At 65.7% G+C, this 53,946-nt stretch carries 55 protein-coding genes and 1 pseudogene (2 of these 56 only partly in view); 24 read left to right on the forward strand and 32 right to left on the reverse strand.

The window, feature by feature from the left end; all coding sequences use genetic code 11:
* Positions 1–319, forward strand: a pseudogene (locus tag EJA05_RS12145) (MarR family winged helix-turn-helix transcriptional regulator); its annotated part reaches 41 nt to the left of the window's first position; the annotation flags it as partial.
* Positions 320–441: 122 nt separating this feature from the next.
* Here EJA05_RS12145 and EJA05_RS12150 read toward each other — a convergent pair.
* Together EJA05_RS12150 and EJA05_RS12155 are read right to left on the reverse strand one after the other, a co-directional pair.
* A complete protein-coding gene (locus tag EJA05_RS12150) occupies positions 442–2,211 on the reverse strand; it encodes an acyl-CoA dehydrogenase C-terminal domain-containing protein (protein WP_125858411.1) in 1,770 nt (589 codons plus the stop codon).
* Positions 2,212–2,359: 148 nt separating this feature from the next.
* Entirely contained in the window at positions 2,360–3,982 is a 1,623-nt protein-coding gene (locus tag EJA05_RS12155) for an acyl-CoA synthetase (RefSeq protein ID WP_125858412.1), read from the reverse strand.
* Positions 3,983–4,165: 183 nt separating this feature from the next.
* On the opposite strand from EJA05_RS12155, the gene EJA05_RS12160 reads away from it, so the two are divergent.
* The 5 genes from EJA05_RS12160 to EJA05_RS12185 all read left to right on the forward strand — a co-directional run bounded on the left by EJA05_RS12160 (position 4,166) and on the right by EJA05_RS12185 (position 10,564).
* Positions 4,166–5,572, forward strand: coding sequence for a sensor histidine kinase (locus tag EJA05_RS12160; RefSeq protein ID WP_125858413.1), 1,407 nt, complete (start codon positions 4,166–4,168; stop codon positions 5,570–5,572).
* An 11-nt stretch (positions 5,573–5,583) separates the two neighbouring features.
* Positions 5,584–6,207 carry a response regulator transcription factor gene (locus EJA05_RS12165; protein ID WP_125858414.1) on the forward strand — a complete coding sequence of 208 codons (624 nt, stop codon included), beginning with the start codon at positions 5,584–5,586 and terminating at the stop codon, positions 6,205–6,207.
* Between the two features lie 1,127 nt (positions 6,208–7,334).
* A complete protein-coding gene (locus EJA05_RS12175; RefSeq protein ID WP_125463822.1) occupies positions 7,335–7,808 on the forward strand; it encodes a MarR family winged helix-turn-helix transcriptional regulator in 474 nt (157 codons plus the stop codon).
* 30 nt (positions 7,809–7,838) lie between these two features.
* A complete protein-coding gene (locus tag EJA05_RS12180) occupies positions 7,839–9,032 on the forward strand; it encodes an HlyD family secretion protein (protein ID WP_125858415.1) in 1,194 nt (397 codons plus the stop codon).
* Positions 9,029–10,564 carry a DHA2 family efflux MFS transporter permease subunit gene (locus EJA05_RS12185; protein WP_125858416.1) on the forward strand — a complete coding sequence of 512 codons (1,536 nt, stop codon included), beginning with the start codon at positions 9,029–9,031 and terminating at the stop codon, positions 10,562–10,564. The genes EJA05_RS12180 and EJA05_RS12185 overlap by 4 nt, the downstream gene beginning before the upstream one ends.
* Positions 10,565–10,588: 24 nt before the next feature.
* Here the strand turns inward: EJA05_RS12185 and EJA05_RS12190 are convergent, their stop codons facing one another.
* From EJA05_RS12190 to glcD, 4 genes are read right to left on the reverse strand one after another with little or no spacing between them, the layout of a single operon-like run.
* Positions 10,589–10,987 (reverse strand): heme-binding protein, encoded by a 399-nt coding sequence (locus EJA05_RS12190; protein ID WP_125858417.1) that lies wholly within the window; start codon positions 10,985–10,987, stop codon positions 10,589–10,591.
* Entirely contained in the window at positions 10,980–12,209 is a 1,230-nt protein-coding gene (gene glcF, locus EJA05_RS12195) for a glycolate oxidase subunit GlcF (RefSeq protein WP_125858418.1), read from the reverse strand. The genes EJA05_RS12190 and glcF overlap by 8 nt, the downstream gene beginning before the upstream one ends.
* 9 nt (positions 12,210–12,218) lie before the next feature.
* Positions 12,219–13,265 (reverse strand): glycolate oxidase subunit GlcE, encoded by a 1,047-nt coding sequence (gene glcE / locus EJA05_RS12200; protein WP_125858419.1) that lies wholly within the window; start codon positions 13,263–13,265, stop codon positions 12,219–12,221.
* Positions 13,265–14,764 carry a glycolate oxidase subunit GlcD gene (gene glcD, locus EJA05_RS12205; RefSeq protein WP_125858420.1) on the reverse strand — a complete coding sequence of 500 codons (1,500 nt, stop codon included), beginning with the start codon at positions 14,762–14,764 and terminating at the stop codon, positions 13,265–13,267. Before glcD ends, glcE begins: the two co-directional genes overlap by 1 nt.
* A gap of 188 nt (positions 14,765–14,952) precedes the next feature.
* Here glcD and EJA05_RS12210 point away from each other — a divergent pair, with 188 nt between their 5' ends.
* Entirely contained in the window at positions 14,953–15,411 is a 459-nt protein-coding gene (locus EJA05_RS12210; protein WP_125463829.1) for a YbjN domain-containing protein, read from the forward strand.
* A 71-nt stretch (positions 15,412–15,482) separates the two neighbouring features.
* Here the strand turns inward: EJA05_RS12210 and EJA05_RS12215 are convergent, their stop codons facing one another.
* Entirely contained in the window at positions 15,483–16,094 is a 612-nt protein-coding gene (locus EJA05_RS12215; RefSeq protein WP_125858421.1) for a LysE family translocator, read from the reverse strand.
* A gap of 101 nt (positions 16,095–16,195) precedes the next feature.
* On the opposite strand from EJA05_RS12215, the gene EJA05_RS12220 reads away from it, so the two are divergent.
* Complete coding sequence (locus tag EJA05_RS12220; RefSeq protein ID WP_125858422.1) at positions 16,196–17,170, forward strand: GlxA family transcriptional regulator; 975 nt, start codon at positions 16,196–16,198, stop codon at positions 17,168–17,170.
* A 446-nt stretch (positions 17,171–17,616) separates the two neighbouring features.
* Here EJA05_RS12220 and EJA05_RS12225 read toward each other — a convergent pair whose 3' ends face one another.
* Together EJA05_RS12225 and EJA05_RS12230 are read right to left on the reverse strand one after the other, a co-directional pair.
* Positions 17,617–18,210, reverse strand: a complete 594-nt coding sequence (locus tag EJA05_RS12225) for an eCIS core domain-containing protein (RefSeq protein WP_125858423.1) — start codon at positions 18,208–18,210, stop codon at positions 17,617–17,619.
* Entirely contained in the window at positions 18,197–18,760 is a 564-nt protein-coding gene (locus tag EJA05_RS12230; protein WP_125858424.1) for a TetR/AcrR family transcriptional regulator, read from the reverse strand. The genes EJA05_RS12225 and EJA05_RS12230 overlap by 14 nt, the downstream gene beginning before the upstream one ends.
* 89 nt (positions 18,761–18,849) lie before the next feature.
* On the opposite strand from EJA05_RS12230, the gene EJA05_RS12235 reads away from it, so the two are divergent.
* Both EJA05_RS12235 and EJA05_RS12240 read left to right on the forward strand, forming a co-directional pair.
* Positions 18,850–19,581 (forward strand): SDR family oxidoreductase, encoded by a 732-nt coding sequence (locus EJA05_RS12235; protein ID WP_125463834.1) that lies wholly within the window; start codon positions 18,850–18,852, stop codon positions 19,579–19,581.
* A gap of 26 nt (positions 19,582–19,607) precedes the next feature.
* Entirely contained in the window at positions 19,608–20,201 is a 594-nt protein-coding gene (locus tag EJA05_RS12240) for a 2-hydroxychromene-2-carboxylate isomerase (protein WP_125858425.1), read from the forward strand.
* Here EJA05_RS12240 and EJA05_RS12245 read toward each other — a convergent pair.
* The 5 genes from EJA05_RS12245 to EJA05_RS12265 all read right to left on the reverse strand — a co-directional run bounded on the left by EJA05_RS12245 (position 20,198) and on the right by EJA05_RS12265 (position 23,979).
* Entirely contained in the window at positions 20,198–20,479 is a 282-nt protein-coding gene (locus EJA05_RS12245; RefSeq protein WP_125858426.1) for a DUF7693 family protein, read from the reverse strand. The two genes, EJA05_RS12240 and EJA05_RS12245, sit on opposite strands and share 4 nt — an antisense overlap.
* A gap of 7 nt (positions 20,480–20,486) precedes the next feature.
* Entirely contained in the window at positions 20,487–21,032 is a 546-nt protein-coding gene (locus EJA05_RS12250; protein ID WP_110995475.1) for a cupin domain-containing protein, read from the reverse strand.
* 79 nt (positions 21,033–21,111) lie between these two features.
* Positions 21,112–22,317, reverse strand: a complete 1,206-nt coding sequence (locus EJA05_RS12255) for an MFS transporter (protein ID WP_125858427.1) — start codon at positions 22,315–22,317, stop codon at positions 21,112–21,114.
* An 85-nt stretch (positions 22,318–22,402) separates the two neighbouring features.
* Positions 22,403–22,936 carry a cytochrome b gene (locus EJA05_RS12260; RefSeq protein ID WP_125858428.1) on the reverse strand — a complete coding sequence of 178 codons (534 nt, stop codon included), beginning with the start codon at positions 22,934–22,936 and terminating at the stop codon, positions 22,403–22,405.
* Positions 22,933–23,979, reverse strand: a complete 1,047-nt coding sequence (locus EJA05_RS12265; RefSeq protein WP_125858429.1) for a catalase family peroxidase — start codon at positions 23,977–23,979, stop codon at positions 22,933–22,935. The genes EJA05_RS12260 and EJA05_RS12265 overlap by 4 nt, the downstream gene beginning before the upstream one ends.
* A 132-nt stretch (positions 23,980–24,111) precedes the next feature.
* On the opposite strand from EJA05_RS12265, the gene EJA05_RS12270 reads away from it, so the two are divergent.
* Together EJA05_RS12270 and EJA05_RS12275 are read left to right on the forward strand one after the other, a co-directional pair.
* Positions 24,112–24,630 (forward strand): sigma-70 family RNA polymerase sigma factor, encoded by a 519-nt coding sequence (locus EJA05_RS12270; RefSeq protein WP_125858430.1) that lies wholly within the window; start codon positions 24,112–24,114, stop codon positions 24,628–24,630.
* Positions 24,627–25,379, forward strand: coding sequence for an anti-sigma factor family protein (locus EJA05_RS12275; RefSeq protein ID WP_125463841.1), 753 nt, complete (start codon positions 24,627–24,629; stop codon positions 25,377–25,379). The genes EJA05_RS12270 and EJA05_RS12275 overlap by 4 nt, the downstream gene beginning before the upstream one ends.
* A 1,082-nt stretch (positions 25,380–26,461) precedes the next feature.
* On the opposite strand, the gene EJA05_RS12280 is transcribed toward EJA05_RS12275, so the two are convergent.
* The 5 genes from EJA05_RS12280 to ribBA form a co-directional block, all read right to left on the reverse strand.
* Complete coding sequence (locus tag EJA05_RS12280; RefSeq protein ID WP_125858431.1) at positions 26,462–27,610, reverse strand: ABC transporter ATP-binding protein; 1,149 nt, start codon at positions 27,608–27,610, stop codon at positions 26,462–26,464.
* A 19-nt stretch (positions 27,611–27,629) separates the two neighbouring features.
* Positions 27,630–28,439: an ABC transporter permease gene (locus EJA05_RS12285; RefSeq protein WP_110996573.1), complete on the reverse strand. Its 810-nt coding sequence runs from the start codon at positions 28,437–28,439 to the stop codon at positions 27,630–27,632.
* A gap of 6 nt (positions 28,440–28,445) precedes the next feature.
* Complete coding sequence (locus EJA05_RS12290) at positions 28,446–29,363, reverse strand: ABC transporter permease (protein WP_125463844.1); 918 nt, start codon at positions 29,361–29,363, stop codon at positions 28,446–28,448.
* Positions 29,360–30,385 carry an ABC transporter substrate-binding protein gene (locus EJA05_RS12295; protein ID WP_125858432.1) on the reverse strand — a complete coding sequence of 342 codons (1,026 nt, stop codon included), beginning with the start codon at positions 30,383–30,385 and terminating at the stop codon, positions 29,360–29,362. Before EJA05_RS12295 ends, EJA05_RS12290 begins: the two co-directional genes overlap by 4 nt.
* Positions 30,386–30,722: 337 nt before the next feature.
* Positions 30,723–31,844 carry a bifunctional 3,4-dihydroxy-2-butanone-4-phosphate synthase/GTP cyclohydrolase II gene (gene ribBA / locus EJA05_RS12300; RefSeq protein ID WP_125463846.1) on the reverse strand — a complete coding sequence of 374 codons (1,122 nt, stop codon included), beginning with the start codon at positions 31,842–31,844 and terminating at the stop codon, positions 30,723–30,725.
* 78 nt (positions 31,845–31,922) lie between these two features.
* Here ribBA and EJA05_RS12305 point away from each other — a divergent pair, with 78 nt between their 5' ends.
* Entirely contained in the window at positions 31,923–32,216 is a 294-nt protein-coding gene (locus EJA05_RS12305) for a DUF1330 domain-containing protein (RefSeq protein WP_125858433.1), read from the forward strand.
* Between the two features lie 112 nt (positions 32,217–32,328).
* Here the strand turns inward: EJA05_RS12305 and EJA05_RS12310 are convergent, their stop codons facing one another.
* Positions 32,329–33,318 (reverse strand): TerC family protein, encoded by a 990-nt coding sequence (locus tag EJA05_RS12310; protein ID WP_125858434.1) that lies wholly within the window; start codon positions 33,316–33,318, stop codon positions 32,329–32,331.
* A 325-nt stretch (positions 33,319–33,643) separates the two neighbouring features.
* Here EJA05_RS12310 and EJA05_RS12315 point away from each other — a divergent pair, with 325 nt between their 5' ends.
* Complete coding sequence (locus EJA05_RS12315) at positions 33,644–35,878, forward strand: TonB-dependent siderophore receptor (protein WP_223811915.1); 2,235 nt, start codon at positions 33,644–33,646, stop codon at positions 35,876–35,878.
* 55 nt (positions 35,879–35,933) lie between these two features.
* Here the strand turns inward: EJA05_RS12315 and EJA05_RS12320 are convergent, their stop codons facing one another.
* Both EJA05_RS12320 and EJA05_RS12325 read right to left on the reverse strand, forming a co-directional pair.
* Positions 35,934–36,593 carry a DUF3313 domain-containing protein gene (locus tag EJA05_RS12320; protein WP_125858435.1) on the reverse strand — a complete coding sequence of 220 codons (660 nt, stop codon included), beginning with the start codon at positions 36,591–36,593 and terminating at the stop codon, positions 35,934–35,936.
* Positions 36,590–36,898: a hypothetical protein gene (locus tag EJA05_RS12325; protein ID WP_125858436.1), complete on the reverse strand. Its 309-nt coding sequence runs from the start codon at positions 36,896–36,898 to the stop codon at positions 36,590–36,592. The genes EJA05_RS12320 and EJA05_RS12325 overlap by 4 nt, the downstream gene beginning before the upstream one ends.
* A gap of 157 nt (positions 36,899–37,055) precedes the next feature.
* Between EJA05_RS12325 and EJA05_RS12330 the strand changes: the two genes are divergently transcribed.
* On the forward strand, positions 37,056–37,763 hold the full coding sequence (locus tag EJA05_RS12330) for a response regulator (protein ID WP_178125851.1): 708 nt from the start codon (positions 37,056–37,058) through the stop codon (positions 37,761–37,763).
* Positions 37,760–39,094: an ATP-binding protein gene (locus EJA05_RS12335; protein WP_125858437.1), complete on the forward strand. Its 1,335-nt coding sequence runs from the start codon at positions 37,760–37,762 to the stop codon at positions 39,092–39,094. Before EJA05_RS12330 ends, EJA05_RS12335 begins: the two co-directional genes overlap by 4 nt.
* A gap of 3 nt (positions 39,095–39,097) precedes the next feature.
* Here the strand turns inward: EJA05_RS12335 and EJA05_RS12340 are convergent, their stop codons facing one another.
* Both EJA05_RS12340 and EJA05_RS12345 read right to left on the reverse strand, forming a co-directional pair.
* Positions 39,098–40,405, reverse strand: coding sequence for a phosphate ABC transporter substrate-binding/OmpA family protein (locus EJA05_RS12340; RefSeq protein WP_125858438.1), 1,308 nt, complete (start codon positions 40,403–40,405; stop codon positions 39,098–39,100).
* A 438-nt stretch (positions 40,406–40,843) separates the two neighbouring features.
* A complete protein-coding gene (locus tag EJA05_RS12345; RefSeq protein WP_125858439.1) occupies positions 40,844–42,241 on the reverse strand; it encodes a purine-cytosine permease family protein in 1,398 nt (465 codons plus the stop codon).
* Positions 42,242–42,503: 262 nt separating this feature from the next.
* Here EJA05_RS12345 and EJA05_RS12350 point away from each other — a divergent pair, with 262 nt between their 5' ends.
* The 4 genes from EJA05_RS12350 to EJA05_RS12365 all read left to right on the forward strand — a co-directional run bounded on the left by EJA05_RS12350 (position 42,504) and on the right by EJA05_RS12365 (position 44,694).
* The gene (locus tag EJA05_RS12350) at positions 42,504–43,388 is read left to right on the forward strand and encodes an EamA family transporter (protein ID WP_110995758.1); all 885 of its coding nucleotides are present in this window, start codon (positions 42,504–42,506) and stop codon (positions 43,386–43,388) included.
* Positions 43,389–43,598: 210 nt separating this feature from the next.
* On the forward strand, positions 43,599–43,919 hold the full coding sequence (locus tag EJA05_RS12355) for a YbjQ family protein (RefSeq protein WP_110995759.1): 321 nt from the start codon (positions 43,599–43,601) through the stop codon (positions 43,917–43,919).
* A gap of 140 nt (positions 43,920–44,059) precedes the next feature.
* A complete protein-coding gene (locus EJA05_RS12360; protein ID WP_125463870.1) occupies positions 44,060–44,248 on the forward strand; it encodes a hypothetical protein in 189 nt (62 codons plus the stop codon).
* Between the two features lie 140 nt (positions 44,249–44,388).
* A complete protein-coding gene (locus EJA05_RS12365) occupies positions 44,389–44,694 on the forward strand; it encodes a hypothetical protein (protein WP_125463871.1) in 306 nt (101 codons plus the stop codon).
* On the opposite strand, the gene EJA05_RS12370 is transcribed toward EJA05_RS12365, so the two are convergent.
* The 4 genes from EJA05_RS12370 to ampC form a co-directional block, all read right to left on the reverse strand.
* Positions 44,685–45,107, reverse strand: a complete 423-nt coding sequence (locus EJA05_RS12370; RefSeq protein WP_125858440.1) for a group II truncated hemoglobin — start codon at positions 45,105–45,107, stop codon at positions 44,685–44,687. The two genes, EJA05_RS12365 and EJA05_RS12370, sit on opposite strands and share 10 nt — an antisense overlap.
* Positions 45,108–45,346: 239 nt before the next feature.
* A complete protein-coding gene (locus tag EJA05_RS12375) occupies positions 45,347–45,679 on the reverse strand; it encodes a hypothetical protein (protein ID WP_110995763.1) in 333 nt (110 codons plus the stop codon).
* Positions 45,680–45,987: 308 nt separating this feature from the next.
* Complete coding sequence (locus EJA05_RS12380) at positions 45,988–46,611, reverse strand: glutathione S-transferase family protein (RefSeq protein ID WP_125463874.1); 624 nt, start codon at positions 46,609–46,611, stop codon at positions 45,988–45,990.
* Between the two features lie 2 nt (positions 46,612–46,613).
* On the reverse strand, positions 46,614–47,753 hold the full coding sequence (gene ampC, locus EJA05_RS12385; RefSeq protein ID WP_125858441.1) for a class C beta-lactamase: 1,140 nt from the start codon (positions 47,751–47,753) through the stop codon (positions 46,614–46,616).
* Between the two features lie 133 nt (positions 47,754–47,886).
* Here ampC and EJA05_RS12390 point away from each other — a divergent pair, with 133 nt between their 5' ends.
* Positions 47,887–48,876: a bile acid:sodium symporter family protein gene (locus tag EJA05_RS12390; RefSeq protein ID WP_125858442.1), complete on the forward strand. Its 990-nt coding sequence runs from the start codon at positions 47,887–47,889 to the stop codon at positions 48,874–48,876.
* Here the strand turns inward: EJA05_RS12390 and EJA05_RS12395 are convergent.
* Genes EJA05_RS12395 through EJA05_RS12405 form a run of 3 tightly spaced genes read right to left on the reverse strand, consistent with a single transcriptional unit; the run spans position 48,873 to position 51,516 of the window.
* Positions 48,873–49,460, reverse strand: coding sequence for a TetR/AcrR family transcriptional regulator (locus tag EJA05_RS12395; protein WP_110995767.1), 588 nt, complete (start codon positions 49,458–49,460; stop codon positions 48,873–48,875). The two genes, EJA05_RS12390 and EJA05_RS12395, sit on opposite strands and share 4 nt — an antisense overlap.
* A gap of 10 nt (positions 49,461–49,470) precedes the next feature.
* Positions 49,471–50,319, reverse strand: a complete 849-nt coding sequence (locus EJA05_RS12400; protein ID WP_125858443.1) for a 3-hydroxybutyryl-CoA dehydrogenase — start codon at positions 50,317–50,319, stop codon at positions 49,471–49,473.
* Positions 50,320–50,331: 12 nt separating this feature from the next.
* The gene (locus EJA05_RS12405) at positions 50,332–51,516 is read right to left on the reverse strand and encodes an acetyl-CoA C-acyltransferase family protein (RefSeq protein ID WP_125858444.1); all 1,185 of its coding nucleotides are present in this window, start codon (positions 51,514–51,516) and stop codon (positions 50,332–50,334) included.
* Between the two features lie 166 nt (positions 51,517–51,682).
* On the opposite strand from EJA05_RS12405, the gene EJA05_RS12410 reads away from it, so the two are divergent.
* Positions 51,683–52,693 carry an AraC family transcriptional regulator gene (locus EJA05_RS12410; protein ID WP_125858445.1) on the forward strand — a complete coding sequence of 337 codons (1,011 nt, stop codon included), beginning with the start codon at positions 51,683–51,685 and terminating at the stop codon, positions 52,691–52,693.
* 82 nt (positions 52,694–52,775) lie between these two features.
* On the opposite strand, the gene EJA05_RS12415 is transcribed toward EJA05_RS12410, so the two are convergent.
* Complete coding sequence (locus EJA05_RS12415; RefSeq protein ID WP_125463880.1) at positions 52,776–53,213, reverse strand: carboxymuconolactone decarboxylase family protein; 438 nt, start codon at positions 53,211–53,213, stop codon at positions 52,776–52,778.
* A 195-nt stretch (positions 53,214–53,408) separates the two neighbouring features.
* Between EJA05_RS12415 and EJA05_RS12420 the strand changes: the two genes are divergently transcribed.
* Together EJA05_RS12420 and EJA05_RS12425 are read left to right on the forward strand one after the other, a co-directional pair.
* Positions 53,409–53,867: a nucleoside deaminase gene (locus EJA05_RS12420; RefSeq protein ID WP_125858446.1), complete on the forward strand. Its 459-nt coding sequence runs from the start codon at positions 53,409–53,411 to the stop codon at positions 53,865–53,867.
* Positions 53,864–53,946, forward strand: partial view of a cyanate transporter gene (locus EJA05_RS12425; protein WP_125858447.1) — the 5' end (the start) only. 1,111 nt of this gene lie beyond the right edge of the window; only the first 83 of its 1,194 coding nucleotides appear in the window; it begins with the start codon at positions 53,864–53,866; its stop codon lies off the right edge, out of view. The genes EJA05_RS12420 and EJA05_RS12425 overlap by 4 nt, the downstream gene beginning before the upstream one ends.

Raw genomic sequence — 53,946 nt, forward strand, 5'->3', positions numbered from 1 at the left:
TACCGGCCTGCTGCTCGGCCGCGCTGCAATCCTGAAGGACCGCATCCTCGACTGGCACCTTGAAGCCCACGGCGTCACCGCCGCACAGTTCAAGGTTCTGATCATTGTCACCCAGTACCAGGTCAACTGCCCGGCCGAGCTGTGCCGCTAGCTGGGCCTGGACAGTGGCTCGATGACCCGCATGCTCGACCGCCTCAAGCAGAAGGACCTGATCTTGTGCAATCGCTGTCCCGAAGAACGCCGCCAGGTGCGCCTGGCACTCAGTGCCTATGGCCAAAGCCTGGTCGACCGCCTGCCCCTGGTCGGCGCGGCGGCGATTAGGGCTTGCGAGACCGTATTAATGACGAATGACTATCAATTGTAGGAAATCTCCGATTAGTTGCGCATGGCTCGTATCTGCTTTCAGCCCATCGCGGGGCAGATCCGCGATGGGCCGAGGTTTCAGAACTGCTCTGCAGCCATCCCATACAGGCTGGCGCTGCCGGCTCGAATGCTGGCTTCCAGGGCCAGGCCACGTGGCAACACGCGCTGGAAGTAGAACGCCGCGCAGTCGAGCTTGGCGCCATGGAAGGCCGGGTCCTGCGCCTGCCGGGCCTGTGCCACGTTAGCCATGCGCGCCCACATATAGGCATAGGCGGTCAAACCGAACAGGTGCAGGTATTCCACCGCCGAGGCGCTGACCAGGTTGGCATCCGTGCGGGCCTGCGCCTGCAGCCACTGGCTGACGCGCTCCAGGCGCACCAGCGCCTCCAGCAGCGCCTCGCGATGCAGCGCGGCGTCCACGCAAAAGGCGCGGATCTCGGCCACCAGGCCAGCCAGAGCCTGGCCACCCTCGCCCAGTACCTTGCGCCCGAGCAGGTCGAGGGCCTGGATACCGTTGGTGCCCTCATAGATTTGTGCGATGCGCACGTCGCGCACGCGCTGCTCCTGGCCCCATTCGCGGATGTAGCCGTGGCCGCCAAACACCTGCTGGCCCAGCACACAGCTTTCCAGGCCGTTGTCGGTGAAGAATGCCTTGGCCACTGGCGTCAGCAGGGCCACCTGGCGCTGGGCACGCTCGCGCTCGCCGGCATCCTCGGCGTAACGGGCGATGTCCAGCTGTTGCCCGACGTACACGGCGAAGGCGCGGCCACCCTCGGTAAGGGTGCGCATGGTCAGCAGCATGCGCCGCACATCGCCGTGCACGATGATCGGGTCGGCGCTGCGCGCGGGGGCGTCGCTGCCTGTGGCTGCGCGGCTTTGCAGGCGCTCGTTGGCGTAACGTGCGGCAGCCTGGTACGAGGCCTCGGCGCAACCGATGCCCTGCAGGCCGATGGACAGCCGCTCGTAGTTCATCATGGTGAACATCGCCGCCAGGCCTTTGTTCGCCTCGCCAACCAGATAACCCTCGGCCTGGTCGAAGTTCATCACGCAGGTGGCCGAGGCCTTGATGCCCATCTTGTGTTCGATCGACCCGCAGTGGGCGCCGTTGCGCGCGCCCAGGCTGCCATCGGCTGCGACCCGGTATTTCGGCACCAGGAACAGCGAGATGCCCTTGGCGCCGGCCGGTGCGTCGGGCAGGCGCGCCAGCACCAGGTGGACGATGTTCTCGGTGAGGTCCTGTTCGCCACCGGTGATGAAGATCTTGCTGCCGCTCAGTTGATAGCTGCCATCGGCCTGGGGTTCGGCGCGAGTGCGGATCAGCCCCAGGTCGGTGCCGGCGTGGGGCTCGGTCAGGCACATGGTGCCGGCCCAGCGGCCTTGGTACAGCGCTGGCAGGTAAGTGGCCTTGAGCTGTTCGCTGGCGTGGGCGTCGATGGCCAGGCAACTGCCGGCGGTGAGCGCGGAATACAGGCTGAAGCTGCTGTCGGCGGCGTACAGCATCTCTTCGAACAGCACCCCGAGCATTTTCGGCATACCCATGCCGCCGTGCTCGGGGTTACCGCCCAGGCCGACCCAGCCGCCCTCGCGGTAGGTGCGCCAGGCTTCCCGGAAACCGTCCGGGGTGCGCACTTCGCCGTTGGCGAACTGCACGCCCTGTTCGTCGCCGTTACGGCTGAGCGGGGCGATCAGCTGGCTGGTGAGGCGGGCGGCTTCTTCGAGGATGGCGTCGGCGGTGTCGGCATCGAGCCGCTCGGCCAGGGCGGGAAGGCGTGTCCACAGGGCAGGGCCTTGGAACACCTCGTGGAGGACGAAGTGCATGTCGCGCAGAGGGGCGGAGTAGTCGGTCATGGCAAGGCTCATCTTAAGGTAAGGCGCATGGGGGCGCTGTGCGCCCCTTTCGCGACACAAGGCCGCTCCTACAGGCAGTGCGCGGTTTTTTGCAGGAGCGGCCTTGTGTCGCGAAAGGGCTGCGCAGCAGCCCCAGGATTCGGTGGGTTCAGAGCGCCCGGGCGCGGTCGCGCAGTACGTACTTCTGGATCTTGCCGGTGCTGGTCTTGGGTAATTCGCCGAACACCACGGTCTTCGGCACCTTGAACCCGGCCAGATGCTCGCGGCACCAGGCGACGATTTCGCTTTCGCGGGTACCGCCGTGGCCGGTCTTGAGGGTGACGAAGGCGCAAGGCGTCTCGCCCCATTTTTCGTCAGGGCGCGCCACCACGGCGGCTTCGAGCACGGCCGGGTGGCGGTACAGGGCGTCCTCGACCTCGATGGTGGAGATGTTCTCGCCGCCGGAAATGATGATGTCCTTGAGCCGGTCCTTGATCTCGACGTAGCCGTCGGCACGCCACACCGCCAGGTCGCCGGTGTGGAACCAGCCGCCGCGGAAGGCCTCGGCGGTGGCCTCAGGGTTCTTCAGGTAGCCCTTCATCACGGTGTTGCCGCGCATGAAGATCTCACCCAGGGTATTGCCGTCGCGCGGTACCGGTTCGAGGGTTTGCGGGTCGGCGACCATCAGGCCGTCCAGGGTCGGGTAGCGCACGCCCTGGCGCGACTTGATCCGCGCCCGTTCATCCAGGGTCAGCGCGTCCCACTCCTCATGCCAGGCACACACGGTCACTGGGCCGTAGACCTCGGTCAGGCCGTAGGTGTGGGTGATGTGGATGCCCATTTCTTCCACCGCACCGATCACCTTGGCCGGCGGTGCGGCGCCGGCGACCATCGCCTGCACCGGGTGTTCGATGGCGGCCTTGGCGGCGTCGGGCATGTTGACCAGGGCGTTGAGCACGATCGGCGCGCCGCACAGGTGGCTGACCCGGTGTTCGCGGATCAGCGTGAGGATCTTCTGCGGGTCGACCCGGCGCAGGAACACGTGAGTGCCGGCCAGCGCGGTGACGGTCCAGGGGTAGCACCAGCCGTTGCAGTGGAACATCGGCAGGGTCCACAGGTACACCGGGCGGTGGCCCATGGCCCAGGTCATCTGGTTGCCCAAGGCGTTGAGGTAGGCGCCGCGGTGGTGATAGACCACGCCCTTGGGGTTACCGGTGGTGCCGGAGGTGTAGTTGAGCGAGATCGCCTGCCATTCGTCCTCCGGCCACTCCCAGGCGAAGTCCGGGTCGCCCTCGGCGAGCAGGGCCTCGTAGTCCAGGTCGCTGACCGGCTGGCCCTCGCCGTATTCCGGGTCGTCCACGTCGATCACCAGCGGCGGGTGTTCGAGCAGGGCCAGGGCAACGCGGATCACGCCGTGGAACTCGCGGTCGCCGATCAGCACCTTGGCCTCGCCATGGCGCAGCATGAAGGCGATGGCCTCGGCGTCCAGGCGCACGTTGAGGGTGTTGAGCACCGCGCCGATCATCGGTACGCCGAAGTGCGCTTCGAGCATGGCCGGGATATTCGGCAGCATCACCGCCACCGTGTCGCCACGGCCGACGCCACGGCCTTGCAGGGCGCTGGCCAGGCGTCGGCAGCGGGCATAGGTTTCGCGCCAGTCACGGCGGATGGCACCATGGATCACGGCCGGGTACTGGCCATATACCGCGGCGGTGCGTTCGATGAAGCTCAGCGGGGTGAGGGCGACGTGGTTGACAGGTGCGGGCATCAGGCCCTGGGAGAAGATCGACATGCGCGGTTCCTGTAGGGGAGGCAGGCGCACTCCGTGCGCTAGACCCCCGGTGGCTGATTGTTAGCTCTGATCAGGGTGTGGGAGGGGCGTGCCTCCCTGTCGCTTTTTTACGCGAGCCGCTATGGTATCTGGAAGATCGACTATAGCAATATAGTAAAACTACTATAACAAGAGCCTTTTCCCGTGAAGCCTGACTGCTCCCCCTTGCTCGCCCTGGACCCGCAACCGAGCCTGCTGCTGGCGGCCGATGCCGGCCCCTTGCAGCTCAACGCCGCCTTGCAGGCACTGATTGCCGAAGGGCCGCCGCTGGCCAGTTGGCTACCGGGCAACCATGCCGCGCTGGTGCGCGCCTGCCTGCGCCAGGGGCGGGCAATAAGCGAGGTCGAGGCTCAGGTAGGCGAGCGCATCTTGCTGTGGACCTTCATCCCCGATCACGCAGGCCAACAGGTGCTGGCCCGCTGCCGCGATGCCAGCGGCGAGCGCCAGGGTGAGCGCGAGGCCAGCCGGGCCCGACGGCTGTACCGGCTGATCACCGAGAACACCACCGACCTGATTTCCCGGCACAGCCCGGACGGGCGCTTTCTCGATGCCACGCCTGCGGCCTTCCGCCTGCTCGGGGTATGGCCGGAGCAATTACGCGGCAACCCGGCACGCAGCCTGCTGCACCCGCGCGAGCGCCGCCAGGCGCTGTTGCAGGCCGGTGCGGCGCTGGAGGCGGACGGCTACCACACCATGACCTGCCGCGTGCGCCATGCCGATGGCCGTTACCGTTGGTTCGAGATCGCCTGCCGGGCGATCCGCGAAACCTATACCGGTGCGGTGGTAGAGATCGTCGCCGTGTCCCGCGATATCACCCTGCGCATCGAGGCTCAGGAAAACCTGGCCCATAGCGCTCGGGTCGCAACGCTGGGCGAGTTGGCTTCGGGCATCGCCCACGAGATCAACCAGCCGCTGGCCGCGGTGCTCAACTACAGCAATGCCAGCCTGCGCTACCTGAACAATCTGGAGCACGATCCGCACGCCCGCGAGCGGGTTGCCCAGGGCCTGCAACGGATCAACCAGCAGGCCACCCATGCCGCCGAGGTGATCCGCCGGCTGCGCGCCTTCCTGCGCAAGGGCCCGCGCCAGCTGCAGGCGCTGGATATCGCCCAGGTTGCCGGGGAAGTGCTCAGGCTTTGCGCCTGGGAAGCGGGTGCTGCGCAGGTTCGCATCGAACAGCGGCTGGGGCCGCAGCTGCCGACGGTGTACGCCGATCGGGTGTTGCTGGAGCAGGTGCTGCTCAACCTGCTGCGCAATGCCATCGACGCCAACCGTGAGCAACACGCAGGCCAACCGTCGCGTATCCTGCTGGGCGCCTGGCGCCAGGATGACGGGCTGCTGGTGGAGGTGGCCGACCAGGGGCCTGGCGTGGCGCCTGAGCAGTTGGAGGCGATCTTTGCGCCGTTCACCACCAGCAAGGCCGATGGCCTGGGCCTGGGGTTGAGCATGAGCCGCAGCATTGTCGAAGGCTTGGGTGGCAGTCTGTGGGCACGGCTGGGCGAGGGTGGCGGGTTGGTGTTGTGTTGTCGGCTGGCGGTGAACCGGACATGAAGGAGGGGGCGGTGGTGCAAGCGAAGGTGTATGTGGTGGACGACGACCCGGGGATGCTCGATTCGACGGTGTGGTTGCTTGAGTCGGTGGGCTTGCAGGCTTTGCCGTTTACCAGTGGCCAGGCGTTTCTGGAGGCCTGCGACGGTAGTGGCCCGGCTTGTGTGTTGCTGGATGTGCGCATGCCGGGGATGGGCGGGCTGGCGGTGCAGCAGGCGTTGCAGCAGCGGGGGGTGGACATGCCGTTGATCTTTGTCAGCGGGCATGCCGATGTGCCGATCGTGGTGCGGGCGTTCAAGGCGGGGGCCTGTGATTTCATCGAGAAGCCGTATAACGATCAGTTGCTGCTGGACAGTGTGCAGGCGGCGCTTGGGCGTGCCCAGGGGGGGAATGGGGCGGTGGAGGAGGTGCAGGGGCGGATCGACAGCCTGACGCCGCGGGAGCGGGATGTGTTCATTCCGTTGGTGCAGGGGTTGGGGAATCGGGAGATTGCCGAGCGGTTGGGGGTCAGTGTCAAGACCATTGACCTTTATCGGGGGCGGGTGATGAAGCGGATGCAGGCGGGGAGTTTGGCGGAGTTGGTGGGGATGGCGATTGCTTGTGGGGTGGTGGGGGCGTTGGGGTTACGGGAGGTTTGAACTGGGCTGTCGTTGGTTTCAAGTTTCAAGTTTCAAGTTTCAAGTTATAGCTTCGGCTATGCACTTAAAAGTCATTAATTATTGGTTGTTGGTTGTTGGTTGTTGGTTTTGGAAGTTGTATGCGCATTCATTTGCGATGTCGACGCTTAGTCACCTTTCCGCCCTTACGGCGGCCTACTTTGGTCTTGGCCAAAGTAGGCAAAGCCGCTCGCTCCCATCATACGGCCCCTACGCTGCGCTTCGGGGTCCCTTCGCTCCGGCGTCCTCCGGGCCCGCGCGGCCTCCGACTTGCTGCGCAAGTCTACATCTCGCGCCTTCGGCTAACGCCGAAGGGTGCTGCGCACCAGGGCCCTCCAGACGCCTACGCTCAGCCTCCTGAAGTCGCGAAGTTAGGGGCGGCGCCTGGGCTGGCGTTAGCTGCCGCTAGTTGGATTGGCTGGGAACTCAGGATTGCAATCGCTGGCAAGCCAGCTCCCACAAGTTAGAGCGAACTTTCAAACTTGCGCTGTACCTGTGGGAGCCGGCTTGCCGGCGATAGGGCCCGAACATACAACACATAAACAACAGCCAAGCCTAGATAGCCGTATTACTGCTCTTGATCTGCTCTTGATCTGTTTTTGCTTTTGCTTCTAAGCGCGCAATAGCCCAGGCAACACAAATTGCGACTTCAGGAGGCCGAGTGGAGGTGACTGTAGGGCCCTGGTGCGCAGCACCCTTCGGCGTAAGCCGAAGGCGCGAGATGTAGACTTGCGCAGCAAGTCGTAGGCCGCGCGGGCCCGGAAGGCACCGGAGCGAGGGGACCCCGGAGCGCAGCGCAGGGGCCGTATGATGGGAGCGGGCGGCTTTGCCTACTTTGGCCAAGACCAAAGTAGGCCGCCGTAAGGGCGGAAAGGTGACTAAAAGTCGCCATCGCCGCTGAATGCGCATACATCTATCAAAACCACCACCCTGAAATCCGACCCCGACCCCGACCCCGACCCCGACCCCGACCCCGACCCCGACCCCGACCCCGACCCCGACCCCGACCCCGACCCCCAAAATGAAATTGTACTTAGCACCCTAATCAATGCTTTGACATTCCCTGCCTAGGCAGTAATATTTACACACAATTACCCGAGCAACCCCCGATGTCCCATTTCACCCCGGAAAACTTCCAGACCTGCGCCATCGGCATGCTGCTCGGTCGCGCCGCGATCCTCAAAGACCGCATCCTCGACTGGCACCTCGAAGCCCACGGCGTCACCGCCGCACAATTCAAGGTGCTGATCATCGTCACCCAGTACCAGGTCGACACCCCGGCCGAGCTGTGCCGCTACCTGGGCCTGGACAGCGGCTCGATGACCCGCATGCTCGACCGCCTCGAGCAGAAAGGCCTGATCCTGCGCAACCGCTGCCCCGAAGACCGCCGCCAGGTGCGCCTGGCACTCAGCGCCGACGGCCAACGCCTGGCCGACCGCCTGCCCCAGGTCGGCGCGGCGGCGATGAACGAACTGGTCGGCGTGCTGCAGCCCGAGGAGCTGAAAACCCTCGAAAGCCTGCTCGCCAAAGTCCTGCTCAGCGCCGGCGACCCCCTGACGATCCGCCGCTTCGGCGATCGTTGATCCCTGTCACGCATTCTCCAAGGTATTGTCATGGCCACTCCCGCTGACACCTCCACCCCAGCTGCCGCGCCCGACAACACGCGTAAACGCAAGGCCTGGCTGCTCGGCCTGCTACTGCTTCTGATCCTCGCCGGGGCCGCCACCTGGGCCTGGTACAGCCTGGTCGGGCGCTGGCAGGAAAGCACCGACGATGCCTATGTAAGCGGCAACGTCGTTGAAATCACCCCCCTGGTTACCGGCACCGTCACCAGCATCGGCGCCGATGACGGCGACCTGGTGCAGGCAGGGCAAGTACTGCTGCAGTTCGACCCGGCCGACAGCGAAGTGGCCCTGCAGTCCGCCGAGGCCAAACTGGCGCGCAGCGTGCGCCAGGTGCGCGGCCTGTACAGCAACGTCGACGCGCTCAAGGCGCAGGTGGAAACCCGTCAGGCCGAGTTGCAGAAGGCTCAGCAAAACTACAACCGCCGCAAGGTACTGGCCGACAGCGGCGCCATCGCCCAGGAAGAGATCGCCCATGCCCGTGACGACCTGACCGTGGCCCAGGCTGCCGTCAACAGCGCGCGCCAGCAGCTCAACACCAGCACGGCGTTGGTCGACGACACCGTGGTCTCGTCGCACCCCGAAGTCATGGCCGCCGCCGCCGATCTGCGCCAGGCCTACCTCGACCACGCCCGCACCACCCTGGTGGCGCCGGTCACCGGCCATGTGGCCAAGCGCACCGTGCAACTGGGCCAGCGCCTGCAGCCGGGCACCGCGACCATGGCGGTGATCCCGCTGGACGAGGTGTGGATCGACGCCAACTTCAAGGAAACCCAACTGCGCGACATGCGCATCGGTCAGCCGGTGCAGATCACTGCCGATCTGTACGGCAGCGACGTCAAGTACAGCGGTACCGTCGACAGCCTGGGCGCCGGTACCGGCAGCGCCTTCGCCCTGCTGCCAGCGCAGAACGCCACCGGCAACTGGATCAAGATCGTCCAGCGGGTGCCGGTACGTATCCACCTGAACCCCGAGCAGTTGAAAGACCACCCGCTGCGCATCGGCTTGTCCACGGTCGTGGAAGTCGACCTGCACGACCAGAGCGGCCCGGCCCTGGCCCAGCAGCCACCGCAGCAGGCCAGCTACAGCACCCAGGTGTATGACCGCCAGTTGGCTGAGGCCGACAACCTGATCGCCCGGTTGATCCACGACAACAGCGCCAGCGGCAAGACAGCGCAGCGATGAGCCAGGCAGCCCCCGCGCAGTTCACCCCGCCGAGCCTGCTGCTGACCACCATCGGCCTGTCGCTGGCGACCTTCATGCAGGTGCTCGACACCACCATTGCCAACGTGGCGCTGCCGACCATCTCCGGCAACCTCGGCGTGAGTTACGAGCAGGGCACCTGGGTGATCACCTCGTTCGCGGTGAGCAACGCCATCGCCTTGCCGCTCACCGGCTGGCTGAGCCGGCGCTTCGGTGAGGTCAAGCTGTTCATCTGGGCCACCTTGCTGTTCGTGCTGGCATCGTTCCTCTGCGGCGTCGCCCAGTCGATGCCCGAGCTGGTCGGGTTCCGCGTGTTGCAGGGCGTGGTCGCCGGGCCCTTGTACCCGATGACCCAGACCTTGCTGATTGCCGTTTACCCGCCGGCCAAGCGCGGCATGGCCCTGGCGCTGCTGGCGATGGTCACGGTGGTGGCGCCGATAGCCGGGCCGATACTCGGCGGCTGGATCACCGACAGCTACAGCTGGCCCTGGATCTTCTTCATCAACGTCCCGATCGGCCTGTTCGCCGCCGCAGTGGTGCGCCAGCAGATGCGCGCGCGGCCGGTGGTCACCAGCCGCCAGCCGATGGACTACATCGGCCTGCTGACCCTGATCGTCGGGGTTGGCGCGTTGCAGGTGGTGCTGGACAAGGGCAATGACCTGGACTGGTTCGAGTCCTCGTTCATCGTCATCGGCACGCTGATATCGGTGGTGTTCCTGGCGATCTTCATCATCTGGGAGCTCACCGACCGTCACCCGGTGGTCAACCTGCGGCTGTTCGTGCACCGCAACTTCCGCATCGGCACCATCGTGCTGGTGGGCGGCTATTCGGCCTTTTTCGGCATCAACCTGATCCTGCCGCAGTGGCTGCAGACGCAGATGGGCTATACCGCCACCTGGGCGGGCCTGGCGGTGGCGCCGATCGGCTTGCTGCCGGTGCTCATGTCGCCCTTCGTGGGCAAGTACGCGCACCGCTTCGACCTGCGTCTGCTGGCCGGCATCGCCTTCCTGGCCATCGGCACCAGTTGCTACATGCGCGCCGGCTTTACCAACGAAGTGGATTTCACCCATATCGCCCTGGTGCAGTTGTTCATGGGCATCGGCGTGGCGCTGTTCTTCATGCCGACCTTGAGCATCCTGCTGTCGGACCTGCCGCCGCATCAGATCGCCGATGGCTCAGGCCTGGCCACGTTTCTGCGCACCCTGGGCGGCAGTTTTGCCGCGTCGCTGACGACCTGGATCTGGATCCGCCGCGCCGACCAGCACCACGCCTACCTGAGCGAACACCTCAGTACCTTCGACCCGGCCACCCGCCACACCCTCGAGCAGTTGGGCGGGGCCAGCCCGCAGAGCTATGCGCAGCTGGAGCAGATGCTCAACGGCCAGGCCTACATGATGTCGACGGTGGACTACTTCACCTTGCTGACCTGGGTGTTCGCCGGCTTGATCCTGCTGGTGTGGCTGGCCAAGCCACCCTTCACCGCCAAGGCTGGGCCGGCGTCGGCGGGGCATTGAGCCGCCAGGGCCGGGGCAAGGGCATCACAGCGCCTGTGCCCCAGCCTTGGCCACTTCGGCATCCTGCCCGGACTTGACCCCCGACACGCCGATCGCGCCGACCACCTGGCCCTCCACCCGCAGTGGCACGCCGCCTTCCAGGCTGGTCAGTAGCGGCGCGGTGACGAAGGCGGTGCGCCCGTCGTTGACCATCTGCTCGTAGTCGCGCGACTCCCGGCGGCCCAGCGCCGCGGTGCGAGCTTTCTCCATGGCGATGTAGGCGCTGACCGGGGCGCAGCCGTCCAGGCGCTCCAGGGCCAGCGGGTGGCCGCCGTCGTCGACCACGGCGATGGTCACCGGCCACTGTTGGGTCTGGGCGTGCTGGCGGGCGGCGGCGAGCAGCCGGGCGACGTCCGCCTGGTCGAGTACGGGTTTGCTATGCATGGGGTGCCTCCAGGGCGTCTTCGACAATTTCGATCCAGTGCCGTACCGGTGTGCGACCGGCGCCGTCGAGGTGGAGCTGGCAGCCGATATTGGCGGTGGCGATGATCGCAGGTTTTCCACTTTCCAGGGCCGCCAGGCGGTTGTCACGCAGCTGGCGCGACAGCGCCGGCTGGGTCAGCGAGTAGGTGCCCGCCGAGCCGCAGCACAGGTGGCCGTCGGGCACGCTGGTGAGGTGGAAACCCAGGCGGGTCAGCAGGCTTTCCACGGCACCGCCGAGTTTGAGGGCGTGCTGCAAGGTGCAGGGGCAATGGAAGGCCAGGCGCTGTTCGGTACACAGGCCCAACTGCTCCAGCGGCTCGGCCTGCAGCAGCTGCACCAGGTCGCGGGCCAGGGCGCTGACCCGGGCTGCTTTTGCGGCATAGCGCGCATCGTCCTTGAGCAGGTGGCCATAGTCGCGCACGAAGGCACCGCAGCCGCTGGCGGTTTGCACGATGGCTTCGGCGCCGGCTTCGATGGCCGGCCACCAGGCGTCGATGTTGTGCCGGGCGCGTTGCAGGCCTTGCGCCTGGGCATCCAGGTGATAGTCCACGGCGCCGCAGCAGCCAGCCTCACGGGCCGGCTCGACGCTGATGCCCAGGCGGTCCAGCAGGCGCGCGGCGGCGGCGTTGGTGTTGGGCGACAGTGCTTGCTGCACGCAGCCTTCGAGCAGCAGCACGCGGCGTGGGTGGCGGGGCGCCGGGCGCTGGCCGGCGTGGTGCACCTGGGCAGGCAACTTGGCCTTGAGGCCGTTCGGCAGCAGCGGCCTGAGGGTTTGCCCGACCTTGGCCAGGGCCTTGAACGCGGCCGGGTGCGGCACCACGGCGCGCAAACCTTCGCGCAACAGCCGCTGCCCCAGCGGGCGCGGCACCTGTTGTTCGACCACGGCGCGGCCGATATCGAGCAGGTCGTGATACTTGACCCCGGAAGGGCAGGTGCTCTCGCAATTGCGGCAGCTCAGGCAGCGGTCCAGGTGCAGTTGGGTGCTGGCGGTCACCGGCTCGCCTTCGAGCACCTGCTTGATCAGGTAGATGCGCCCGCGTGGCCCGTCCAGCTCGTCGCCGAGCAATTGATAGGTGGGGCAGGTGGCCGTGCAGAAGCCGCAGTGCACGCAGGACCGCAGGATGCTCTCGGCCTCTTCAGCGCGGGGCAACTGCTTGGCGGCATCGCTCAGGTGGGTTTGCATGGCGTGGCCTCACAGGTCCGGGTACAGGCGGCCAGGGTTGAAGATGCCCTGGGGGTCGAGTTGCCGTTTCAGTGCCTGGTGGTAGCGCATCAGCGCCGCCGGCAACGGCGCGGTGCTGTCATCGCCGGGGGCATAGGCGGTGGCATGGCCGCCGACCTTGGCCACCTGCTCACGGATCACCTGCGCCGGCGCACTGGAGGTGAGCCAGCGCTGCGCGCCGCCCCAGTCGATCAATTGCCGCCCCGGCAGGTCGAGCAGGGCGCAGGTATTGGGCACCGACAGGCGCCACAGCGGCGCCGGGTCGTCGAAAAACGGCAGGCGCTGTTCGCGCAGGTCGCTCCACAGTTGGTTGTCGACCGCGTCGCCACCCAGCCGCTCGCGGGCCGAACGCACCGAGCCTTCGCCACCCTCCAGGCGCAGGTACAGGGCTTCACCGTCATGGCAGGCAGCACTGATCGGCAGCGGCTGCTGGCCCCACTCGGCCAGTGCGGCCAAGGCCTGCCGGCTGTCCATCGGCAAACACAGGCTCAGGCATTGGCGCGGCCGGGGCAGTACCTTCAGCGACACTTCGGTGAGCAGCCCCAGGCAGCCGAAGCTGCCGGCCAGCAAGCGCGACACATCGTAGCCGGCGACGTTCTTCATCACCTCGCCGCCAAAGCGCAGCAGCTTGCCGTGGCCGGTAATCAGCCGCGTGCCAAGCACGTAATCGCGCACCGCCCCGGCCCAGGGCCGCCGTGGCCCGGACAGCCCCGCCGCGACCATGCCGCCGAGCGTGGCCTCAGGGCCCAGGTGCGGCGGCTCGCAGGGCAGCATCTGCCCGGCCTGATCCAGTGCGGCTTCGATTTCGCAGAGCGGCGTGCCGGCGCGGGCACTGAGCACCAGCTCGGTCGGGTCGTAGCTGACGATGCCGTGGTGGCCTCGGGTGTCGACGATTTCCCCGGCCACCGGGCGCCCGAGCATGGCCTTGCTGTTGCCGCCCTGGATACGCAGCGGTGTGCCCAGGCTCAGCGCCTGGTTGACCTGTTCCAGCAGGTCCTGGCTGATGTCGCGGCCCATCAGAAACGCTCCAGGTCAGGGAAGGGCAGTTGGCCGTGGTGCACGTGCAGCGCGCCGAATTCGGCGCAGCGCTGCAGGGTGGGGATGTTCTTGCCGGGGTTGAGCAGGCCTTGCGGGTCGAAGGCGGCTTTCACCCCATGGAACAAGGTGATTTCGTCGCTGTTGAACTGGGCGCACATCTGGTTGATCTTCTCGCGGCCCACCCCGTGCTCGCCGGTGATGCTGCCGCCCACCGCCACGCACAGTTCGAGGATCTTGCCGCCGATGGCCTCGGCCCGCTCCAGCTCGCCGGGCAGGTTGGCGTCGAACAGGATCAGCGGGTGCATGTTGCCGTCGCCGGCGTGGAACACGTTGGCCACCCGCAGGCCGTACTGCGCCGACAACTCGCTGATGCCCTTGAGCACCCGGGGCAGCTCGCGGCGGGGGATGGTGCCGTCCATGCAGTAGTAGTCCGGCGAAATGCGCCCCACCGCCGGGAAGGCATTCTTGCGCCCGGCCCAGAAGCGCACCCGCTCAGCTTCGTCGCAGGCCAGGCGCACTTCACGGGCGCCGGCCGTGCGCAGCAAGGCATCGACCCGCGCGCAATCGTCCTGCACGTCGGCCTCTACGCCGTCGAGTTCGCACAGCAGGATGGCTGCCGCGTCCACCGGGTAGCCGGCGTGGATGAAGTCCTCGGCGGCGCGGATTGCCAGGTTGTCCATCATCTCGAGGCCGCCGGGGATGATGCCGGCGGCGATGATGTCAGCCACCGCGCGGCCGGCGTCCTCGACCGAGTCGAAGCTGGCCAGCAGCACCCGCGCCACCTGGGGCTTGGGCAGCAGCTTGACGGTCACCTCGGTGACGATGCCGAGCATGCCCTCGGAGCCGGTGAACAGCGCCAGCAGGTCGAAACCCGGGCTGTCGAGGGCATCACTGCCCAGTACCAGGCGTTCGCCCTCGACCGTGAGAATGTCCACCTTGAGCAGGTTGTGCACGGTCAGGCCGTACTTGAGGCAGTGCACGCCACCGGCGTTTTCGGCGACGTTGCCGCCGATGGTGCAGGCAATCTGCGAGGACGGGTCGGGCGCGTAGTACAGCCCGAAGGGCGCCGCCGCCTGCGAGATCGCCAGGTTGCGCACCCCGGGCTGGACCCGGGCGAAGCGCCCTTGCGGGTTGACTTCAAGGATGCGGTTGAAACGCGCCATCACCAGCAGGATGCCCTGGCTCAACGGCAGCGCACCGCCGGACAGCCCGGTGCCGGCGCCGCGCGCCACTACCGGCACGCCACGCTGGTGGCACAGTTGCAGCAGGGCTTGCACCTGCTCCAGGCGCTCGGGCAGCACCACCAGCAGTGGCACCGTGCGGTAGGCCGACAGGCCGTCGCATTCGTAGGGCTTGAGGTCTTCGCTGCGGTGCAGGACCTCAAGGTCGGGCAGGGCGTCGCGCAGGGCTTGTAGCAGCGCGGCTTTGTCCACGGCCGGCAGCGGGCCATCGATGCGCTCGTCGTAAAGGATGTTCATGCGGCTCACTCGGCGGGTTCTTGTTGTTGTCCGGCACGTTTGGGATCAAGCAGCAAGCGTAGCGGCTGATGGGGGCGAAATTCGAAGAAATCACGCAAATCCCAGGCGTTCAGCTATACCAGACACAGTTCGATGCGGCGCAAGTACGCGCCTGGCAATGATTTATCGACACCACAAGGAGCAAGACCATGACTGAACAAGCCCTGATCGAAAGCGTGAACGTCGAAACCCTCACCAGCCTGCTGCAGGACGCCGGCCTGCGCGTAAACCGCAGCGAGCAGAACGGGCTGGTGCAACTGCTCAGTGCCAGCCAGGGGATCGGCTTTGCCGTGCGCCTGGGCAACCCAGGGGCGATCGAAGGGCAGTTCCTCGACTTCACCTTCAGCTGTGCTTTGCGCATCCAGGGTGAACTGCCCGAGGGCGTTGTGGAGCACTGGAGCACGTCACGGCGTTTCGCCCGCCTGTATCGGCAGGGCGAGTTCCTGGTGATGGAGCTTGATGTGCTGGTCAGCGACGGGGTCACTGCCAAACACTTGCTCAACCACCTGCAGTTGTGGGATCGCCTGTTGCAGGAATTCATTACTTACCTGCGCGATTTCAGCCGCCATGCCGCGCAAGCCGAGCAGGTAGAAACCCAGAGCGCCTAGTGAAACGGCGCAATCCCTGACGGGCAACTGCGCGTTGAGAGCTAGCTCTCAACGCGCAGTTGCTGCTTGCTTCAACGCCCCAACGGCAGCGCCACACCGATCAGTGCGAACAACCCGCCGCAGCACCTGTTGAAGCCCTTGCCGCCCTTGCTCAGCCACGGCCGGATGCGATAAGCCAGCCGCGCCAGCAGGTATTCGACCACAAACTCGACACTGGCGAAGGTCGCCGCCATCACCACGAACTGCAGCGCCAGGCCGCGTTGCGGGTCGATGAACTGCGGCAGGAAGGCACCATAGAACAGCAGCACCTTGGGGTTGGCCATGGCCGACAGGAAGCCCTGACGGAACAATCCGGCATTGCCCAAGCGGGCGCTGTCCGCGTTGAGTTCCAGGTGCAGCGCTGGGGTGCGCCACAGTTGGATGCCCAGCCACACCAGGTAGGCGCCGCCGACCCATTTGAGCACCGTCAGCACCTGGGCCGAGGCCTGCAGCAGGGCGCTCAGGCCGAACATGGCCAGGGCGATCAGGGCACTGAAGCCGAACACCCCGCCGACGATGGTGAACAGTGTGCGCCGCGCGCCATATAACGCGCCGTGGGTCAGCGCCAGCAGGCTGTTGGGGCCTGGGGTCAGCGACAGGCCGATGCTGGCGAGCAGGTAGATGAGCCAGGTGTCGAGTGCCATGGGGTATGCCTTGTGGGTTTGCAGGGCGCCAGTGTAGGGCTGGGCGGGTGGCGTTTAGGGGTATGATCCGGACATCTGACGGTAATATCTGGACATTCTGCATGACCCCTGACTTGCGCCTGCTGATCCTGCCTGTGCCGGAGTTCGCCTTGCTGCCGTTTGGCGCCTTTCTCGACAAGCTGCGCTTCTCCGCCGACGACGAGGACTACAGCCGCCAGCGCTATTGCAGCTGGACCGTGCTGGGGCTGGACGCGGCACCCGTGGCATCCAGCAGTGGTGCGGTGGTGCAGGTCGAAGCCAGTGCCGAACAGGTGGTTTGGCGCGATTACGACTATCTGGTGCTGTTTGGCGGGCGCAGTGCGGGGGCCACGGTTGCGCTTGCCCCGCGTTACCGGGCCCTGTTGAAACAGGCGGTGAAGGCCGGGGTGAAGCTGGTGGGCGTCGACAACGGGGTGTTTCTGCTGGCCGCCTGCGGTGTGCTGGACGGGCACAAGGTGGTGGTGCACTGGCGCCACGAGGCCGAGTTTCGTGCTGCGTTCCCCAGGGTGCAGGTACTGACCGAGCAGCTGTATTGCATGGACGGCAGCCGTATCACCTGCGCGGGAGGGACTGCAGCCATTGACCTGGCAGTGGAGCTGATCGCCCGCGCCAGTGGCCGGGCCCGGGCGCTCAAGGGCCTGGCCGACATGCTGGTGGATGAGAGTCGCGACAGCCGTCATGCCCTGCGCTCGCTGGAAGCAGGGCCGGGGCACGGTCGCCAGGTGCAGCGGGCCACTGCGTTGATGCGCCATCACCTGGCATCGGGGCTTTCGATCGAGCAACTGGCGGCGCAGTTGGGCATCAGCCGGCGCCAGCTCGACCGCCAGTTCCAGGCCAGCCACGGCATGAGTGCCAAGGCCTGGTGGCTGGAATTGCGGCTGCAGCAGGCGCGCTGGCGGTTGGTCAACGGCAGCCACAGCCTGGCGCAGATTGCCGAGGAGGTGGGTTTGGGGGATGGGAGTTACCTGGGTAAGTGGGTGAGGCGGCGCTTTGGTTGTACGGCGTCGGCATTGCGCAGCAGTCGCGCGTCGGATTAGCCACTGATTAATCAAGGCATGCACCAAGGCAGGCACCGGTACTTGCACAGGAATAATTGGCCCGAAACAAACTGTGGGAGCGGGTTTACCCGCGAAGCGCCGCGCGGGCGGCGCTCGATCTCATAGGCGCTGCAAAAACACCGGCAGGCACCTGGCGGCCTTCACTCAGTCTCCCGCCATGCACCTGGCGGCCATTACCGAATCCTGATTACTCAGGGCCACGGTGTGGTGCCCAAGGGCCTGTCTTGAAACCGCATGTGGGCCACCAGGTGTAGGGCGACAGATCTTCAGCGCTCTCAAGATCGAGCGCCGCCCGCGCGGCGCTTCGCGGGTAAACCCGCTCCCACAGTTTGTTTCGGGCCAATTATGCCTGTGAGGCCATGGTTGCCCGCCTTGGTGCATGGCGTGAGACATGTATGTGGCAGCGGTTTGACTGTACGAACAGGCTAACGCGCACCACCCGCTGCGCGCTCGCGCAATGCCTTGGCCACTTGCGCCTCGATGGCGTAGGCCGGCCCCTCCAGGTCATCGTAATTGCGGGTATAGCGCCGGGCGAATTCCTCCACCCCCAGCTCCTGGTACTGCTGCACGTGCTTGAGCTCGTGGGCCCACAGCGCCACGTTGTCCTCGGCATCGGCTGCGTTGCGGAAGATCACCGTGTCGATCAGGGTCACGGCGTTCACATCGGGGTTCTGCAGCATGGCGTTGGCGGCGCTGACCTGCTGCTCATCGCCTACCCGATAGCGCACCGTATCGAGCACGGCGAAGTCGTACCAGGTTTCGAGCTGGGCACGGATATGCAGCGGGATCGGCTGGGTGCCTTTGTTGGTGGCGTCATCGCGGGCCTGGCGCAGGGCAAACACCAGGCTGGCGGTGGCCATGCGCTCGACATCCTGCAGCACCTGCCCGCCCTGGTTGGGGTCGAGCGGGGCGCAGAAGCACACCACCAGGCACACCTGGTATTGCCCTGTGGGGCAGCTTTGCTGGGCGGCGGCGGGGAGTGCAAGCAGCAGGCCGAGCAGGGTGCTAGCAATCTTCATCGAACACCTTGCCGACCAGCGCGCGACTGGCCTCCAGCACCTGTGCCTGCACCTGTTCGCTGGCGAGCATGCGCCCGACCACCAGCGCCCCGACGCACTGGCTGAGCAGTGCCCAGGCCAGTTGCGGGTCCTTAAGGGTGTCGCTCCAGGCCTGGTGCAGTTCCACCAGCCAGTGCTCGGCCTCCTCGCGCACCGGGCGTTCGGCACGGGCGATCTCCACGCCCAGTGGCGGCAGTGGGCAGCCACCTTCGGCGTTGTGCAGGTGGGCGAGGGTCAGGTACTGCTCGAGCAGGCGCTTGAGCCGGGCGCGGTCGGGGCTGCGGTTGGCCTGGCGCGCCAGCGGGCTGTTGCACAGCTCGCGGCGGACCACCTCGGTGAACAGGTCGTCCTTGGACGGGAAATGGTTGTAGAACGCGCCGCCGGTCAGGCCGATGGCCTTCATCAACCCGGCCACGCCGGTGCTGGCGAAGCCGCCGCGCTTGGCCAGCGCGCCGCTGCTGGCCAGCAGTTTCTCGCGAGTCTGTTGCTTGTGTTCGGTGGAGTAGCGCATGCACAGGACCTCGTTGCGCTGGCTTGACGATGGCGTGATCGTAGCATAGCGTTCGTTTACTAAACGATCATTCATCAATGGAGAGGTCCATGGCAGAACAACAAAAGGTCGTGCTGGTGATCGGTGCGGGGGATGCCACCGGCGGCGAAATTGCCAAGCGCTTCGCCCGTGAGGGCTACACCGCCTGCGTGACCCGGCGCCAGGCCGAGAAGCTGCAGCCGTTGCTGGACGAGATCCGCGCCGCAGGCGGGCAGGCCCATGGCTTTGGCTCAGATGCGCGCAAGGAAGAAGAAGTGGCCGAATTGATCGAGACCATCGAGCGCGATATCGGCCCGATCGAGGCGTTTGTCTTCAATATCGGCGCCAATGTGCCTTGCAGCATCCTCGATGAGACACCGCGCAAGTACTTCAAGATCTGGGAGATGGCCTGCTTCGCCGGCTTCCTTACCGCGCAAGCGGTGGCACGGCGCATGGTCCAGCGTGAGCGGGGCACCATCCTGTTTACCGGTGCCACTGCCGGCACCCGTGGCGCCGCCGGCTTCGCGGCCTTCGCCGGGGCCAAGCATGGCCTGCGCGCCCTGGCCCAGAGCATGGCGCGGGAGCTAGGGCCACGGAACATCCATGTTGCCCATGTAGTAGTCGATGGTGCCATCGACACGGCCTTCATCCGCGACAGCTTCCCTGAACGTTATGCGCTGAAGGACCAGGACGGCATCCTCGACCCTGCGCATATCGCCGACAGCTACTGGTTCCTGCACGCCCAGCCGCGTGATGCCTGGACCTTCGAGCTGGACCTGCGGCCGTGGATCGAGCGCTGGTAACCCCTCCCTGAAGAAAGGACTGCCGTATGAGCAAGACCGTTGAGTTCTATTTCGACCTGGGCAGCCCGGCCAGTTATCTGGCCTGGACCCAGCTCCCCGCACTGTGCGCGCGTTACGATGCGCAGCTGCTGTACCGGCCAATGCTGCTGGGCGGGGTGTTCCAGGCCACCGGCAACGCTTCGCCGGCGATGGTGCCGGCCAAAGGGCGCTACATGTTCATCGACCTCAAGCGTTTTGCCGACCGCTATGGCGTGCCGTTTGGGCTGCCGCCGGGGTTTCCGGCCAACACCTTGAACCTGATGCGTGGGGTCATTGGCACGCAATTGCGGGCGCCGGAACGTTTCGAGGCGTTGTTGAAGGTGTTGTTCGAGGGAATGTGGAGGCAGCAGCGCAACCTGTCGGATGCGGCAGTGCTCGAAGCAACGCTGAAGGAAGGGGGGTTCGATCCCGAGGTGCTGTTGGGGCTGGCTGTGCAGGACGAGGTCAAGCAAGCGTTGAAAGACGCCACCGGGCAAGCCGTGGCACGCGGTGTGTTTGGCGCGCCGACCTGTTTTGTCGGGGAGCAGATGTTCTTTGGCCAGGACCGTCTGGACTTTGTCGAGGAGGCCTTGGCGCGTTAGGCCAGCAGCTGTTCGATGCGCTGGCGTTCCCATAGGCTCAGGTGGTCGACGGGGTTGGTGCCGTAACGGTGCCAATCCTCGAGCGCGCCCTGGCGCCCGTCGGGGCTTGCGCACTGGCTGCAATGGGCCAGGCCTTCGTCGTCCAGGGCCAGGCTCAAACGCCAGCCCTCGATGCACACGGCCACCTCCGCGTCGCGGGCGATGATCTCCAGCGGCGCAACGCCGAGGGCGGCGTCGCGCAGGCACTGGTAGGCTTCACGGCTGCTGACCAGGGGCATCGCGTAATCAGAAGTTCGCCGGGGTGTTGGCGCTGATGATCTCGGCCTCGTCCGGGCCGATATTCTTGAAACTGTGGGCGAGGGTGGTGGGGATGTAGTAGCCGTCGCCCGCGTTGAGGATGCTCACCTGGCCGTCGACCCACAGTTCCATGGTGCCGCGGGTGACCAGGCCGCACTCTTCGCCTTCGGCATGCACGATCGGCTCGCCGGAGTCGGCACCGGGGGCATACAGCTCGCGCAGCATGCGCATCTGCCGGCCTTCGACGCTGGCGCCGACCAGCAGCATGCGCAGGCCGTTACGGCCCAGGTCGGGCTGTTCGCCGCCGCGGAACACGAAGCGTTCTTCGCGCACCGGCTCGTCGAAACTGAAAAATTCCGCCAGGGACATCGGGATGCCTTCGAGCAGTTTTTTCAGGGAACTGACCGAGGGGCTGACGCGGTTCTGTTCGATCTGCGAGATCGTCGAGTTGGTCAGGCCGCTGCGACGGGCCAGTTCCCGTTGCGAGAGGTTGTTGCGTTCACGCACCAGTTTGAGTCGTGTCCCCGTGTCCATAGCCGCCTTGTTTGCAGAGGTGTAAAAAATAATGGGCGACGCATTAAAACACACTCTGCCTGCTTGCGCGCTGTGCGTGTCAGTGGCGATTGTCGGCTGGTGTGGGCCATAGCCCGACCAGCAACAACAAGGCGGCCACGGCCAGGAACGGCAAGCGCGGATCGACGGCATACACCAGCGTGCCGGCCAAGGGCCCGATCACCGCGCCCATGCCCTGGGCGGCGCCGACGGAGCCGGCGGTAGCACCCTGTTCCGAGGCGTGCATGGCATTGGCCGCCATGGCCGAGAAGGCCGGGAATACGAAGCCCATGCCGAATGCGGCAATGAAGAACGCTGCCCACAGCCATGGCGCACTGGCGGCAAAGGACGCGGCGGCAAAGCCCAGCCCGGAAACGCTGGCACCCACGCGGATCATCTTCAGCGGTGGCCATTCGAGCTGACGCAGCAGCACCTGCGCCAGCATCAGCGCCACGCCCACGCTGGTCAGCGCCACACCGGCCGCCTGGGCGGCCTCGCTTGCGGTCAGTTGCAGGCGGTCGAGGGCGAAGAAGCCAACGGTGATCTGCGACACGGTCACGCTGAGCATGGCGCTGAAGGCCACCAGCAGCGGCCGGCGCAGGCGTGGGTCGGACAGCCGCACCGGGCTTGGCGCATGGCGCTGGGGCAGCGGCTGTGGCTTGAGCTTGAACAGCAGCACCACGAACGCCGTGGCCGGCAGCACCGACAGCACGTAGAACGGCAAGCTCAGGCTGTAGCGCGAAAGCAGTGCCGCCAAGGCCGGGCCGAGCACCAGGCCGACGGCGTTGGCGGCACCCAGCGAGGCCATGGCCCGGGCCCTGCGCTGCGGTTCGACATGGTCGGCGATCAGGGCATTGCCGGCCACTGGCAGCGCCGCGTAGAAGGCGCCGATCAGGCCGCGGGTCAGCATCAGGCCGATGAACGCCAGGGTGGCTCCGGGCAACCAGCGCAGGGCGCCGTCGATGAACAGACACAGCAGCCAGTAGGCCAGGGTGAACCCGGCGCTGCCCAACAGCAGCACCCGGCGCCGGCCGAGGCGATCGGCGGCGCGGCCCCAGGGCCGGGCCAGCAGCACCCAGACCACGCCGGCCACGGTGACCGCCGCACCGGCCTGCCAGGTGGCCATGCCCAGCAGGCGTGCGATCGGGCCGATCAGGGCAACGAAGGCCATCATCGACAGGGTGCAGGCCATGTTGACCAGCAGCAGCGGGCGCAGGTCGAGGGTGCTGGCCGGGGTGAGGGTGGCAGGGTCCTTTGCGAGGTTCATGGGCAGTCCGTGGCAGTTCGGCAGAATAAGCACCGATGTTAGTAATAATTATTTACATCTGTCGATCCCGCGCGGCCGCCGGTGTTCATTCACCTCGGCGCAACGGGCCGGGCCACATGCTACGCAACACGCCGTCGCGGCGCACCAGGGCATGCATCAGCGCCGCGCCCAGGTGCACCAGCACGGTGACGAACAACAGGTAGCCGGCCCAACCGTGGGCCTGGCGCAGCACCGCGTACAGTTGCAGGTCGTGGGGGGCGATGGCTGGTAACTGCAGCGGGCGTGGATAGCCGCCCGCCGAAAGCATCGCCCAGCCCAGCAGCGGCATGGCCAGCATCAGGGCGTACAACAGCAGGTGCGAGGCGCCGGCGGCCAGGCGTTGAATGGCGGGCAGGTCGCGCGGCAGCGGCGGGTGCGGCAGGCTCAGGCGCAGGCAGATACGCAGTAGCACCAGCACCAGCAGGGCCAGGCCGGTGGCCTTGTGCAGTTCGACCATCACTGGATGGTGGGTGGACAGGTTGCTGACCATGCTCACGCCGATGAACAACATGGCCAGGATCAGCACCGCCATCAGCCAGTGCACCAGGCGGGCCAGGGGGTGGAAAGCGGCGGGGGTCATGGGTGGGCTCCTTCGCTCAGGGCTTCATGGCTGCGGCGGTTGAACGACACTGAGTAGGCCGCCGAGCGGGCGGCGAGGATCGGGTCGTCGGACGCTTCGATGCCGTGGGGCAGGATCAATGGGTCGAAGTTGAGGTCGCGGCAGGCACCCTGTTCGGGGCCGTCCACCCGCTCCAGCACCAGGGTGCCGGCGTCGATGCTGCTGCGCTCGCTGGGCCAGGGGCGGGCCGGGTCGTCCACCGGGTCGTCAGGCTCGGCCAGGGTCAGGCGCAGGGTCCAGCGCAACGGGCCTTGTGCCAGGCGCTGGGCGAGGTCGTGCTGGAGGAACTGCTTGTCATCGACCTGGGCGGGCAAGGCGGCGAACGGCGTCTGTGGCTCCAGCGTCCAGCGCACCGGGTGTTTGTTGCCGCGGGCGTCGATCAGGCGGAAGGCATTGATGCTGTTGTAGGCGGTACTGGCAAAGCTGTCGCTGGGTTTGTAGGCCGCCGCCCATTGGCGGAATGCTGCGCTTTCCGGGTGGGCGGCAAAGAACGCCTGGAGCCTGGCCGGGTCGGGCTTGCCGGTGGCAGGAACCGGGGTGCTGGCCAGCACCTGGTCATAGAAGGCTTCGGGCGTGCTGACTGCCAGCACCGGCGGGTTGTTCATGCCAGTACGCCAGACCTGGCCGTCATCGCTGCTGAGCTCGATGGCCAGGCTGCGCACCGGCACCGCGGTGTCCGGGGCGAACGGGTTGGCGCCGCCGATGGCGAAGCGGCCGATCACCGGCACCTTCTGCTGGCTGAACACCCGGGCCGTGGAAAACGGCGCGGCCTGGCCGCTGCTTTGGAAGTAACCGCTGACGCACAGGCCCTTGGCGTGGTTTTTCCGGTAGCCGGGGTGATGGCCGGCCTGGGCTTCAAAGGTGTCGATGATGCGCTGGGGCGTGAGCCTGGCGGCGCCGATCCAGCCAGCGGCATAGGCGAAGCCCGCGCCGAGGGCGGCGAGGGTGACGCCGATGGCGGCCAGGCGCAGGGCTTTGGCGGGGCCGTGCAAGGGGGTGTTCATGGGGCGATCCGGTGGCGGTGAATGAGCCGGTACGACGGATGGCCCACTCTTTTATTCCAGATCAGGGAATAGATTTTCGCTTGCGCCGTCTGCCACTTACACTGACTGCCCATTGGGGCCTGGAACCCGACCATGCACGACCTGGACGACCATCAATGGCGCGAGCTGCTGCAACGCCTGCGCCGCTTCGCCCTGTGGCTGACCCGCGAAGCCAGCAGCGCCGACGACCTGGTCCAGGCCACGGTTGAACGCGCCCTCAGCCGGCGTGGCCAGCAGCGCGAGATGGACAGCCTGCGGCCCTGGCTGTTCACCATCCTTTACCGGTTGTTTCTCGACGGCAAACGCCGCGAACGCCTGCATGCGCGCTGGCTGGCCTGGTTCGGCCGCAGCCAGGCCGAGGAGTCGCTGGGCGGTGATACCGAGAGCATCGTGCTGGCCCAGGCCGACCTGCAGGCGTTCGCGCGGCTGTCGGCCGAGCAGCGGGCGCTGCTGTTGCTGGTCAGCGTCGAGGGTTTGAGCTACAAGGAGGCCGCCGAAACCCTGGGTATCCCCATCGGCACGGTGATGTCGCGCCTGTCGCGCGCCCGCGCCGCCTTGCGTGAACTGACCGAGGGCAACCCGGCGCCAACGTCCCTGCGGAGACTCAAATGACCCGTCTGATCCCCACCGAGCATGAACTTCATGCCTACATTGACGAACGCCTGACGCCTGAGCGCCGGGCGGAAGTGGCGGCCTGGCTGGCAGCCAACCCGCAGGAGGCAGCGCGGATCGAGGCTTGGCGCAACGATGCTCGGCGGCTGCGGGCGGCTCTGGCGGGGTTTGCCGAGCGCCCTGTGGACCCTGAACTGGATCTTGCCCCGCTGCGCCGTCGCCTGCGTCAGCGTCGGCAGCGGCGGCTGGCCTCGGCGGCGGTTTTGGTGCTGGCGGTGGGATTGGGTGGGCTCGGGGGCTGGAAGGCGCGGGAGGCGACCTTGGTAGTCGCTGGATTGCCCATGGCCGATGCGGTGCAGGCGCACCGGATGTTTGCCGAGGCGTCCACGCTCGATATTCAGGCGAGTGATCCGGGGCGGCTGCAGGCTTGGCTGGGGCGGCATTTCAATCGGGTGGGGCAGTTGCCTGATCTGAGTGGGTACGGCTTTCAGCCGGTGGGGGCGCGGCTGTTGAGCAACGAGGTGGGGCCGGCGGCGCTGCTGGTGTTCGAGGATGGCCAGGGGCAGCGGATCAGTCTGTTCTTGCGCTCGCCTGGTGAGCGGTTCGAGCGGATGCCCAGTGGGCAGCGTACCGATGGGGGGCTGGAGGCGCGGTACTGGTCCCATGGGGACTACAATTTTGCGTTGGTCAGTGCGGTGGATGATAGTCGGGGGGAGGCTTTGCGGCGGGCTTTGAATCTGAGTTTGTGAGTGGGTTGCTAGTTGCTAGTTGCTAGTTGCTAGTTGCTAGTTGTTGGTTGTTGGTTGTTGGTTTTGGAAGTTGGTTTTGGAAGTTGTATGCGCATTCATTTGCGATGTCGACGCGTAGTCACCTTTCCGCCCTTACGGCGGGTTACTTTTTTTCTTGGAAAAAAGTAACCAAAAACCGCTCGCTCCCATCATACGGCCCCTACGCTGCGCTTCGGGGTCCCTTCGCTCCGGCGTCCTCCGGGCCCGCGCGGCCTCCGACTTGCTGCGCAAGTCTACATCTCGCGCCTTCGGCTTACGCCGAAGGGTGCTGCGCACCAGGGCCCTCCAGACGCCTGCGCTCAGCCTCCTGAAGTCGCGAAGTTAGGGGCGGCGCCTGGGTTGGCGTTAGCTGTCGCTAGTTGGATTGGTTGGGAGCTCTGGATTGCATTGCGCTGTACCTGTAGGAGCGGCCTTGTGCCGCGAAAGGGCCGCAAAGCGGCCCCAGCGTTACCACATAGATTGCCGGGGCTGCTGCGCAGCCCTTTCGCGACACAAGGCCGCTCCTACAATGATCGTGCAAGTTCATTGGGCTCGAACAAACAATACATAAACAACAGCCAAATATATAGCCGTATCACTGCTCTTGATCTGCTCTTGATCTGCTCTTGATCTGTTTTTGATTTTGCTTCTAAGCGCGCAATAGTCCAGGCAACACAAATTGCGACTTCAGGAGGCCGAGTGGAGGTGACTGGAGGGCCCTGGTGCGCAGCACCCTTCGGCGTAAGCCGAAGGCGCGAGATGTAGACTTGCGCAGCAAGTCGTAGGCCGCGCGGGCCCGGAAGGCACCGGAGCGAGGGGACCCCGGAGCGCAGCGCAGGGGCCGTATGATGGGAGCAGGCGGCTTTGCCTACTTTGGCCAAGACCAAAGTAGGCCGCCGTAAGGGCGGAAAGGTGACTAACAGTCGCCATCGCCGCCGAATGCGCATGCATCTATCAAAACAAACACTCTGAAAGCCGAAGCCGAAGCCGAAGCCGAAGCCGAAGCCGAAGCCGAGCCGAAGCCGAAGCCGAAGCCGAAGCCAAAGCCAAAGCCAAAGCCAAAATCAATGCGCCCCAGCCCCCTTACTCAAATCACTCTCCGCCCATTCGGTATAAACACAGGCATCCGCCACCGCCCACCGCACCTTGACCTTATCCCCCGCCCGCATCGGCATCCCCGCCGCCGACAGCGCCTTGACCGTCATCTCCGTGCCCCCCTGGGTCACCACATGGCAGGTCTGGCTTTCACCCAGGAACAGCACCTCACCCACCGTGGCACCCACCTCGTTCCACCCCGCCGGCAACGGCTCGCGCGTAGCCTGCTCGACAGTCAAAGCCAGGGCCTTCTCCGGCCGCACCATGATCAGCGCATCCTGCTCGGCGGCCAGCCCCGGGGTCAGGCGAATCGCCAGCTGCTGTCCCTCGAAAGCCCCAGCCCCATGGCTGCTGGCCTTGATCCGCAGGAAGTTGGAATTGCCCAGGAACGAAGCGACAAACGCGTTCGGTGGGTTCTGATACAGGTCATACCCAGTGCCCAGCCCGACGATCTTGCCGTGGCTGAAGATGGCGATGCGCTGGGACAGGCGCATCGCCTCTTCCTGGTCGTGGGTCACGTAGACGATGGTGATCCCCAGCCGACGGTGCAACTGACGCAGCTCGTCCTGCAGGTCTTCACGCAGTTTCTTGTCCAGTGCGCCGAGCGGTTCGTCCATCAGCAGGATGCGCGGCTCGTACACCAGCGCCCGGGCGATCGCCACCCGCTGCTGCTGCCCGCCGGACATCTGCGAGGGCTTGCGATGGGCGAACTTCTCCAGTTGTACCAGCTTGAGCATGGCGTCCACGCGCTTGTTGGTCTCGGCCGCGCCGAGCTTGCGGATGGCCAGGGGGAAGGCAATGTTGTCGCGCACGTTCAGGTGCGGGAACAACGAGTAGCGCTGGAACACCATGCCGATGTCACGCTTGTGCGGCGGCACGTTGACCAGCGACTGGCCGTCCACCAGGATCTCGCCGCTGCTGGGGGTCTCGAACCCGGCCAGCATCGACAGGGTGGTGGACTTGCCCGAGCCGCTGGAGCCGAGGAAGGTGAGGAACTCGCCGTCCTGGATCTCCAGGTCGAGGTTGTCCACGGCGGTGAAGTCGCCGTAGTGCTTGTTCAAGCCGCGCAGGCTGACCAGGGTCTTGTTCGGCGCGTCGTCTTTGATCACTGCACTCATTGTTGTTTTCTCCGGGCGCTCAGGCGTTGTTTTCGGTGCGCCGGCGCAAGGCGGCGGCAATGACCATGACCAGCAGCGACAGGCCGATCAGCAGCGTCGAGGCGACGGCGATCACCGGGCTGAGGTCCTGGCGCAGGGTGGTCCACATTTTTACCGGCAGGGTCTGCAGGTCGGGGCTGGCCATCATCACGCTCAGCACCACCTCGTCCCACGACACCAGGAAGGCGAACAGGCCGCCGGCGATCATCCCCGGGCGGATCGCCGGGAAGGTCACCTTGACGATCGCCTGCAGGCGCGAGGCGCCGCAGATCACCGCGGCATCCTCGATCGACTGGTCGAACAGCTTCAGCGAGTTGATGATCGAGATGATGGTGAAGGGCAGGGCGACGATCACGTGGCTGACCACGAAGGCGAACAGCGTGCCGGTGTAGCCCAGCTTGAGAAACAGCGCGTACACCGCCACGGCGATGATCACCAGCGGTACGATCATCGGCATGGTGAACAGGCCGTACAGCAGCTCACGGCCCGGGAAGCGGCCGCGCACCAGGGCGAACGCGGTGGGCAGGCCGAGGGCCACGGCGGCGAAGGTGGTCAGTACGGCGACCTTGAGGCTGGCCAGCGCGGCGTCCATCCACTCGGGGTTGGAGAAGAACTGCACGTACCATTTCACGGTCCAGCCCGGCGGCGGGAACACCAGCCATTGGGACGAGCCGAACGACAGCAGGATGATGAACACCACCGGCAGCAGCAGGAACGCGGCGATGACCCCGGTGGTCAGGTACAGGCCCGTGCGCAACGGGCGGCTCATGGCATTGGGTGACAGCAGCATGGCGGATTACCTCGCGTTACCGACCGGGGATTCCGGCTGCAGTTTCAGGTACAGGTAGAAGAGCACTAGGGTGATCAGCACCAACAGGGCTGCAGCGGCACTGGCCAGGCCCCAGTTCAGGAACGATTGCACCTGCTGGATGATGAACTCGGGCAGCATCATGTTCTGCGCGCCGCCCAGCAGGGCCGGCGTCACGTAGTAACCGAGGGACATGACGAACACCATCAGCGCGCCGGAGAACAGCCCCGAGCGGCACAGCGGCAGGAACACCTTCCAGAAGTTGGTCCAGGGGCTGGCGCCGCAGATGGAACCGGCCTGCAGCACCATCGGGTCGATGGCGTGCATGGTCGCCTGCAGCGGCAGCACGATGAACGGGATCATGATGTAGCTCATGCCGATCACCACGCCGGTGAGGTTGTGCACCATCTCCAGCGGCGCATCGATGATGCCCAGCGCCATCAACACCTTGTTGATCACCCCCGAACTCTGCAGCAGCACCAGCCAGGAGTAGGTGCGCGCCAGCAGGCTGGTCCACATCGACAGCAGCACGATGTTCAGCAGCCAGCGGCCCCAGCCCTTGGGCACCAGGGTGATCGCCCAGGCCAGCGGGAAACCCAGCAGCACGCTGATCAGGGTCACCAGGCCCGCTACCGAGAAGGTGTTGAACAGCACCCGGGCGTAGGCCGAGTTGGCGAACAACTGCTCGTAGTTGCCCAGCCCCGGCACCGGCTCCAGTACACCGCGCAGCAACAGGCCGATCAGCGGGGCGAAGAAGAACAGGCCAAGAAACAGCAGGGCCGGCAGCAGGTTGCGGCTGCCGCGCCAGCGTTGGCTCAGGGGCGGGCGGCGGTCGTCCGCCCGTGGCGCGCCGGTGCCGCTGGGGGCACCTTGCGCGTTGTGCAGGGCATTGATGGCGACTTTCATTTGACCAGCCACTCATTCCAGCGGGCCGCGATGGCCTGGCCGTTCTTGGCCCAGTAGGCGAAGTCCAGGGTCACCTGGTCCTGGGCGTAGGCGGTCGGCAGGTTCTTGGCGAGGTCCTTGTCGAGCTTGGCAACGCTGTCGACGTTCACCGGTGCATAGGCAGTCTTGTTGGCGAACTCGGCCTGGCCTTCGGCACTGCTGGCGTTGGCCAGAAACTTCATGGCCGCGTCCTTGTTCTTGGCGCCTTTGGGGATGACCAGGAAATCGGCCATGACCAGGTTTTGCTTCCAGCTCACGCCGACCGGCGCGCCGTCCTGCTGCAGGGCATATACACGGCCGTTCCAGAACTGCCCGAGCGAGGCTTCACCCGAGGCCAGCAGTTGCTGCGACTGGGCGCCGCCGCCCCACCAGACGATGTCCTGCTTGATGGTGTCGAGCTTCTTGAAGGCGCGGTCCAGGTCCAGCGGGTAGAGCTTGTCGGGAGCTACGCCATCGGCCAGCAGGGCCAGTTCGAGCACGCCGGGGCTGGGCCATTTGTACAGGGCGCGTTTACCGGGGTAGGTCTTGGTGTCGAACAGGGCCGACCAGTCCACCGGCTTGTTGGCGCCGAGCTTGCCCTCGTTGTAGCCGAGCACGAAGGAGAAGAAGAACGAGCCGACGCCATGGTCGGAGACGAAGCGCGGGTCGATCTTGTCGCGCTTGATCTGGTTGAAATCGAGGGGTTCGAGCAGGCCTTCGCTGGCGGCGCGCAGGGCAAAGTCGGCTTCGACGTCGACCACGTCCCACTGCACGTTGCCGCTTTCGACCATGGCCTTGAGCTTGCCGTAGTCGGTGGGGCCGTCCTGCACGACCTTGATCCCGGACGCTTTGCTGAAAGGTTCGGCCCATGCCGCTTTCTGCGCATCCTGGGTGGTGCCGCCCCAGCTGACGAAGTTCAGGCTGTCGGCCGCCTGGGTGGCCTGGCAGGCCAGGGTCAGCAGGCTGGCGGACAGCACTGCGGTTACTCGTTTGCTCAACAGCATGGTTACGCCCTCGTTGCTTTTGTTATTCGAGGCGGGGCCGGTGGTGCGCCCGCCAATAGTGTTCGGGGAGCTGCTTTCACTGTGTGTCGCGTGGCCGTCTTGTGATTGTAGGTACGGCCGAAGAATTCAAGGTCTACGGGATATCATATTATGGTATTCCAAACTTTTCGCAAGAGGGATGGGCGACCGGCCATCACTCAATCGCATTCCTGAACGAAAAACCCGTGGGAGCGGGCTTGCCCCGCGATTGCGCCGGCCCAGGCGGCATCCTCATGACGCCGGGCGCAATCGCGGGGCAAGCCCGCTCCCACGGGTTGGTTCATTGCGAGGGCGTGCTTCAGCCAACCATCCCAGGCTCGAACGGAATGCTCTGCACCACCTCCAGCTCATACCCCGCCAACCCCGCATACTTCAGCGGCGGCCCCAGGTGGCGCAGCTTGCCCACGCCCAGGTCCTGCAGGATCTGCGCACCGGTACCGACTTCCGAATACACCTTCGACTGGCCGCGCTGGTAGGGGCGCAGCGGCTGCGTCAGTTGCGGTACACGCTCCAGCAGCGCCTGGGAAGACTCATGGTTGGCGAGAATCACCACCACCCCGGCGCCTTCCGCGGCTACCTTCTGCAGCGCCGCCCACAGGGTCCAGTTGGCGGGCCCTGCATACTCGGCGCCGACCAGGTCACGCAGCGGGTCGATCACGTGTACGCGCACCAGCGTCGGCTGCTCGCGGCGGATGTCACCCATGACCATGGCCATGTGCACACCGCCCTCGATACGGTCTTCATAGGTGACCAGGCGGAATGTGCCGTGCACGGTGGGCAGTTCGCGCTCACCGATGCGCTTGATGGTCTGCTCGGTGCTCAGGCGGTAGTGGATCAGGTCGGCGATGGTGCCGATCTTGATCCCGTGCCGGGCGGCGAACACTTCCAGGTCCGGGCGCCGGGCCATGGTGCCGTCGTCGTTGAGCACTTCGACGATCACCGAGGCCGGGGTGAAGCCGGCCAGGCGGGCCAGGTCGCAGCCGGCCTCGGTATGGCCGGCGCGGGTCAGCACGCCGCCTTCACGGGCACGCAGGGGGAAGATGTGGCCGGGTTGTACCAGGTCTTCCGGGCGGGCATCGGCGGCCATGGCGGCGGCCACGGTACGGGCCCGGTCGGCGGCGGAGATGCCGGTGGTGACGCCGCTGGCGGCCTCGATCGACACGGTGAAAGCGGTGCTGAACACGCTGCCGTTGGCCGGCACCATCTGCTCGAGGCCCAGGCGCTGGCAGTGTTCGTCGGTGAGGGTCAGGCAGATCAGGCCACGGGCCTCGCGGGCCATGAAGTTGATGGCCTGGGCGTCGCAACGCTCGGCGGCTATCAGCAGGTCGCCCTCGTTTTCGCGGTCTTCGTCATCCACCAGCAGGACCATCTTGCCCTGCCGGTAGTCCTCGAGGAGTTCTTCGATGCTGTTGAATGCCATGTTGCACGCTCACGGTGATGGGGTGATTATTATGGTATACCATCATACATAAATATCCCTGAAGCAGGAGTACGACGGATGAAGGCCTACTGGATCGCCCATGTGGACGTCAGCGACCCCGAGCAGTACCAGCAGTACACCCAGCGCGCCCCGGCGGCGTTCGTTGCCTTCGGTGGGCGCTTTCTTGCCCGGGGCGGGCGCAGCGAGGCGATGGAGGGGCGGCCCACTCCCCAGCGTAGCGTGGTGATCGAGTTCGATTCGTATGAGCAGGCGCTGGCGTGCTATCGCTCGGACCTGTATCAGGAGGCTTGCCGCCACCGCCAGGGGGTGGCGAAGGCGGAGGTGATCATTGTCGAGGGGGTTGAGCCCTGAGTGGGTATCTGTTTGGTTGGGGCTGCTTTGCAGCCCTTTCGCGGCACAAGGCCGCTCCTACAGGAGTCCGCGATCCTCTGTAGGAGCGGCCTTGTGCCGCGAAGGGCCCCATTCACACGTCTTCTTTCGCCTGCCCGCGGGTACGCAGCAGCGACAGCAGCACCCCACCCAGCAACAGCCCGAACGTCACCCCCAGCGACACCCCCGCCGGCACCTTGCCCACCAGCCCGTGCCAGAAGATCTTGCAGCCGATGAAGATCAGCACCATCGCCAGTGCGTACTTGAGGTAGACGAAGCGGTGCATCAACGCCGCCAGGGCAAAGTACAGCGAGCGCAGGCCGAGGATGGCGAAGATGTTCGAGGTGTAGACGATGAACGGGTCCTGGGTGATGGCGAAGATCGCCGGCACGCTGTCGACGGCAAACACCAGGTCGGCCAGCTCGATCAAAACCAGGGCGAGGAACAGCGGTGTGGCGTAGCGCAGGGCCTGTTGCTCCCCGGGCGGGGTGAGCCGCACGAAGAAGCGCGGGCCGTGGATCTGCTCGGTAACCCGCATGTGCCGGCGCACGAAGCGCAGCACCGGGTTGTTGGCCAGGTCAGGGTGGCTGTCGTCCTTCGACAGCGCCATCTTCACCCCGGTGAACAGCAGGAAGGCGCCGAAGATGTACAGCACCCAGGCAAAGTGCTGCACCAGTGCCGCGCCCACGCCGATCATGATCGCCCGCAACACCACCACCCCGAGGATGCCCCAGAACAGCACGCGGTGCTGGTAGCGGCGGGGGATGGCGAAGAAGCTGAAGATCATCGCCATGACGAACACGTTGTCCATCGACAGCGATTGCTCCACCAGGAACCCGGTGTAGAACTCCAGCGCCGACTGCGCGCCCAGCTCGTGCCAGACCCACACGCCAAACAGCACGCCGACACTGAAGTAGCCGGAATACAGCAGCAGGCTTTCGCGCATTTCGATCTCGCGTTCCTGGCGGTGCAGCACACCCAGGTCAAGCACGAGCAAGGCGATGACGATTGCGATGAACACCAGCCACAACCAGGTGCTGGTACCGAGGAATGGGTTAACGAGAAATGCATGCAGAGCTGTCATGAGCCCCTCCTTGATTGTCGATGTTGCCAGGCAACAGTGATTCCGACATGGCGGCGCAAACCGTCAGAGGGGCCCGGCATCACATGGCCTTGAGGCTAGCCCTGAATGCCGGGGATGCCGATGGCAGGGCTGTTACATTTCTTTTCCGACGGGGAATTTATTACGAATCATTAGCAATTGTAAAAAATTCGTAAAAACCCTAGGATGCGCCGCAGCCGTCGCAGAACGGGCGCGCCACATAGCGTTGCGCATGTACAAGCATAAAAAATGTCAGTGATTAGCCCCTTACGTACCGAGCTTCACAACACACTAGGGGTCGACAAGCGTGCAACAGCAGCACTCTCTGAACACGGTTCAAGGGGCAGGGAACGCCACCACCGTCCGCCAGCGCCATCCACTGGCCCTGGCCATTCTCGCCGCCACCCTCGCCACGCCGGTCGGCATGGCCTGGGCCGAGCAGGCCGGCGGCACGGGCCCCCTGGAGCTGGGCGCCACCTCCATCACCGACTCGTCGTTGGGTGAAACCACCGAAGGCAGCGGCTCCTACACCACTGGCGCCACCCGCACCGCCACGCGCATGGCGCTGTCGCCGCGCGAGACGCCGCAGTCGGTGAGCGTGATCACCCGCCAGCAGATGGATGACCAGAACCTCACCAGTATCAGCGATGTGCTGGGCAAGACCCCGGGCGTCACCGTCAACAAGCTCGACAGCAACCGCGCCAGCTTCAAGGCCCGTGGCTTCGACATCGACAACTTCCAGGTCGATGGCATCCCGGCGGCATTCCGTTTCGGCAACGGCATCGACCAGACCGACATGGTCATCTACGACCGGGTAGAGGTGCTGCGTGGCGCCACGGGCCTGCTCAGTGGCTTCGGCAGCCCCTCGGCGACCGTCAACCTGGTGCGCAAGCGGCCTACTCGCGAGCTGTCGGGCTATGTGTCGCTGGGTGCCGGCAGTTGGGACACCTACCGCGGTGAATTCGACATCGGTGGCGCGCTGACCCCCGAAGGCAATGTGCGTGGGCGCTTCGTCACGGCCTATGAAGACGGCCAGTCGTTCATGGACAACCTGTCCGAGAAGAAACAGGTGATGTACGGCATCGTCGAAACCGACCTGAGCGAAGATACCCTGCTCAGCGTTGGCCTGAGCCGTCAGACCAACCGCCCGGAGGGTTCCTCCTGGGGGCCATCGACGCCCCTGCTGGACAACAAGGGCAATGCCTTCGGCATGTCGCGCTCGTTCAACCCGGGGGCCAAGTGGAGCGCCTGGGACAACACCGCCGACAACCTGTTCGTCACCCTTGAGCAGCGCCTGGCCAACGATTGGACCCTCAAGGCCTCGGCCACCCGCAGCGAGACCGATTCACCAATCACCCTGGGCTCTGCTGCCAGTGGTTATCCGGATTCGGCCACCGGTGCCGGCATGGGCGTGTGGCTGGGGCGCTACCGCTACCAGACCGACCAGAACGCTTACGACCTGTATGCCAGCGGGCCGTTCCAGATGCTCGGCCGTGAGCACGAGCTGGTGGCCGGGATCTCCCACCGCGACACCCGGGCCCATGAAGAGAGCTGGCCGTTCCTGTTCGGCAGCGCCAACATCTACCAATGGAGCGGCGACTACCCCGAACAGGATTGGGGCCGCCCGCTGTCTAAGGTCGATACCCGTCTGCGCGAAGATGCCGCCTACCTGACCGGTCGCTTCAAACCCACCGACCGGCTCTCGATCATCCTCGGCGGGCGCCTGTCCAACTGGCAGCTCGACAGCACCCGCCTGGACACCACCAGCGGCGAGCGCAGCAAGACCCAGGACCTGGAAGAGAACGGCGTGGTGGTGCCCTATGCCGGCCTGGTCTACGACCTGGACGACACCTGGTCGGTGTACGGCAGCTACACCAGCATCTTCAAACCGCACGAAAGCGAGCAGGACGCCAGCGGCAAGATGATCGAGCCGGAGGAGGGCGATGCCTACGAGCTGGGCCTGAAGGGCGAGTTCTTCGATGGCCGCCTGAACGCCAGCCTTGCCGTGTTCGAAGTGCAGCAGGACAACCTGGCGGAGCTCGACCGTACTGACCCGACCACCAACCGCGGCATCTACCGCTCGATCCAGGGCGCCAAAACCCGAGGCTTCGAGCTTGAGCTGGCGGGTGAGTTGACGCCGAACTGGCAGGTGCAAGGCGGTTTCACCCACCGCATCACCCGCGATGGCGAGCACGACAAGATCTCCACCATCGAACCGGAGAACCTGCTGCGCCTGTCCACCAGCTACCGCCTGCCCGGGGTATGGAACAAGCTGACCGTGGGTGGCTCGGCCAATTGGCAGAGCAAGGTGTGGAAGGACCTCGACAGCCCGGTGGCGGCTGACCAGACCATTCGCTACACCCAGTCGGACTACCTGATCCTCGACGCCATGGCCCGCTACCAGGTGACCGAGCAGCTGTCGGTGACCCTCAACGGCAACAACCTCACCGACAAGAAGTACTTCAACAACCTGGGCTTCTATAACGGTGGTTTCTACGGTGATCCGCGCAATTTCATGCTGACCACCCGCTACGCCTTCTGAGCCTGACCTCGCCTGTTGCGCACGTACCGGGATTGCCCCGTGCGTGCGCAGTCGATCACCGATGCTTGACGGCATACGTCTGGCGCACGTCGCTGGCCCAGCCATCGAGCACGGCCTTGACGTTGTCGGCGGTCATCGGCTGGCTGTCGTTTTCCAGCGGCACGCCAGTACCGGTGAGTACCGCCGCGCCGATCATTCTGCCGCTGGTGCCCGCCTCGAAACGCAGCTCGCTGGCAATTTCACTGTCCAGGTCTCGCCAGCCTGCTGCGCTGCTCACCCCGGCCGCAACCAGGGTGACCGGCAGCCATTCATAGAAGCGCAAACCTTGGGTATGGGCGTCGACCCGGCTGATGACCGGCTTGATCACCAGGGTGTTCGGCCCTGGGCGCTCGACCACGGTCATGACCTTGCCCAGCTCGTTGCGCAGCGCCGCGTCGTAGTAGCCGGTGATGCTGGCCAGCGTGCTCTGTGGGATGCGAGCGGTCGGCGTGGGCGCAGGGTAGAGCTGGCTTGGTGCGAGGTACACCTGGATATAGCGGCCGCGCGGCAGTTTAGGGTCGACCCAGGTCAGGGCGGTGCCGCCCGAAGGCGTCGGGTGCGGGCTGAGCACGCTGTAGTCCGGCAGGTAGCCGGCAGGCGGCGGCGTCTTGCTGCTGCACGCAGACACGCCCAATACGCAGGTCAGCAGCACGGCACGGGCAGGCATGCGCTTCATGGCTGGCCCCCGGCTGCGACGGCCGCCGGGTCCTGTGGCGAATGCTCGATGTGCAGTTGCCCCTTGGCCATCATCCAGTGGATGAGTTCGTTCGCCGTCACCGTATGGCTGTATTCCACCCATTCGCCGTGCGCCGGGCTGTAATGTTCGAAGTAGCGCCGCAGGACGATCTGGCCATTGTGCTCGCCCAGTTCAAGGCTCGCCTGCTGGATGGTCAGGGCTGCGCCGTCGCCACGGGTGCTGGTGCGCTGGTTGAGGATCAGGGCAGGGCCCTCGGTGCTGGTGCTGCGGTGCGAGACGTTCATCGGTGCCCCCTGTGATCGAAGGCCTGCAGGGTGCCCCAGGTTGTTTGCCGGCGAATGTCGGCGTGATGTCCACACTGTAGAAATGTTACGCGGTTGAAATAAATGACCGCAGCCGCGCAATGGTTTTAGATACGTCCTTTTTCTGGACCCAGTGACCGTGAGCAGACTGCTGATCGTCGACGACGACGTGGAAATCCTGGCCCTGCTGAAGCAGTTCTTCATGCAGCATGCCTACGAGGTCGAGTTGGCCGCCGACGGCCAGGCCATGTGGGCGGCCATTGCCCGGCAAGCCCCGGACATCATCATCCTCGACCTGATGCTGCCGGGCGAGGGCGGCCTGAGCCTGTGCCAGAAGGTCCGTGCCCAGACCGGCATACCGATCGTCATGCTCACCGCCATGGCCGAACTGAGCGACCGTATCGTCGGCCTGGAACTGGGCGCCGACGACTACCTGACCAAACCCTTCGACCCGCGTGAGCTGCTGGCCCGCCTGCGCGCCGTGCAGCGCCGGGCCGGTGGCCAGTTGCCCCGTGCCGAGGCCGTGCGGCCGCTGATCGGCTTCGCCGGTTGGCAGTTGGATGTCACCTGTCGCGAGCTGCGCTCGCCCGAGCAGGTGATGATCCCGTTGTCCGGCGCCGAGTTCGACCTGCTGGTGGTGTTCCTCGAGCACCCGCAGCGCATCCTCACCCGCGAACAATTGATTGATCTGACCCGTGGCCAGGGGCATGACGCCTTCGACCGCAGCATCGATGTGCAGGTCAGCCGGCTGCGGCGCAAGATCGAGCCGGACAGCAAGCGGCCGGACTTGATCCGCACCGTGCGCAACGGCGGCTACCTGTTCACTGCCAAGGTCACCCGCTCATGATCGGCCGGTTGTTGCGACGCGACACCCTGCGCTGGCGGATCGCCCTGACCATCTTCGCCGCCATGCTGGCGTCGCTGGCGCTCAATGCGCTGTTCGTCCAGGTGGCCGGCACCTGGGCGCGCCCGCCGATCGAACGCACCGGCCTGCTCGAACAGATCGCCGTGACCACGCGCCTGCTGGAGGCGGCGCCGGTACCGTTGCGCGGGCAACTGGCGCAGGCGGCGAGCAACCCGGGCTTGCAGGTGATCTGGAGCAGCCAGCGTGACGCACTCGGGCTGCCTGCTGCGGGCATGGCGGTGGAGGCCGAGCGGATCCCGGCCTTGCGGCCATTGCTGGGGCAGGGCAGGACGATCGAGGCGTTCAACCCCTCGGATTGGCCAGCGGGCAGCGCCCAGGCGCATTACGGCGCACTGGTGCGTCTGGCCGATGGCAGCTGGCTGTCGTTCGTCCCGCCCGAGCGCAGCTGGGGGCTCAGCGCGCCGGCACGGATTGCGGTGATCCTCGGCCTGGGGCTGATCGCCACGCTGCTGGTGGCCTGGCTGGCCACGCGGCAACTGGCCAACCCGCTGCAGCGTTTTGCCAGCGCGGCGCGCCGCTTCGGCGGCGACCTGCAGGCCCCGCCCATCGATATCGAGGGGCCGCAGGAGATCCGCCAGGCCATCGTGGCGTTCAACACCATGCAGGCGCAGATCCAGCATTTCGTCCGCGAACGCACGCAGATGCTCGCGGCCATCTCCCATGACCTGCGTGCACCACTGACACGCCTGCGCCTGCGCAGCGAGTTCATGGAGGACTTGGAGCACCAGCGCAAGCTGGTGCGCGATGTCGACGAGATGCAATCGATGATCAACGCGGCCCTGGCGTTCTTCCGCGAAGGCACGCAACTGGAGCAGGCGACGGTGTTCGACTTGTCCGAGCTGCTGCAGACCATCCTCGACGACTACTGCGACCAGCACATCGATGTCGACTTCAGCGGCCCCGCACACCTGGTGCATTGGGGGCGGCCGTTGGCGCTCAAGCGGGTGGTGGTCAACCTGCTGGAGAACGCGATCAAGTATGCGCGTGCCCCGCGCATTGCCTTGAGCCGTGAGGCCCATCGGGTGCTGATCGAGGTCAGCGACGAGGGGCCGGGCATTCCCGAAGCGGCATTGCAGCAGGTGTTCGAGCCGTTCTTCCGCCTGGAGGGCTCACGCAACCGGCATACCGGCGGCGTCGGCCTCGGCTTGTCGGCGGCGCGGGCAATGGTACGCGAGCAGGGTGGCGAGCTGACCTTGCACAACCGCCGGGGCGCGGGGCTGGTGGCACGGATCGAGCTGCCAGACTACCGCTGAGGCTCAGTACACCCAGACCTCGACCCGGCGGTTGCGCAAGCGCCCCTGTTCCAGCTCGTTGCCCGCGACCGGCAGCTCGTCGCCCATGCCGGTCACCTCCTTGACCTCCACGCCCTGGCGCGCCAGTTCACGGCGTACCGCCATGGCCCGCAGGCGCGAGAGCAGGGCGGCGCGCCCTGGGGTTTCCTTGGGGTCGCCAAAGCCCACCAGGACCGCCTTGCGCTGTAACTTGCCGGCCTGGCGCAGGTAGTCGCCGACCCGCTGCACATCGCGCAGGGCCTTGTTGTCGAGGCCGGCGCTGCCCTCCTGGAATCGGAAGTTGACTGTCAGGCGGTTGGCTTCGCGGGCAAGGCTCAGGTAGCGCACGGGCATGTCCGCTTGCGCCGGCACCGGCAGCGCCTTGATCTGCTGCGAGACGAAGCCCTGCTCGGCGACGATGGCCTGGCCGGCGGGGCTCTGGGCGAATTCGGCCAGGGCCCGGGCCTGGGGGATCGCGTTGGCCGGCAGGTAGAAGAACAGGCGCCGCGACAGCGGGTAGTCTTCGCTGGCCACCAGCGCGCGGCTGGGTGGCAGGGCGGCGGCGTCACCGTCGGCCACCGCCAGTACCTTGGCCCCGTGCACCGTGGCCAGGCCGCTGAAACCGATGGCCTGGCGGTCGGCCTTGACCTGTTCGGCCAAGGCGTCGGCGGATTCGAAGCGCCGGGCCTGGGCCGACAGTTCGCCGTGGCGTGGGTCGAGCACCAGCGCCTTGAAGGTCTCGAAGGTGCCCGAGCGGTCGTCGCGGGCGTACAGGTGGATAGCGCCGCCGGGCACCCCCAACTGCTCCCAGCGTGAGAGCTGGCCGGAGAAGATCTGTGCCAGTTGCACGGTGGTCAATTGCGCAAGCGGGTTGTCGGGGTGGACGATAACCGCCACCCCATCCAGGCCGATTACTTGTTCCGAACCGGCCCCGCGCAGGTCGCCCAAGGCTTGCAGCTGCTGTGCTTCGCGGTCGCTGATCGGCCGCGAGGCGGCGGCCAGGTCGGCATCGCCCCGGGCCAGGGCGGCAAAGCCAGTGCTCGAACCATGGGCGGCGATGTCGATGCGCAGCGGCTGGCCGTTGCGGCTCTGGGCGCGGATCACGGTCTCGTTGACTGCCGCGCCGGGCTGGTTGTCGATCGCACTGGCGCCTTGCGCCTGCAGCAGCCCGCGCACCAGCGCCGGGCCCAGTGCGGCGCCGATGGTGTTGGAGCCCTGGAGGCGTAGTTGCACAGGTTCAGCCACGGCCAGGGCGGGGATCAGACAGAGCAGGAGGGTGAACAGGCGGTGCATGCCGGGGACCTTTGGCACAGAGTTGCGCCGCAGATTACGACAGGGGCGTGACTGTTGGATGACAGGGAGCGGCAGCTGGCTTTTATGCCTTCAAGTGTATGGCGACAGGTTTGCAGCGCCTGTGAAATCGAGCGCCGCCCGCGCGGCGCTTCGCGGGTAAACCCGCTCCCACAGTTTGTTTCGGGCCAGTCTTTTCTGTGCCATCACCTGGTCCGCCTTGTTGGTACGACGCGGTTTCAGTGTGGGCGTTGCCGCCGCCCCACAGGGCTCAAGGCATTCACCAAGGCAGGCGCCGGTACTTTCCCAGGAATAATTGGCCCGAAACAAACTGTGGGAGCGGGTTTACCCGCGAAGCGCCGCGCGGGCGGCGCTCGATCTCATAGGCGCTGCAAAAACATCGGCGAGCCCCTGGTGGTCCTCACCGAACTTCCCGCCAAATCAGCGCGCCTCAGGCACGATGATGTGGGTCGGCGCCTCACTGGCCCGCCGCCGGGCAACGCAGTAATACAGCACGCTCGGCACCACTAGCCCGATCAGCCAGGACACATCCACGCCGCCCAGGTGCGCGACCATGGGCCCGGTATACAGCTTGGTGTCGATGAACGGCATCTGCACCAGCACGCCGAAGGTGTACACGCCGATTCCCGGCCAGTTCCAGCGGCCATAGCGGCCATTGGGGTCGGCCAGTGCCGGGATGTCGTAGCGCTCCTTGGTGATGAAGTAGTAATCCACCAGGTTCACCGCGCTCCAGGGCACGAAGAAGGTCAGCAGGAACAGGATGAACGACTTGAACGCCGTGAGGAACGAGTGCTGGCCGAGCAGGGCGACCAGCGTGGCGGCGCCGACGATAGCCAGCACGAACACCAGCCGTTGGGCGCGGCTGATCGACAGGTGGCCACGAAAACCGCTGATGATCGTGGCGATGCACATGAAGCTGCCGTAGCTGTTGAGCGTAGAGATGGTCACCTTGCCGAACGCGATGCAGAAGTACAGCAGCGCCGCCGTGGTGCCGGCGCCGCCCAGGCCGACGATATAGGCCACTTCACGCCCGGAGAACTGCCCGCCGGCGATGGCGACGGCGAACACCCCCAGGACCATCGACGCCTGGGCGCCGAGCACCGAACCCAGGCCGGCGGCGAGGAACGTCTTGAGGGGCGAGGTGTTGCTGGGCAGGTAGCGCGAATAGTCGGCCACATAGGGGCCGAAGGCGATCTGCCAGGACGCCGCCAGGGAGACCGCGAGCAAGAAAGTCGCCCAGCTGAAATGACGGTTGGCGAGCAGCTCGCTGATGTCGGCCAGCATCAGGATGCGGCTGAACAGATAGACGAAGGCGATGATCCCCAGCACGCTGGCCACGCGGCCGATCCAGTGAATCACCCGGTAGCCGGCCAGGGTCGCCAGCACGATCACCCCGGCGAACAGCAGGATGCCGGTGCTGTCGCTGACGCTGAGCAATTGGCCGATGGCCTGGCCGGACAGCACCGTGCCGGTGGCGGTGAAGCCCATGTACATCAGGCACACCAGCACCATGGGGATGGCGGCGCCGTAGACCCCGAACTGCACGCGGCTGGAGATCATCTGCGGCAGCCCCAGGCGCGGGCCCTGGGCGGCATGCAGGGCCATCACCGCGCCGCCGATCAGCTGGCCGATGAACAGGCCGATCAGCGACCAGAACACATCGCCGCCGAGCACCACGGCCAGGGCGCCGGTGACGATGGCGGTAATCTGCAGGTTGGCACCCAGCCACAGGGTGAACTGGCTGTAGACGCGTCCATGGCGTTCGGTTTCGGGGATGTAGTCGATCGAGCGCCGCTCGATCACAGGTTTGCTGGACATCGGGGAGGGCTCCGCTTCGTTGTTTTTGTGAAAGGCGGCGGCTATCGGCAGGACGCAGGGCAGATGGCCGAGGCTTGATCTGAGCATGTCTATACAAGTCCGGTCAAGTGAAGCTTGCGGCCGATTTTTCCTACTGCCATGGAGCCGATACAGCGCACTGTTACGCAAGGTCGGCACACAACTGTGCTGGTCCCTGGGCCTGCAACCGCCTTATGCTGTAACGAAATATGTCTAGAACAAGCCTGAAGAAGGAAAGCGTGCCATGCCACTCAAGGACCTGCTGATCGCCCTGGTGGTGATCATCGCCTGGGGCGTCAATTTCGTGGTCATCAAGGTCGGCCTCGACGGCCTGCCGCCGATGCTGCTGGGTGCCTTGCGCTTTCTGCTGGTGGCGTTTCCGGCGGTGTTGCTGGTACGGCGCCCGAATTTGCCGTGGCGCTGGCTGATCGCCTACGGTGCGACCATATCCCTGGGGCAGTTCGCCTTCCTGTTCCAGGCCATGTACAGCGGCATGCCGCCGGGGCTGGCGTCGCTGGTGTTGCAATCGCAGGCGTTCTTTACCCTCGGTTTCGCCGCGCTGTTCCTCGGTGAGCGGCTGCGCCTGGCCAGTGTGCTCGGGCTGCTGGTGGCGGCCGGGGGGCTGGCGGTGATCGGCAGCGAGCACAGCAGCCACGTGCCGCTGATCGCCTTGCTGCTGACCCTGTGCGGCGGCGCCATGTGGGGCATGGGCAACATCATCACCCGGCGCTTCGGCAAGGTCGACCTGGTGGCGCTGGTGATCTGGGGCGGGCTGATCCCGCCGCTGCCGTTTCTGGCGCTGTCGTGGTGGCTGGAAGGGCCGGAGCTGATCGCCCATGCACTGCTCAACATCAGTTGGAGCTCGGTGCTGGCCCTGGCCTACCTGGCGTTCGTCGCCACCATGATCGGCTATAGCCTGTGGAGCACGCTGCTGTCGCGCCATCCGGCGGGCAAGGTGGCGCCGTTTTCCTTGCTGGTGCCGGTGATCGGCCTGAGTTCCTCGGCGTTGCTGCTGGGCGAGCGCTTGAGCCAGATGCAGGTCTGGGGGGGCTTGCTGGTGATGCTGGGGCTGCTGATCAATGTGTTCGGGCCACGGCTGGGGCAGCGCTTGAAGGCGGCCAGCGCGTAGGGCTTCAGGGGGCATAGGTCGGTATTGCGGGGTTGGTGCGGTAGCAACTGTCTTGTATTGCTTGTTCTGGCCTCATCGCCGGCAAGCCGGCTCCCACACCGACCGCACGAGCCTCAAACCAGGCGCTGTCCCTGTGGGAGCCGGCTTGCCGGCGATGCCGCACACCCTCTGTTAGACTCGGCCTCTTTTGCCATGTCAACGGAGCAGCCCATGATCATCTCTACCACCAGCCAACTCGAAGGCCGCCCGGTTGCCGAGTACCTCGGCGTGGTCAGCGCCGAATCGGTGCAAGGGATCAACTTCGTGCGCGATTTCTTCGCACGCTTTCGCGACGTCTTCGGCGGCCGTTCGCAGACCCTGGAAGGCGCACTGAAGCTGGCCCGCGAGCAGGCCACCGAGGAGCTGCAGGCGCGGGCACGGCAGTTGCAAGCCGATGCAGTGCTGGGTGTGGACTTCGAGATCAGCATGCCGTCGGTGCAGGGCGGCATGGTCGTGGTGTTCGCCACCGGCACGGCGGTGCGCCTGAAATAGCAAAATGCCATTGGTCGGACCAGGGGATTTTGTCCGACTGGTCTGCAAATGACCGGCTAGTCTCACTTCATCAGGCCGCCGCTTCACTTGGGCAAACACGCTGTTTGCCGGCGCGGTCAGCATTGGAGGGAGTCACGGGCATGAACGAATCCTACGTCGAAGACTTGAACGATTCATTTCCGATCAACAATCAGGTGTGGTGCGGCCAGTCGGCGTTCCGGCTGGGTTTCGCCAACATGACCCTGGACGAGTCGGAGCAGCTTCAACCGGCGCACCTGCAGCGCGCCAAGAAGGGTCGCTTCACCCCGCGGCTACCGCCGAAAAAGTGAACCTGCGCAACCAACACCCCGCCCAACGGCGGGGTTTTTTTTGCATTCATTGATCCTGCGCATGGCAACGCAGGGTCGTGCTCGTCGCAGGCCCGCCGCTGTGGTTTGCTTGCGCGATTCACTCAGGGAGTACCGATTCAATGCGTATCAGGGAAGAAACCTACTGGCAGTGGGCCGACCCACAGTTGCACAGCCGCAGCCACGACGAGGCGCTGAGCGACGGCACCTGCATCGAGGTGCAGGTGCGTCTGTCGCGCCTGGGTGCCACGCAGATGTTCCTGGGGGTGTATGCCCAGGGGGGCAGGGCGCTGGTGGAGGAGTACTACCCGGCGCGCCCCGGCGAGACCATGACCCGCGCGCTGGTGTGGGGCGTGGACCGGGCCCGCGCCCTGGCCACGGGCGCCTTGCCGCTGCCCGTGCAGGCGCCGCGCCGGCTTCAGGCCTGAGGGTGGCGGTTGCGGCTGGCCTGGACGATGCGTTCGGCGGGCACCCGTAGCTGGCGCAACAGGTATTCGGCAAAGTCCACGGGCCAGGGTTGCAGGGCAATGGCCCGGGCCATGCAGTCCAGCCACTGCGCACTGTGGCTTTCGTCGATTGGCCATTGCGCGTGAAACGACGGAATGGCGATCGAGCCATAGCGCTCGCTGTACAGACTTGGCCCGCCCAGCCAGCCACTGAGAAAGCACGCCAGCTTGTCGCGCGAAGCAGACAGGTCGTGCGGGTGCATGCGCCGCAGGGGCGCGGCATCCGGCCGCTCATCCATCAACCGATAGAAATCGTCGACCAGCCGGCGCAGGCCATCGATGCCGCCAGCGGCCTGGTAGGAGGCATCGTCGGTGCCGTAGGTGGGGGTGATCATTTGATGCTCCGCTGCACAGAAGCGGCCATTCTAGGCTCTGTGTGAAAAGCCTTGATACTCGGTGATGCTGCGTTGAAAACAGCCTCGGAATGCTCATTTACAACCCGTAAACTCCGCTTCCTCGGCTGTTTTCGCCTTGCCTGACCTTCGTCTCAAGACTTTTCACACAGACCCTAGCAGGCATGAAAAAGCCCGGCCTTATGGGGCCGGGCTCAAGCTGTGGTGGACGACGGGGTGTGTCAGTTCAGCGTGTCGATCACCTTGACTGCCTGGTGCTCGCGGGCGCCGGGCCATTCTTGTTGCAGGGTCTGCAGCACGCGGCCGACGAAACCGGTGTCGGCGGCGGCCTTCTTGCCGACGTAGCCCTGGCCACGGCGGTAGACCTTGAAGCGGGCGCGCATGCTGGGCATGTGCGATTCGAATTCGTTTTCGACCGTGTTCGGCGGCAGGCGGTCCAGGCGTACTTCGCCGGACTGGCTGACCCACAGCAGATGGTCGTCGAGGCTGTCCTTGCGCGCGGCGAACAGCTGGGCCAATTGGTCGATGGTTGGATTGTTGTTCAAGTTCATCATAAAGCCCCCATTACCCTATTCGTTGGGTGAAGTTCGTTGTGAAGTTCACATTCGGCGCCACAACATGTAGCGCACTAACCAAAGCTGCTACAGCAGCATCGCAACAGGGGCTTTCTCACGCTGCCTTCTGGGCAGTTTCCCTCTCCACGGACGGCCTGCGTTACCGCGCAAGCCGTCTGGAACACCCTTGCCACCGCTCCCGATCAGGGAGACGGCCTCATCATGCCCAAGGCCCGGGAAGGGCGTCAATAGGTTTGTAGTGAATATTTTTAGTCACTACATGTTGTCCGACAATCCTGCATTTGCTGTCAGACCAAACCGTTATCGCCGTGCTCAAGGAAGCCCGGGCGTTGCCGCAGCCGGGCATGGTAGGCCTCCAGCGCCGGCAGCTGTGGGTGCTCCAGCGGGGTGCGGCGCCAGCGGTTGAGCGACAGGCCGATGACCACGTCGGCAAGGCTGAAATCGCTACCGGCGATGTAGGCGCCGGTGACCTGCAGGCGTTGCTCCAGCAGGCCCATCCGGGCGTTCCACAACGCGCTGCTGGCGGCCAGCTGTGCCGGGTCCTGGTGGGCTGGCGACTGGCGCACCAGCGACATGAACGGGTAGCGCCAGGCGTCGTTGAGATCGGTGGCCTGCCAGTCCAGCCACTGGTCCACGGCGGCCCGGGCGCGTGGCGCCGACGGGTACAGGTGGCCGCCGTCGTACTGGTTGACCAGGTAGCGCAGGATGCTGTTGGACTCCCACAGCACGAAATCGCCATCGACGATCACGGGCACCATGGCGTTGGGGTTCAGGGCCAGGAACGCGGGCGTGTCGGTGGCCTGGAAGCCGCTGCCCCAGTCTTCGCGCTGGTACGGCAGGTTGAGTTCGGCGCAGGTCCACAGCACCTTGCGAACGTTGATCGACGAAGCCTTGCCAAGGATCTTCAACATGCTCATTGCTCCAGGCTGGAGAGGATGCGTTGCGCGGCGCGCACGCGTTCCTCGTTGGGGTAGTTGCGGTTGGCGAGCAGGACGATGCCCATCTGCTTGGCGGGCACGAAGGCCGCGTAGGCACCGAAGCCGCCGGTAGCGCCGGTCTTGTTGTACCAGGCGGCAGGTTCGGCAGGCGCTGATGGGCTCAAGGCACGGGTGGCCTGGGGCTCGCGGATCATTTTCGCGCCGTTGCCGGCCAGCAGGGTGTCGAGCGTGACCGGATAGGGGTAGCGCTCCCAGCCCAGGCCCTGGGTCATTGCGCCGACCTGGAAGTAGCCGCCCTGGGTGATGGCGATGGCCTTGCGCAGGGCCGGGTCGAGCTCGGCGGGCTGCACCTGCAACTGCACGTAGCGCAGCAGGTCGCTGGCGCTGGTCTTGATGCCGTAGGCCTCGTCGGCATAAGGGCCCGGATTCACCCGCACCGGTTTGTCGGCAGCATCGTAGCCCTGGGCGTAGAGCCCGCGCTCCTTGGCCGGAACCTCAAGATAAGTGTGCTTGAGGCCCAGGCGTGGCAGCAGCTCCTGGCTCATCAGATCGGCGAAAGGGCGCTGCTGCGAACGGGCGGCGAGGTCACCGAACAGGCCCAGGCTCGGGTTCGAATAGCAGCGCTGGGTGCCGTGCTCGGCAACGCGTTTCCAGTTTTTCAACCAGGCCAGGGTCTGCTCGGGCGTTTGCACCTCGTCCGGGAACTGCAGCGGCAGGCAATCGCCGCTGTAGGCGCCCAGCTCCAGCACGCTGGCGCTGCCGATTGGCGCATTGGCCAGGGCCGGCTGGTAGCGGCTGGCGGGGGCGTTGAGGTCAAGCTTGCCTTCGGCGCTGGCCAGGGCGGCGAGGGTGGCGGTGAAGGTTTTGCTCAGCGAGCCGATCTCGAACAGGGTGTCGCGGGTCACGGGCTGTTTGTCGTGCTTGTTGGCCCAGCCATAGCTGAAGTAATGCGACTGGCCATTGGCGTAGACCGCCACGGCCATGCCGGCGATGCCTTGTTCGCGCATCAGCGGCTGGATGATGCCATCGACCTGGCTTTGCAGGTCATCGGCCAGCAGTGGTGGTGCCACGAGCGCCAGGGCGGCGGTAAGCAGTGCGCGGTGGGTGCGGATCATCGAAAAGGGCTGTCCTTGTCAGGGGCGGGAAGGTGGTGTCCGTTGCGCGACACTGGCAGGGGTTCCAGCGTTAGCGGCGCAAGGCCCGAAACCTTATCGTCTGGCCTTGCACAATGACAAGACGGAACCTGTGATGAAGTATCTGCGCATGCTGTTCGACAATTTCACCCTGGCCTTGCTCGGGGTGGTGCTGATTGCCACCGTGCTGCCCTGTTCCGGCGAGGGCGCGCTGCTGTTCGGCTGGTTGACCAACCTGGCCATCGGCCTGCTGTTCTTCCTGCACGGCGCCAAGCTGTCGCGGGAGGCGATCATCGCCGGTGCCGGGCACTGGCGCCTGCACCTGCTGGTGTTCTCCTGCACCTTCGTACTGTTCCCACTCTTGGGCATGGCATTCAAGCCATTGTTCGTGCCGCTGGTGGGCAACGAGTTGTACTTGGGCGTGCTCTATCTGTGCGCGCTGCCGGCCACGGTGCAATCGGCCATCGCCTTCACCTCGCTGGCTCGCGGCAACGTGCCAGCGGCAATCTGCAGCGCGGCGGCGTCGAGCCTGCTGGGGATCTTCCTCACGCCGTTGCTGGTGATGATGCTGCTTGGTGCCTCCGGCGATACCGGCTCGGGGCTGGATGCGGTGCTGAAGATCACCCTGCAGTTGCTGGTGCCGTTCGTGGCCGGGCAGATTGCTCGGCGCTGGATCGGTGACTGGGTCAAGCGTAATGCGCGCTGGCTGAAGCTGGTCGACCAGGGCTCGATTCTGCTGGTGGTCTACACCGCGTTCAGCGAAGCGGTGGTCACTGGTCTGTGGCACACGGTGTCGCCGCAACACCTGGCCGGGCTGTTCGCCGTGTGCGGGATCCTGCTGGCGGTGGTGCTGTTGGGCACCCGCGTGCTCGGGCGGGTGCTGGGGTTCAGCGTGGAAGACCGCATCACCATCCTGTTCGCGGGTTCCAAGAAAAGCCTGGCCACCGGCGTGCCCATGGCCCAGGTGCTGTTCGTGGGCAGTGGTATCGGGGCGATGATCCTGCCATTGATGCTGTTCCACCAGATCCAGCTGATGGTCTGCGCGGTGCTGGCGCAGCGTTATGCCGCGCGGGACACCGCAGGTGAGGCGGCGATCGCGGGCTAGCCGAGGGTACGCTCGATGCCGCCCAGTACCAGGCTCTCCATCAGCGCCAGGCCTTGCGCTTCGCCCAGGTCGCGCTCGCGCAGCCAGCCTGGCAGCTGGTTGAGCAGGGTCGCCAGCACATGCCCGGTGGCAGCCAGGGCGGCGCCTTCGAGCCGTGCTTGCGGGGCGATCAGGCGCAGCAGGCCGGCCTCATAACGCTCGCGCAACAGCAGCAGGCGCGCCTGCTGTGCCTCGCTGAGGCAACAGAAGTCGCGCTCGGCCAGGCGGAACTGCAACGGACGTTCGCCATGCAACTGCCAGTGCGCGGCAATCAGGCAGGCCAGCACCGGCTTGCCCTTGGCCAAGGCCCTGCGGCCTTGGTCGAGGGTGGCCTGGAGCTCTTCGTAGAGCTCCTCGATCAGGTCGTAGAGCAGGTCCTGCTTGCTGGGGAAGTGGTGGTACAGCGAGCCCGCGGTCAGCCCCACGTGCGCCGCCAGCTCACGCATGCTGACTTGGCCGAAGCCCTTTTCGGCGAACAGCGCCATGGCCCTGTCACGCCGCTCTTCGAAGTTGGCGCAGCGCATCGCCGCGTTGACCGGGGGCATGGCCTGCTCCTTAGTAGGTGAAGAAGCCGCGACCGCTCTTGCGGCCCAGATAGCCGGCGGCAACCATTTCCTTGAGCAGCGGGGCAGGGCGGTACTTGCTGTCGTTGAAGCCCTCATGGAAGGCCTCCATGATCGCCAGCAAGGTGTCCAGGCCCACCAGGTCGGCCAGGGCCAGCGGGCCGATCGGCTGGTTGCAGCCCAGGCGCATGCCGGTGTCGATGTCCTCGGCACTGGCCAGGCCTTCCTGGCGCACGAAGATGGCCTCGTTGATCATCGGCACCAGGATGCGGTTGACCACGAAGCCCGGACGGTTGCCGGCGGTGATCGGGGTCTTGCCGAGCTTTTCGGTGACCAGCAGCGCCTGGGCGTAGGTGCTGTCGCTGGTCTGCAGGCCGCGGATGATCTCGACCAGGGCCATCATCGGCACCGGGTTGAAGAAGTGCACGCCGATGAAACGCTCGGGGTGCTCGATGCTGGCGGCCAGTTGGGTGACCGACAGTGACGAGGTGTTGGTGGCGATCAGGCAGTCGTTGCCGACGTTGACCGCCACCTGCTGCAGGATGCGTTGCTTGAGCTGCAGGTTCTCGGTGGCCGCCTCGATCACCAGCTGCGCGCTGGCCAGCTGGGCGTAGTCGGTGCTGGTGCGGATGCGGGTTTTCGCCGCCGCTGCGGTGCCTGCATCCAGGGTGCCCTTGTTGACCTGGCGCTCGAGGTTCTTGCCCAGGGTGGCCACGCCACGCTCCAGCGCAGCGTCGGACACGTCCACCAGCAGCACCTGGTAGCCGGCCACCGCGCACACCTGCGCGATGCCGTTGCCCATGGTGCCGGCACCGATCACGGCGATCTGTTCGATAGTCATGTTGCCGGCTCCTTATACGCGCTCGAAGACGACGGCGATACCCTGGCCGCCGCCGATGCACATGGTGGCCAGGGCGTAGCGGCCCTGCACACGCTGCAGTTCATGGATCGCCTTGGTGGCGATGATCGCGCCGGTGGCGCCAACCGGGTGGCCCAGGGAAATGCCCGAGCCGTTGGGGTTGACCTTTTCCGGGTCGAAGCCCAGGGCGCGGGATACGGCGCAGGCTTGGGAAGCGAAGGCTTCGTTGGACTCGATCACATCCAGGTCGGCGACGTTCAGGCCGGCCTTTTCCAGCACTTTCCTGGTCGCCGGGATCGGGCCCAGGCCCATCAATTCAGGTTCGACGCCAGCATGGGCGTAGGCCACCAGGCGTGCCAGCGGCTTCAGGCCCAGGCGCTGCACGGCCTCACCGGTGGCCAGCACCAGGGCGGCGGCGCCGTCGTTGATGCTGCTGGCGTTGCCGGCGGTGACGCTGCCGTCTTTCTTGAACGCAGGCTTCATGCCGGCCAGTTGCTCGGCACTGGCTTCGCCACGCACGTTTTCGTCGACGCTGAACTGCACGCTGCCTTTGCGGGTCTTGATCTCGATCGGCACGATCTGGCTGTCGAAGCGGCCTTCGGCAATGGCGCGGGCGGCGCGGCGCTGGCTGGTCAGGGCCACTTCGTCCTGCATTTCGCGGGTGATGCCATGGGCTGCCGCGACGTTCTCGGCGGTGATGCCCATGTGGAAGTGCTCGAACGGGTCCTGCAGGATGCCGACCATATAGTCGATACCCTGCAAGTCACCCATGCGCGCGCCCCAACGGGCTTGTGGCAGCAGGTACGGGCCGCGGCTCATGGATTCGGCGCCGGCGGCCAGGGCGATGTCGCTTTCACCCAGCAACAGGCCCTGGGCGGCCGAGACGATGGCCTGCAGGCCCGAGCCGCACAGGCGGTTGACGTTGAAGGCAGGGGTTTCCTTGGGCACGCCGGCATTCACCGAGGCCAGGCGGCTCAGGTAGGCGTCGCGGGGTTCGGTGGGGATCACGGTGCCCATCACCACGTGGCCGATCTGCTCGGCGCTCACGCCCGAGCGCTCAATGGCGGCGCGGGTTACCTGGGTGGCCAGGTCGGCCAGCGGCAGGTCCTTGAGCGAACCGCCAAAACTGCCGATGGCCGAACGCACCGCGCTGACGACGTAGATTTCTGTGCTGCTCATAAAGGCTCCGTTTGCAAAGACATGGCGGGGCGGGGGCCGGCTCTGCGAGAATGGCGCCGCCTCAGGGTGGATCGAGTCTAGGCAAAGGCCTCAAGGCGGCCTATGCCGGATCTGTTCAGTCAACCTGGCATTTTTTGCCACTCAGCATAGACAGCGAACTTCAGCCATGCGCGATAGCGATACGGTCGCGGTGTACTTTCTCAACGCCATGCTCCACGCCTTGCGCGAGCGCCCGCAGGCGCGCGATGCCCACCTGCGCGCGGTAGGCATCGAGCCTGGGTTGTTGGCCCAGCCCCAGGCGCGGGTACCGGCCAAGGCCTTCGCCCAGTTGTGGCTGGCGTTGATCGACGAGCTCAACGATGAGTTCTTTCATCTCGACAGCCACGGCATGCCGCTTGGCAGCTTCGCCCTGATCTGCCGTGGGTTGATCCAGGAGCCCAACCTGGACAAGGCTTTGCGTCAGTGCCTGAGCAGTTTTGCGCTGTTTCTGCGTGACCTGCGCGGCAGTGTCACGGTGCGCGGTGCGCGTGCGGTGATCAGCGTGCAGTCGAGCATCGAAGACCCGCTGACCCGGGTGTACGCCGAGGAAACCTACCTGGTGCTGGTGGTCGGCCTGCTGTGTTGGCTGGCCGGGCGGCGCATCGCCATCGACCGAACCGAGCTTGCGTTGACGCGCCCGGCCCAGGAGGACGACGCCTTGCTGTGGGGGCCGGACCTGCGCCTGGGCAGTGGCCGCACCGAGGTGGAGTTCGACAGCGCCTGGTTGCGCTTGCCGGTGATGCAGGATCTGCCTGCCCTGAAGACGTTCCTGCGCAGTGCGCCCCAAGGGCTGGTGATCCGCTTTCGCAATCAGAACGGGCTGGTGGCGGAGGTGTACCGCCACTTGCGCGCCCGGCACTATGGGCAGTGGCCAACCCTGAACGCCATGGCCGAGCGGCAACGGCTCAGTGCCAGCAGCTTCCGCCGCCAGTTGGAGCGCGAAGGGCGTTCATACCAGCAGATCAAGGACGAAGTGCGTCGGGCGATGGCCTTCGAGCTGCTGCGCGAGGGTTGCCTGAGCATTGCCGAGATTGCCGAGCAGACCGGCTTCCAGGAGCCCAGCGCGTTTCACCGGGCGTTCAAGAAGTGGACCGGGCAGAGCCCGGGTAGTTACCGGGCCAGGCTTAGAGTGGTTTAGGGCCATCTCTGCTGAGATGTGATGAATTTGTGTTTGATTCGAGCCTGCTGGGGCGCGCAGCGGCCCCAGTTACGGCTAAGCCTCAGGCTGGCACCATCGCAAAGCCCACGCCAAAGCGGTTCCAGGCATTGATGGTGGCGATGGCCAGGGTCAGGTTGGCGACTTCCTTGGGCTCGAAGTGCTCCTGCAGCGCCTCGTATTCACCCTGTGGCGCGCCATGCTCGGGCAGGCGGGTCAGGCTCTCGACCCAGGCCAGGGCGGCTCGCTCGCGCGGGGTGAAATAGCGGGTTTCACGCCATACGCTCAAGGTCTGCAGGCGGGCTTCGGTCTCGCCGGCCTTGCGTGCATCGTTGGCGTGCAGGTTGACGCAGTAGGCGCAGCCGTTGATCTGCGAGGCGCGCAGGCGGATCAGTTCGAGCAGCGAATGCTCCAGCCCCGATTGGATCAGGGCCTGCTCGAGGCCGACCATGGCTTTGTAGGCTTCTGGGGCAGCTTTGGCCCATTCGATACGTTCGTGCATGGTGGTTCTCCGGGAAGGTATTGAGGCGTGTAGCCACCTTAACGCCGCCCGGCAGCGCGCCGAATAGCCAATCCCACGCTTTGCCAGGAGGCCAATCCGCCATTCGCCTGGCCACTGAGGTGCATCCAATCTCTTCATTTCTACCGCTGCGGCCAAGCCGGGATAATGGCCGGGTCAATTGCGGAGTACCGATTCATGTCCCAAGAACACTTCATGCGCGAGGCCCTCGACCTGGCCCGCGCCAATATCCAGGCCGGTGGCCGCCCGTTCGGTGCCGTGCTGGTGTACCAGGGCCAGGTGATCGCCCGCGCCGTCAACGAGATTCACAGCACCCAGGACCCGACCAGCCACGCCGAGATGCAGGCCATCCGCCAGGCCGCCCAGGCTTTGGGCCGGGCACGCCTGGACGGTGCCGAGATCTATGCCAGTGGCCACCCGTGCCCGATGTGCCTGGCGGCCATGCACCTGTGCGGTGTCGAACGTGCCTGGTTCGCTTATGGCAACGACGAGGGCGAGCCCTACGGGCTGTCCACCGCCGCAGTGTACGCGCAGATGGCCCGCCCGCCGCAGCAGCAAAGCTTGCCGTTGCGCCCGCTCAAACCCGCTGGCGAAGCGGGCCTGTATGCCCAATGGCAGCAGGCAAGCCAGGCATGAGGGGCGCGCTGAACCTGTTGCTGGTGGTGTTGCTGGCACTCAACCTGCGGCCGATCCTCACCAGCATCGGGCCACTGCT

The sequence above is a fragment of the Pseudomonas oryziphila genome (assembly GCF_003940825.1).
Classification (GTDB): Bacteria; Pseudomonadota; Gammaproteobacteria; order Pseudomonadales; family Pseudomonadaceae; genus Aquipseudomonas; species Aquipseudomonas sichuanensis.

Excerpts from the sequence above, each read along its gene's own strand:
- EJA05_RS12150 (WP_125858411.1), bottom strand. The coding sequence starts at position 2,211 with ATGACCGACTACTCCGCCCCTCTGCGCGACATGCACTTCGTCCTCCAC.
- EJA05_RS12155 (WP_125858412.1), bottom strand. The coding sequence starts at position 3,982 with ATGTCGATCTTCTCCCAGGGCCTGATGCCCGCACCTGTCAACCACGTC.
- EJA05_RS12175 (WP_125463822.1), top strand. The coding sequence starts at position 7,335 with ATGTCCCATTTCACCCCGGAAAACTTCCAGACCTGCGCCATCGGCATG.
- EJA05_RS12180 (WP_125858415.1), top strand. The coding sequence starts at position 7,839 with ATGGCCACTCCCGCTGACACCTCCACCCCAGCTGCCGCGCCCGACAAC.
- EJA05_RS12185 (WP_125858416.1), top strand. The coding sequence starts at position 9,029 with ATGAGCCAGGCAGCCCCCGCGCAGTTCACCCCGCCGAGCCTGCTGCTG.
- EJA05_RS12190 (WP_125858417.1), bottom strand. The coding sequence starts at position 10,987 with ATGCATAGCAAACCCGTACTCGACCAGGCGGACGTCGCCCGGCTGCTC.
- glcF (WP_125858418.1), bottom strand. The coding sequence starts at position 12,209 with ATGCAAACCCACCTGAGCGATGCCGCCAAGCAGTTGCCCCGCGCTGAA.
- glcE (WP_125858419.1), bottom strand. The coding sequence starts at position 13,265 with ATGGGCCGCGACATCAGCCAGGACCTGCTGGAACAGGTCAACCAGGCG.
- glcD (WP_125858420.1), bottom strand. The coding sequence starts at position 14,764 with ATGAACATCCTTTACGACGAGCGCATCGATGGCCCGCTGCCGGCCGTG.
- EJA05_RS12210 (WP_125463829.1), top strand. The coding sequence starts at position 14,953 with ATGACTGAACAAGCCCTGATCGAAAGCGTGAACGTCGAAACCCTCACC.
- EJA05_RS12215 (WP_125858421.1), bottom strand. The coding sequence starts at position 16,094 with ATGGCACTCGACACCTGGCTCATCTACCTGCTCGCCAGCATCGGCCTG.
- EJA05_RS12220 (WP_125858422.1), top strand. The coding sequence starts at position 16,196 with ATGACCCCTGACTTGCGCCTGCTGATCCTGCCTGTGCCGGAGTTCGCC.
- EJA05_RS12225 (WP_125858423.1), bottom strand. The coding sequence starts at position 18,210 with ATGAAGATTGCTAGCACCCTGCTCGGCCTGCTGCTTGCACTCCCCGCC.
- EJA05_RS12230 (WP_125858424.1), bottom strand. The coding sequence starts at position 18,760 with ATGCGCTACTCCACCGAACACAAGCAACAGACTCGCGAGAAACTGCTG.
- EJA05_RS12235 (WP_125463834.1), top strand. The coding sequence starts at position 18,850 with ATGGCAGAACAACAAAAGGTCGTGCTGGTGATCGGTGCGGGGGATGCC.
- EJA05_RS12240 (WP_125858425.1), top strand. The coding sequence starts at position 19,608 with ATGAGCAAGACCGTTGAGTTCTATTTCGACCTGGGCAGCCCGGCCAGT.
- EJA05_RS12245 (WP_125858426.1), bottom strand. The coding sequence starts at position 20,479 with ATGCCCCTGGTCAGCAGCCGTGAAGCCTACCAGTGCCTGCGCGACGCC.
- EJA05_RS12250 (WP_110995475.1), bottom strand. The coding sequence starts at position 21,032 with ATGGACACGGGGACACGACTCAAACTGGTGCGTGAACGCAACAACCTC.
- EJA05_RS12255 (WP_125858427.1), bottom strand. The coding sequence starts at position 22,317 with ATGAACCTCGCAAAGGACCCTGCCACCCTCACCCCGGCCAGCACCCTC.
- EJA05_RS12260 (WP_125858428.1), bottom strand. The coding sequence starts at position 22,936 with ATGACCCCCGCCGCTTTCCACCCCCTGGCCCGCCTGGTGCACTGGCTG.
- EJA05_RS12265 (WP_125858429.1), bottom strand. The coding sequence starts at position 23,979 with ATGAACACCCCCTTGCACGGCCCCGCCAAAGCCCTGCGCCTGGCCGCC.
- EJA05_RS12270 (WP_125858430.1), top strand. The coding sequence starts at position 24,112 with ATGCACGACCTGGACGACCATCAATGGCGCGAGCTGCTGCAACGCCTG.
- EJA05_RS12275 (WP_125463841.1), top strand. The coding sequence starts at position 24,627 with ATGACCCGTCTGATCCCCACCGAGCATGAACTTCATGCCTACATTGAC.
- EJA05_RS12280 (WP_125858431.1), bottom strand. The coding sequence starts at position 27,610 with ATGAGTGCAGTGATCAAAGACGACGCGCCGAACAAGACCCTGGTCAGC.
- EJA05_RS12285 (WP_110996573.1), bottom strand. The coding sequence starts at position 28,439 with ATGCTGCTGTCACCCAATGCCATGAGCCGCCCGTTGCGCACGGGCCTG.
- EJA05_RS12290 (WP_125463844.1), bottom strand. The coding sequence starts at position 29,363 with ATGAAAGTCGCCATCAATGCCCTGCACAACGCGCAAGGTGCCCCCAGC.
- EJA05_RS12295 (WP_125858432.1), bottom strand. The coding sequence starts at position 30,385 with ATGCTGTTGAGCAAACGAGTAACCGCAGTGCTGTCCGCCAGCCTGCTG.
- ribBA (WP_125463846.1), bottom strand. The coding sequence starts at position 31,844 with ATGGCATTCAACAGCATCGAAGAACTCCTCGAGGACTACCGGCAGGGC.
- EJA05_RS12305 (WP_125858433.1), top strand. The coding sequence starts at position 31,923 with ATGAAGGCCTACTGGATCGCCCATGTGGACGTCAGCGACCCCGAGCAG.
- EJA05_RS12310 (WP_125858434.1), bottom strand. The coding sequence starts at position 33,318 with ATGACAGCTCTGCATGCATTTCTCGTTAACCCATTCCTCGGTACCAGC.
- EJA05_RS12320 (WP_125858435.1), bottom strand. The coding sequence starts at position 36,593 with ATGAAGCGCATGCCTGCCCGTGCCGTGCTGCTGACCTGCGTATTGGGC.
- EJA05_RS12325 (WP_125858436.1), bottom strand. The coding sequence starts at position 36,898 with ATGAACGTCTCGCACCGCAGCACCAGCACCGAGGGCCCTGCCCTGATC.
- EJA05_RS12335 (WP_125858437.1), top strand. The coding sequence starts at position 37,760 with ATGATCGGCCGGTTGTTGCGACGCGACACCCTGCGCTGGCGGATCGCC.
- EJA05_RS12340 (WP_125858438.1), bottom strand. The coding sequence starts at position 40,405 with ATGCACCGCCTGTTCACCCTCCTGCTCTGTCTGATCCCCGCCCTGGCC.
- EJA05_RS12345 (WP_125858439.1), bottom strand. The coding sequence starts at position 42,241 with ATGTCCAGCAAACCTGTGATCGAGCGGCGCTCGATCGACTACATCCCC.
- EJA05_RS12350 (WP_110995758.1), top strand. The coding sequence starts at position 42,504 with ATGCCACTCAAGGACCTGCTGATCGCCCTGGTGGTGATCATCGCCTGG.
- EJA05_RS12355 (WP_110995759.1), top strand. The coding sequence starts at position 43,599 with ATGATCATCTCTACCACCAGCCAACTCGAAGGCCGCCCGGTTGCCGAG.
- EJA05_RS12360 (WP_125463870.1), top strand. The coding sequence starts at position 44,060 with ATGAACGAATCCTACGTCGAAGACTTGAACGATTCATTTCCGATCAAC.
- EJA05_RS12365 (WP_125463871.1), top strand. The coding sequence starts at position 44,389 with ATGCGTATCAGGGAAGAAACCTACTGGCAGTGGGCCGACCCACAGTTG.
- EJA05_RS12370 (WP_125858440.1), bottom strand. The coding sequence starts at position 45,107 with ATGATCACCCCCACCTACGGCACCGACGATGCCTCCTACCAGGCCGCT.
- EJA05_RS12375 (WP_110995763.1), bottom strand. The coding sequence starts at position 45,679 with ATGATGAACTTGAACAACAATCCAACCATCGACCAATTGGCCCAGCTG.
- EJA05_RS12380 (WP_125463874.1), bottom strand. The coding sequence starts at position 46,611 with ATGTTGAAGATCCTTGGCAAGGCTTCGTCGATCAACGTTCGCAAGGTG.
- ampC (WP_125858441.1), bottom strand. The coding sequence starts at position 47,753 with ATGATCCGCACCCACCGCGCACTGCTTACCGCCGCCCTGGCGCTCGTG.
- EJA05_RS12390 (WP_125858442.1), top strand. The coding sequence starts at position 47,887 with ATGAAGTATCTGCGCATGCTGTTCGACAATTTCACCCTGGCCTTGCTC.
- EJA05_RS12395 (WP_110995767.1), bottom strand. The coding sequence starts at position 49,460 with ATGCCCCCGGTCAACGCGGCGATGCGCTGCGCCAACTTCGAAGAGCGG.
- EJA05_RS12400 (WP_125858443.1), bottom strand. The coding sequence starts at position 50,319 with ATGACTATCGAACAGATCGCCGTGATCGGTGCCGGCACCATGGGCAAC.
- EJA05_RS12405 (WP_125858444.1), bottom strand. The coding sequence starts at position 51,516 with ATGAGCAGCACAGAAATCTACGTCGTCAGCGCGGTGCGTTCGGCCATC.
- EJA05_RS12410 (WP_125858445.1), top strand. The coding sequence starts at position 51,683 with ATGCGCGATAGCGATACGGTCGCGGTGTACTTTCTCAACGCCATGCTC.
- EJA05_RS12415 (WP_125463880.1), bottom strand. The coding sequence starts at position 53,213 with ATGCACGAACGTATCGAATGGGCCAAAGCTGCCCCAGAAGCCTACAAA.
- EJA05_RS12420 (WP_125858446.1), top strand. The coding sequence starts at position 53,409 with ATGTCCCAAGAACACTTCATGCGCGAGGCCCTCGACCTGGCCCGCGCC.